Below are 55,780 nucleotides of genomic sequence, written 5' to 3' on the forward strand. Positions count from 1 at the left end.
GGTCCCTTGTTATCGCCTGGCGATAACAAGGGACCCTTCCTTGCACCCTGCCGGGCGGCTTCGGGCACTGGGTAGGCTGACCGGCATGAACGCTGTCGCCCGCTTCGGCCCCGGTCACCGCATCCTCGTCACGGGCGGCGCCGGTTTCGTACCGTCGCACCTGGTGGACGCCCTGATCGCCCGCGGCTGCACCGTGGTCGCGCTCGACAACTTCATCACCGGGTCGAAGGAGAACGTCGCCCACCTGCTGGACGAGCCGAACTTCACCCTGATCGAGGCCGACATCTCCGACGGCCTGCCGACCCACCACCCGGAGATGGCCGAGCGGTTCGACGCCATCCTGCACATGGCCTCGCCGGCAAGCCCGACCGACTTCGAGAAGCTGCCGGTGGAGATCCTCCGCGTGGGCTCGGTGGCCACCCTGCACCTGCTGGAGCGCGCGGTCGCCGACGGCGCCCGCTTCCTGATGGCCTCCACCTCCGAGGCGTACGGGGACCCGAAGGAGCACCCGCAGCCCGAGTCGTACTGGGGCAACGTCAACCCGATCGGCATCCGCAGCGTCTACGACGAGGCGAAGCGCTTCTCCGAGGCGGCCACCATGGCCTACCACCGCAGCCGGGGGTTGGACACGGCCATCGTCCGGATCTTCAACACGTACGGCCCGCGGATGCGCCCGGACGACGGCCGGGCCATCCCGACATTCATCTCCCAGGCGCTGCGCGGCGAGCCGATCACCGTGCACGGCACCGGCAACCAGACCCGCTCGATCTGCTACGTCTCCGACCTGGTGCACGGCATCCTGCTGCTGCTCGACTCGCGCGAGACGGGGCCGATCAACTGCGGCACCGAGCACGAGATGAGCATGCGGGAGCTGGCCGAGACGATCGTGTCGCTCACCGGGAGCAGCTCCGAGGTGACGTACATCACCCGCAGTGCCGACGACCCGGAGATGCGCCGCCCGGACCTGACCCTCGCCCGCGAGCTGCTCGGATACGAGCCGACCGTGACGCCCGAGGACGGCCTACGGCGCACCATCGAGTTCTTCCGCGAGCGGATGGTCTAGCGACCGCCCCACCGCCGGCGCACCCGTCGGCGGCGCTTCAGGGCGGTAGTGGCCGCGCGTACGTACCCTGAGTTACATGTCAGCGACCATGCCCGCCGGAGTCCCCCTCCCGCACCTGCACCGCAGCGCCGGGCGCGCCTCGGTGCCCGGCTCCGGCCGGGACGCCGGCCGCGCCCGGCCCGCCGGGGCCCGCTGGTCCCCGTCCCCGGACGAGCCCCGGTCCGCCCGCCCCGGCGGCCCCGCCGGACCGGGTGGGCCGGGGGGAACGACCGGTCTGGCCGGGCCGGGCCGGCCGGGCGGGCGGGGCGCACGCCCCCGGTGGGGCCGGATCGCCCTGGTGGCCGGCGTCGCCGTGCTGGTGCTCGCGCTGCTCGGCGGGGTCGGTGCCTGGTTCTACGCCCGCGGCCTCGACGACGACCTGGCCCGCACCGACCCGTTCTCCGAGATCACGGAGGGCCGCCCGGCCAAGGCGGTGGACGGCGCGCTGAACATCCTGCTGGTCGGCAGCGACTCCCGGGACCCGGACGCCCCGGTGGACAAGTCCAGCAAGTGGCGGGCCGACACGATCATCGTGATGCACATCCCGTCCGACCACCAGAAGGCCTACCTGGTCTCCATCCCCCGCGACCTCTACGTGCCGATCCCGGAGAGCGCGAACGCGGAGTGCGGCTCCGGGCAGCGGGGGAAGATCAACGGGGCCTTCGCCTTCGGCGGCCTGCCGCTGGCCGTCCGGACGGTGGAGTGCTTCACCGACGTGCGGCTCGACCACGTGATGGCGATCGACTTCGCCGGCTTCAAGCAGGTCACCGACGCCCTCGGCGGCGTCGAGCTGAAGGTCGAGCGGACCGTCACCTCGATCCACAAGCCGTACCGGACGTTCACCAAGGGCACCAACCACATGGACGGCGCCGAGGCGCTGGACTGGATCCGGCAGCGCAAGCAGTTCCCGGACGGCGACTTCGCCCGGATGCGGCACCAGCAGGAGTTCCTTCGCGCCCTGATGGACAAGGCGGCGAGCACGGGCACCCTGACCAACCCGAAGAAGCTGAACGACTTCCTCAGGTCGGTCACCGCCGCGGTCACCGTCGACCAGGGTTTCTCGCTGCTCGACATGGGGGTCCAGTTCCGCAACCTGCGCGGCGAGAACCTCACCTTCGTGACCAGCCCGCACGTCGGCAGCCAGACCATCAACGGGGAGTCGGTGGTGGTGTCGGACAGGGAGAAGGCGCTGACCATGTACAAGGCCATGTCGGCCGACACCATGACGGCCTGGGTCGAGGCCAACCAGAAGAAGGACCGCACCGGGAACTGACCAGCCCCGCCGGCCGGCCCTGCCGTGATCGATGGACGTCATCGCGTTTCGGAGGGCCGGCCGACCGCTTCCGGTGAGCCAACCGCCGACCGGCCGTATCGATCTGCCCGTTCGGTCAGTTTCCCTGGATGACGGCCGGACGAACGGCATTTGACGGTCGGACGACCTCGCCAGGACGGGAAAGCGTCCGTACAGTGATCCCGCCCCCTGACAACGCGAGCTGGAGCACGCATGCCGGTTCAGACCAGCCGTCGCCCTCCGGCGCTGGAGTCCCCCCGCGGCCCGGTCCGGGCCTCCACGAGCATTCCGAAGCAGCCCGTCAAGGGTGGCAAGCCGCGCGGTGGGTCCGCGAAGAAGCGGTCGCGCCGCAAGGACCCGCTCTGGGCCCGGCTCACCCTGATCTTCGGCGCCGTGCTGATGGTCGCCAGCGGCGCGGCCATCGTCGGCAGCAAGGCGCTGATCAGCAGCGCCACCGGCAACATCGCCCAGCGCAACCTGCTCGGCGACGCGGGCAAGACCGACGCCGAGGGTGGCGCCAGCCTGGACGGCCCGATCGACATGCTGCTGCTCGGCGTGGACGCCCGGGAGCGGTGGGCCGCCGACGACGTGCGGGCGGACAGCATCATCGTGCTGCACATCCCGGCGACGCACGACCAGGCGTACCTGATCTCGATCCCCCGCGACACGGAGGCCCAGATCCCGGCCTTCAAGAAGAGCGACTATCCGGGCGGCACCGACAAGATCAACGCGGCGTTCCAGGCCGGTGCCCGCAACGGCGGCGGCTGGGAGGGCGGCGCCCAGCTGATGGCGCAGACGATCAAGAAGATGACCGGGATCAGCTTCGACGGCGCGGCGATCATCAACTTCGGCGGCTTCAAGAACGTCATCGACGCCCTCGGCACGGTGCGCATCTGCGTGAAGCAGGAGGTCGAGTCGATCCACATGTCGTACGTGGACGGCAAGCCGATGTGGAACGCCGACGCGAAGAAGACCGGCAAGCAGCGGACGCCCGTGGTGCACAAGAAGGGCTGCCGCGAGATGGAGGGCTGGGCGGCGCTGGACTACTCCCGGCAGCGCAAGAGCCTCAAGAACGGCGACTACGACCGGCAGCAGAACCAGCAGCAGCTGATCAAGGCGATGGCGAGGAAGGCGACCCAGGACGGGACGCTGACCAACCCGATCAAGCTGAACAAGCTGATGGACGCGGCCGGCAAGGCGTTCATCCTCGACACCGGCGGTGTGCCGGTCGCCGACTTCGTCTTCACCATGCGCGGGGTGACCGGCAACGACCTGGTGATGCTGAAGACCAACGGTGGCACCTTCCACAGCGACGGCAGCCGGGAGACGCTCAGCGAGCAGACGCTGGACATGTTCCGCGCGGCGAAGAAGGACAAGCTGGCCGAATTCGTCTTCGCCAACCCCGAGGTGGTCTCCAACCGCGAGTAGCCGGGCCCGCGGGAATTCCGCTCCGGCGGGATAGCCGCACGCGGGGATCCCGGCCGCCGGGTCGCGCAATGTCGGCGAAGCGGCCCGGGCCGCGCATGTCGGCGAAGCGGCCCCGGTCGCCCTGGTCGCCTCGTAGCCTGACGTGAGAAGCGTTCACGTACGGGTCGCGGGGAGGCGTCACGTCCAGATCGGCGGGCGACGGTCGGGGCCGGGCCGGGGACGACCCCCGGGCCGCCCGGCCGCGCCGCGCCCGCTGGCCCCGGCTGCTGCTCGGCCTGGGCCTGACCCTGGTGCTGCTGACCGGGCTCGCCGTGGTGGGCCTGCGCACCCTGACCGACCGCTACGAGCGCAGCGTCGTGCGGGAACAACTGCTCGACCCCACCGCCCGCCGGGAGCGCACCGACCCCGACGGGCCGCTGAACTACCTGCTGGTGGGGACCGACCGGTGGCGCAGCGGCAGCGCGGCGAACCGGCGCTCGGACACCATCCTCATCGTGCACGTCCCGGCCGGCGGACGCGAGGCGTACCTGGTCTCCGTGCCCCGGGACCTGCTCGTCGCCATCCCCGCCGGCCACGGCTACGCCGGCGGCCAGGACAAAATCAATTCGGCGTACGAGCACGGCGGCGGCGGCCAGCCCGGCACCCGGCTGCTCTCGGCCACCCTCGCCCGGTTGACCGGTATCCGCTTCGACGGCGCGGCCCTGATCGACTTCTCCGGCTTCCGCAAGGTCATCGACCTGCTCGGCGGCGTACGCATGTGCGTCGACACCGAGGTCCGCTCGATCCACACCGACCGCGTCTTCCGGCCCGGCTGCCAGCAGATGGACGGCGGCGAGGCGCTGGACTTCGTCCGGCAGCGCTACGACCTGCCGGGCGGCGACTACGACCGGCAGACCCACCAGCAGCAACTGCTCCGGGCGGTGCTGGAGCGCACGAGCGAGACGTCGCTGCGGACCAACCCGGTCAAGCTGGACCAGGTGATCCGCGCCGTCGGCGGCTCGTTGACCGTGGACACCAACGGCGTACCGCTGGAGGACCTGGTCCTCGCGCTGCGCGACCTGCCGGCGGACGCGCTGCGCGGCGTGCGGGTCCCCTCCCGCCCCCAGACCATCGACCAGGTGTCGTACGTGGTCCTGGACAACGGCGGCAACGGCCTCTTCGAGGCGGTACGCGGCACCAGCGTGCCGGGCTGGGCGCGCGCCAACCCGCGCTGGGTCACCCGACTGTGACGCCGGGGACCGGCCCGCCGCCGGCCGACCGGGCGAGGATCTAGGCTTGGCCCGTGTTCGGATCCCAGGTTCCCACCGTGACCGTGACAGAGATCACCGACGACGCGTACCTGCTCGACGTCCGGGAGGACGACGAGTGGAACGCCGGCCACGCCCCCGGCGCGCACCACCTGCCGATGATGGAGCTGCCGGCCCGCATCGCCGAGGTGCCGACCGACCGCGACGTCGCCGTCATCTGCCGCTCCGGCGGGCGCTCCGCACAGGTCGTCACCTACCTCATGCGCAACGGCTGGGACCAGGTGCGCAACGTCGAGGGCGGGATGGGCGAGTGGGCCGCCGCCGGGCGAGGAGTGGTCGGCGAGGACGGGCAGCCGGGCCGGGTCATCTAGGGCGGGCGGGATGGACGCCCCTCTCGTCTTCGCCCACCGCGGTTCCTCCCACGACCTGCCCGAGCACACCCTCGCGGCCTACCTGCGGGCCCTCGACGAGGGCGCGGACGGGCTGGAGTGCGACGTCCGGCTGACCCGCGACGGGCACCTGGTCTGCGTGCACGACCGCCGGCTCGACCGCACCAGCAACGGCCAGGGCCTGGTCAGCGCCCGCACCCTCGCTGAGCTGGAGGCGCTGGACTTCGGCTCCTGGCATCCCGGCTGCGTGCCGGCCGACGGCGACGAGGTGCTGGACGAGTCGCACATCCGGCTGCTCACCCTGGAGCGGCTGCTGGACGCGGTGCTGGCCGCGGGCCGGCCGGTGCGGCTGCTGATCGAGACCAAACACCCCTCCCGCCACGGCGGGAACGTCGAGCGTCGGCTCGTCGCAATGCTGCGCCGGTACGGCCTCGCCGAGCCGGGACCGGACGATCCGGTACGGGTCACCGTCATGTCGTTCTCACCGCTGGCCGTACGCCGGATCCGGGGGCTGGCCCCCGCGCTGCCCACGGTGCTGCTGCTGGACGTGCTGCCGCGCTGGGTTCGGCTGGGGCGGCTGCCGTTCGGCACCCGGACCGCCGGCCCCGGCATCGCCCTGGTGCGGACCCGCCCGCAGTTGGTGCCCGCGCTGCGGGCGGCGGGCAACCAGGTCTTCGTGTGGACCGTCAACGAGCCGGCCGACCTGGACCTCGTCCTGGCCGCCGGGGTGGACGGCATCATCACCGACCGGCCGGCGCACACGCTGGCCCGCCTGGGCCGCTGACCGGGGTGGCGCCGGGCGGCGGCCCGGTCGGACGGGCAGCCGCCGGGCGGCGGCCCGCGCGGGCGGTCGTGCCGAGCACCGGGCAGGGGTGTCCCGCAAGGGGCCGGCGGGGCACACTCGGAGCATGCCGGAGCGCACCGACCTCTCCGCTCTCATCGCCGGCCACACCACGGTGATCGAAATGATCAATTCGGGCGGCACCGGGCTGCCGGTGCTCACCCACCTGCTCCGCGTGGCCGAGTCGGCGCTCGGCGCGGCGGGCACGGCGTTCGTCGAGTTCACGCCGACCGGCGGCCGGGTGATCGCCGCGACCGGCGCCGCCGGGTGGGCTCTCGGCCGCCCCGTGCCGGCCGACGATCCCGCCACCGTCTGCCTGCTCTCCGGCGCCCGGGTGCGCCAGGCCCGCACGGACGAGCTCACCGGTGGGCTCGCCGGCGAGCTGGCCGAGCGGGGCCTGCTCCGGATGGTGGTCTCCCGCGCGGAGATCGGCGGGCTGACGGTCGGGAGCCTGCACGTGCTCCATCCGGACGGCGACGACCCGCTCGACGCCGAGCAGCATGCCGTCGTGGGCTACGTGGCATCCTGCATCGCCCACATGTACGGCGACCAGAACGGGCTGCCCGTGCACGGCGACGGGCCGGTGGTGGCGGCGTTGGCGGACGGTCTGGCCGTGGTCGACCTGGACGGTCACGTCCGGCTCTGGAACCCGGCCGCCGCCCGGGTGACCGGCCGCTCCACGGACCAGGCGCTCAACCGGCCGCTGCCCTTCCCGCTGCCCCCCGCCGGGCGGGTGCTCGACCACCGGTTGCCGGACGGCCGCTGGCTCAAGATCACATCCGGTGAGCTGCCCGGCCCCGGCACCCTGCGGGTGGTCACCTTCCGGGACATCACCGACCAGCAGCGCCGCGACCACGACCGGGACCTCTTCGTCGCGGTGACCAGCCACGAGCTGCGTACGCCGGTGACGGTCATCAAGGGCTACGCGGACACGCTCACCGACCACTGGGAGTCGCTGACCGAGACCGATCGGCGGCAGGCCGCCCGGGTGATCGGGCAGCGCGCCAACGAGCTGGCCCGGCTGGTGGACCGGCTGCTCTCCTCCGCCGCCGAGGCGGGGCCGGGCGACGAGCCCCCCGCCCCGTACGACCTCGGCGACGCGCTGCGCACGGCGGCAGCCGACCTGCCGGCGGAGCTGCGACGGCGGCTCGTCCTGCGCCTCCCCGCCGACCTGCCCAAGGCGCTCGGCCACCGACCGAGCCTGGCCACCATGCTCACGGAGCTCTGCACGAACGCCGGCAAGTACTCCGCGCCGGACTCGCCCATCGAGATCACCGCCGGGTCGGACGGGTCCACGGTCTCCTTCCAGGTCGGCGACCGGGGCGTCGGCATCCGGCCGGAGCACGTGGAGCGGGCCTTCGACCGGTTCTGGCAGGGCGAGTCGGGCGACCGTCGCCGCTATCCCGGAGCCGGACTCGGTCTCTATCTCGTCCGTCGGATCGTTGAACAGCAGGATGGATGGGTATCCCTACGGCCGAGGGCCGGTGGCGGTACGGTCGCAGAGGTGCGGCTGCCCCGTGGATGACCGGCGACGGGCAACGGGGCTGAGGGGACGAAGGTGTCGACGGGAGCTGCCGATCGGGCGTGGTGCGTGGTGGTGCCCCACCACGCCGCTGGGGCACGGCTGGCGCGGCGACGGCTCGCCGAGGAACTGACCGGCGTCGTACCCCCGCCCCTCCTGGCCGACCTCGTCGCGGTCCTGGCCGAGCTGGTGGGCAACGCGGTCCGGCACGCCGACCCCCTGCCCGGCGGGGTGGTACGGGTGGCCTGGCGGCTGCGCGCCGCACTCGACGGGCAGCAGGTGCAGCTCCGGGTGACCGACGGCGGCGCCGCCGCGGTCCCCACGATGCGGGTCGCCGACACCGACGCCGTCGACGGCCGGGGGCTGCACATCATCTCGGGGCTGGCCGACCGTTGGGGCGTCGAGCGCGACGGCCTGGGCCAGAGCGTGTGGGCCGAGTTCGACGCGGCGGACATCACCCGGTCGGATCTGGCCGTGGCGGGCTGACCGACCGCGGGGGCGGGTCCTGCCCCGCCGGCCGGCCCGGACCTCTAGGCTGTCTCGCCGTGAGCAAGCGTCGAAAGAGCCAGCGGGCCGCCGAAGCCACCCCCAAGCGGGAGAAGGTGCGGGACATCTTCGTGCCCCGACCGTTCGAGGGGTTGGCCGACGAGCCGGAGTGGATCGCTCTGCGGGAGCTGGTGCCGGCCGCCTCGGCGCCGCTCCGGCTGGCCCCCGCCCTGGTCGAGGAGTTCGGCGACCGGGAGGTCGTCCTGGCCACCGTGCTGCCGATGGCAGCCCCGGCCGTGACGAAACCGGACGGCCGGGTCCTCATCGGGCTCCAGCGCCACCAGCAGTCGGGCGACGTCTCCCGCGACCTGGCCGAGGCGCTGCTCTGCGCGCTGCGGGTCGAGCCGGGCGGCACGGTGGCCGTGCCGCCGTTGCCCGGGCCGGGCCCCCGCCTGCAGGACGTCCTGGTCGACGGCCCGCTGGAGGTCAGCATGCACGACGGGTTCGAGTTCTGGCTCGACCCGGGGGCCGGCGACGACCCCAACGTGCAGGCGTCCCTGGAGCGGGCGAACGCCGCGATCTATCCGACCGTCCGGCTCGCCGCCGCCCGCGCCGCCTACTGGTGCCAGGTGCCGGAGAAGGCGCACGTGCGCTGGGTGCTGCCCGACGACGAGGACGCCGCGCTGGACGCGCTGGCCCGGCTGAGCGTGGCCGGCACGCTGGTCCTCGGCGAGAACACCCGGTTCGCGGGCATGTTCCGGGCCCACGGCCGGCTGGTGCCCGTCTGGGACCTGCCGGAGGACGTCCCGGCCGCCGACTGGGAACAGCCGGTCGCCGACTTCGCGAAGCGGTACGCGGAGGCGCTCACCGAGCCCGCTCCCCTGGACGCCGCCGGCCGGCGGGCCCGCCACGGCCTGCTCGGCCGGCAGCTCACCCTGCGCTGAGGTGTGAGGAAGGGCACCTTCCTATACCGAATACGTTAGGAAGGTGCCCTTCCTAACCCGCCCAGCGGCTCGCGGACCATGGGGCAGGACATGCAGCGTGGCCCGCCCCGGCCCGAACCCAGCTCCGAGCCGGCGATCGGGATGACCTCGATGCCGGCCCGCTCCAGCTGCGCGTTGGTCTCGGTGTTGCGCTCGTAGCCCACGCAGAGCCGGGGCGCGATGGCCAGGGTGTTGTTGCCGTCGTCCCACTGCTCGCGTTCCGCCGTGACCGGGTCCAGACCGGTGTCGATGACCCGCAGCTGGGGCAGGTCCATCGCGTCGGCGGCGGCCCGCAGGAACGGCGCCGGGCCGTCGACCCGTGGATCCTCACCGTCCGCCCCGGCGATGACCGTGTACGCCGACAGCGTGTCTGCGATGTTCGGGTACATCAGCACGGCGTCGACGTCCACCATCGTGCAGACGGTGTCCAGGTGCATGGTCGCCCGCTCCTGCGCGATCGGCACGACGAGGATGGTGTGCGCGAGCCCGGCGGCGAAGACCTGCCGGGCGAGGCGTTCCGCGCCGGCGGGGGTGGTCCGCTCGCCCACCCCGACGGCCAGCACCCCCGGCGCGAGGAGCAGCACGTCGCCGCCCTCCAGGTGCTCCATACCGGGCTGGTAGGCGAGCTCGGTGCCGGCGAACCGCGGATGGTGCCGGTAGATGGCGTCGGTCAGCGTGGTCTCCCGCCGCCGCGCCGGCATCGCCAGGCTGGTCACCCCGACCCGGTCGCCGACCCAGAACGAGGAGTCCCGGGTGAACAGCAGGTTCGGCAGCGGGTCGATGACGAAGTCGTGCCGGTCCATCAGGGTGTAGACGAGCCCGCCCGGCCGCTCCGGGCTGACCCGCAGTTCCTCGTGGGCCAGCCCGGCGGTGAGCACGTCGGCGAGCGCGACCGGGTCGAGGTACGCGAGGTGGTCGGCGACCCGGGCCCGCAGCGAGTCACCCAGCCGGGGCGAGCGGAGCACCTCCTCGGTGAGTTCGGCCCGCGCGTCGGCGACGGCGAGCGTCTCGGCGAGGAGGGTGGCGAGGTAGAGCACCTCGACCCCGCGCTCGCGCAGCGCGGCGGCGAAGGCGTCGTGCTCCTCCTGGGCCCGCTCGACCCAGGGGATGGCGTCGAAGAGGAGCGAGTCGTTGTTGCGGGGGGTGAGCCGGGCGAGCTCGGGACCGGGGCGGTGCAGCAGGACCGTCCCGAGCCGACCGACTTCGCTGTCCACGTAGTGGGTCACCCTCGCAGCGTAGGGCAGGGTTTGGCGGCATCCGATAAAACAGGGGTGGATGAATATGGCATTCATCCGCACTCACTCCGGCGTTCCAACTTGCCGACACGGGGGACTGGCAACGTAGGGTAGTGAGGACATAACTTCGAGGGACCTTTTGCCGGAGGTCGCGATGACTGTCTTTCCCGCTCGTCGAGCCGCACCGTCCGCCCGGGCACTGCCGCCCGTGGCGGTGCCACATCCCCGGATGGAGTCGCCGGGGGTGCTCACACCCGTCCGTCCGTCCCCGTTGGAGTGGGCCCGCCGCCGCCGGGCGGAACGGGGCGCCCGGCGGCTGGAGGCGGCCGGGGCACGGGCGCTCGGCCGGCTCGACCATCTCGGGCCCGCGTGGCACGTCATCGAGTGGCCCCGCACGGACGCCTCCGACCTCCTGCTCGACCACGAACGCGACGAACGCGCAGGCTTCCTCGCCATCGGGCCGAGCGGGCTCTTCGCGGTCACCATCGCCGACCACGGCCGTGCCCGGGTGCTGGTCGCCGGCGACGTGGTCCAGATCAACGGGAAGCGGCCGCCGTACGTGGCCGAGGCCCGCCGCGACGCCAAGCGCGCCAGCAAGGCCCTCTCCGACGCGGTGGGGCTGGCGATCCCGGTGACGCCGGTGCTGACCTTCGTCGGCTCCGGCGTGATCAGCGTCTACGGCCTGCCGAAGGACTGCCTCATGGCCACCCACCGCGAGCTGGACCGCCTGCTCGTCGCCGGGGGGAGCCGGATCAGCCCGGCCACGGCCGAGAAGCTGTCCCGGGTCGCGCAGCACCCGGAGACCTGGATGAACGGCGCGTACCGTCCGGCCGCCGACTACCGGTGGTACGAGGGCGGCCGAACGGCCGCTGACAAGCCGGCCAACCGACGGTAACGTCACCGGCGACGCCACGCACCCGGGCGCCGGTCGGCACCCGTCGGCCGCGCCGTCGCCGGCCGCCTGGTCAGGGCATTCCCTCACCCACCGGCGGCCCGGTGACCCCGCGCGGTCGGCAACACCCGCGACGACCGGCTAGCGTGGACGGACCGTCGGTGTACATAGGAGGCGCGGTGGCCCACGTCGAACTCTCGCTCTCAGACGTGTTCGTGCCGACGGCGGGAACCTCGACAGGGCAGGAGTTCGACAACCTCGGTCGGTGGTCGTCGACGGTCTCCCACGCCGACGAGCCGTGTCTGCTCATCGACGCCGGGACGAGGGTCGTCGCCGTCTCCGCCGCCGGTTGCGAACTGCTCTGCCTGGGCCACCCGGAGGACGTGACCGGGCTGCCGTTGCTCGCCGGCGGGCTGCGGCTGCTCGACTTCACCGCCAACCGCTGCGAGCTGACCGAGCCCGAGATCGACAAGATCCCGCCCCTGCTCGCCCTCTCCTCCGGGCGCCTGGCCCGCGGGCTGCTCCGGGTCCAGGGCGCGTCGACCGACGCGCCGGACTCGACCGTCGACGCGATCTCCACCCCGGTGTTCACCGACGGGACGGTCGCCGGTTCGCTCACGTTCTTCTCCCCGGTCTGACCAGCGGCGGGATGTGGCGTTCGCCGCACGCGGCGAATCTGGGGCCGGCCCGCACCGAGGCCGTAAGGTGCCCTCATGCTCGATATCGTCCTGCTGCCGGGGAAGTACGCCGTGTGCCGCCTGGCCGCCGGCTCCGCCCTGCCGACCGGGTTGTCGGGTGGGCTGAGCGACGGCGACGTCGTCACGGTGAGCTGGACGGCCGAGGGCATCTCGCTGATCTGCCCCGCCGACCGGGCGCCCGAGCAGGCCGTCGGGGAGACCGCCTGGCGCTGTCTGCGGGTCGCCGAGCCGCTCGACCTGGCGGTCAGCGGCACCCTCGCCGCGCTGGTGGATCCGCTCGCCGCGGCCCGGGTCAGCGTGGTCGCATTCTCCACCTACGACACCGACTACCTGCTGGTTCCCGCCGTACGGCTCCGCGAGGCGACCGCCGCGCTGGAACGTGCCGGCCATCGTGTCCTCGGCTGATCTTCACCCGGCCGCCGGTTCCTCCTAGGATGGGCTCGGCCTCCCGGCCGCAGTGACGCTTCCCGATGTCCCGAGGATCGGCTGTGCCGCCCACCCCCTCGCGCCACGACACCCCCGCCCGACCGCCCGGCCCCGCCGCCGGGCCCGGAGCGGGTCGGTCGCGCCCCCGCCCCGGCCGGCCACCGGGTCCACCCTGGCCGGTCGTCGGCACCTCGCGCCCCGCCCCGCCGCCGTACCCCCGCCGCTTCACGGCGGTGCCGCACCCCCGCCGCCTCGTCGCCGTCGCGCTGCTGGTCACGTTGGCCCTGGCGGGCTGCGGCACCCCGCCGGAGCTGCGCCGCCCCGCCCCGACCACCGCACCGGCCCGCACCGCCGTCACCGCTGGGCCCACCGCCACACCGACGCCGCCGCCCGCCGACGGCCTGCCCGGCGGGACGCTCACCCCCACACCCGACCCCGGGCTGGTCGCGGTCCCGTGCCCGGACGGCCCCTCGGGGGCCCGGATCATGAACCTGGTGCGAGGCCGGGGCGGCGTGCTGCCGAGCGGTGTCCGGGTCCGCGTGCGGACCGGGCCGCTCTGCGCCGGCGAGTGGCACTACACCGTGCTCGACGTCACCGGGCACGAGATGCTCCAGGTGGTCACGCAGGGCCGGCCGGGTGCTCCGCGGCTGGTCACCGCCGGCACAGACGTCTGCACCGCCGAAGTCCGTGCCGCCGGGCCGCCCGGCATCCGGACGCGCGTCTGCGACGCCGGGTCGCTCGGCGTACCGGGTGCGTAGGCTGTCGCCATGCCGGGAACACCGCCGACGCGCTTCGCCTACCTCGGGCCGGAGGGCACCTTCGCCGAGCAGGCGTTGAACAGCATCCCCGCCGCCGAGCGGGGCAGCCGCACGCCGGCCCGCAGCGTGCCGGAGGCGCTGGAGAGCGTACGGGCCGGGGAGGCGGACGCGGCCCTGGTGCCGTTGGAGAACTCGATCGGCGGCGCGGTCGGGGTGACCCTGGACGAACTCGCCGAGGGCGAACCCCTGGTGATCACCCGCGAGGTGATCCTGCCGGTCGAGTTCGTGCTCGCCGCACGGCCCGGCCGGGCGCTCCCGCAGGTGCGCAGCGTCGCCGCCCACCCGCAGGCGTCCACCCAGTGCCGGGGCTGGCTGCACGCGCACCTGCCCGACGCCGTCGTGGTCGACGTGCTCTCCAACGGGGCGGCCGCCGCCGGGGCCGCGGCCGGCGACTACGACGCGGCGATCTGCGCCCCGATCGGGGCCGTCCGGCACCGGCTCGACGTGCTCGCCGACAAGATCGCCGACCATCCGGACGCGGTGACCCGCTTCGCGCTGGTGTCCCGCCCCGGACCGCCCCCGCCGCCGACCGGCGACGACGTCACGTCCCTGGCGGTCTACATCGCACACGACCGGGTGGGCGCGCTGCTGTCGGTGCTGATGGAGCTGGCCGTCCGTGGGGTCAACATGAGCCGGATCGAGTCCCGCCCGACCGGGGAGGCCCTCGGCCGCTACGTCTTCTTCCTCGACTGCACGGGGCACGTGGCGGACGTGCGGCTCGGCGAGGCGTTGCAGGGGCTGCGCCGGGTCTGCGCCGACGTGCGTTTCCTGGGCTCGTACCCCCGGCACCGGTTCCCCGGGGAGGGCGACCGCCCGGTCCCGGCCCCCGCCGGCCTCACGGACGCCGACTACGCCGACGCCGCAGCCTGGCTGGCCCGCCTGCGCGCCGGCGGTCTCGGCTGACGGCAGCCCGCGGCGACAGCGGGGCCCGTCTCGCGGCCACGACCGGCGAGCCGGCGACGGCACCGCCCCCGACCGGCACCGGATCCGGCGGGGCCGGTGCGGGGGCGGAGCGGGCGATGCGGGTCAGCTGAGCAGGCCGCCGAGCAGTCCGCCCTGCTGCTCCTGGGAACCGCTGCCCATGACGGGCGGCTCCTCGGAGGGCTGGACGACGACGAAGCCCTGACCGGCGAAGCTCATCGTGAACGACTCGCCGGTGCTGCGGCCGAGCAGCGTGCCGAGACCGAGCTGCTCGGCGCGGTGGTAGCCGATCTGGAGGTTGGCCGACCAGCAGACCGCCGCCTGCGGGTCGACGTAGGTGGGGGCGTCGACGCTGAGCACCACCGGGGTGCCCTTGGTGGTGATGGCGATCCGACCGTGACCGCTGAAGACGCAGTTGAACAGGCCCGACGACGACGCCATGCCGGCCCCGCCCACCATCCGGATGTCGTACTGGAGGGTCGAGTCGAAGGCCAGCACGCTGGAGCCGTTGATGGAGAGCGCGTCGCCGGGCTCCAGGTCGATGACGTGCACGTCCTTGGCCAGGTCGGCGAGGAAGACGTCGCCCCGGCCGGAGACCTTCATCAGCGGGACGCCCTCGCCGGTCAGCTTCTGCTTGAGGAACTTGCCCAGCCCGCCGGAGCCGAGCGCCTGGAACTGCACCTGCCCCTGGTAGGCGACCATGGACCCGACCCGGGCCATCGCCTCGCCGTTGAGCTCGATCTTCAACATCTTGGAGTTCTGCAGCCGCATGCCGGGCTGCGCGGACTCCTTCTCAAGGTTCTCCGCCGAGAACAGCTCGCTGCGCATTTGAAATGCCTCCTGAGTTCGTGTACCTGGTGCGACGGTAGGCGACGGTGGCAACCGCCGACCACCGGCCGACCGGCCGGCACGCCCACCGGACCGGCACCGCACCCACGGGCCGCCCGTCGGGTTGGGGCCGCCGGTCAGGCCCCAGCCCGGGCCGCCGGTCAGCCCCAGCCCGGGCCGCCGGTCAGCCCCAGCCCAGCTCGTGCAGGCGGGCGTCGTCGATGCCGAAGTGGTGGGCGATCTCGTGCACCACCGTCACCGCGACCTCGTCGACGACGTCCTCGTCGCCGTCGCAGATGCGCAGGATGGGGTTGCGGTAGATCAGGATGCGGTCCGGGAGCACGCCGGCGTAGTCCCAGCCCCGTTCGGTGAGGGCGTGCCCCTCGTAGAGGCCGAGCAGGTCCTCGCCGGGGGGCGGGTCTTCCTCCACCAGGATCACGACGTTGCTCATCAGGGCGAGAAGTTCCTCGGGCACCTCGTCGAGCGCGTCGCCGACCAGCTCCTCGAAGCGCTCGCGACTCATCTCCACCGGCACCCCACCCATTCTGCCCGACGACCCGGCCCGCCCGCGCCGCTCGGGACCCGCGGACCGTCGGCGTCGGTCGGGACCCGCGGCCCGCCCGCGTCGGTCGGGACCAGGGGACCCGCCCGCGTCGGTCGGGACCCGGGGACCCGCCCGTGTCGGCGCCGTGGGCGGAGAGCCTCGCGCCGGGTCGGGCCCGCCGCACGCCCGCGCCGGTCGGCTCGGCGGACCGCCACGAGGAGCGTGACTCCCCGTGGCGGTCGACGCCGAGGGCCGGGACGGTGCCGAGGGCCGGGACGGTGCCGAGGGCCGGGACGGTGCCGAGGGCCGGGACGGTCAGGAGGCGAGGCGGGCGGTCAGGCTGATCCGGGCGCCCGGGGCGAGCAGGCGGGAGATCGGGCAGTTCTCCTTGGCGGTCTCGGCGAGCTTGCTGAACTGCGCCTCGTCGATGCCCGGCACCTCGCCGACGGTGTCCAGCTCGATCCGGGTCACCGTCATTCCGGCGTCGGTCTTGTCGAGGTGGACCTTGGCGGTGGTCTCCACCGAGGTGGGCGGCGAGCCGGCGTCGGCGAGCGCCTTCGAGAACGCCATCGAGAAGCAGCCGGCATGGGCCGCGCCGATCAGTTCCTCGGGGTTGGTGCCCTCACCCTCCTCGAAACGGGACTTGAAGGAGTAGTCCCCCTGCAACCCGCCCTTGCCGGTGCGGATCGTGCCGGACCCCTCGGTGAGGTTGCCCTGCCACTGTGCGGAAGCGGTACGGATAGGCATGCAACCGAAGCTAGCCCACCGGGCACCGGCCCGCGACCGTTCACGCCCCGCACCGGCGACCGTTCACGCTCCGCGTCGTCGGGTGCGTGCTGTGTCATGATTCGGGGCAGGCCCGTGAACGCGGAAGGGTGGCCGATGTCCCAGGATTCCCCCATTCCCCGGCAGGAACACCGTTCCGACGGTGCCGCCGTCCTGGAGTGGGGCACGGCGGAGCCGGACGGGCCGCGCCGGTTCGGGCGTACGTTCTCCGGCCTGGGCCGGGACCGCCGGCTTCCGGTTCTGCTCGCGGCGCTCGGCGCGGTGGCCGCCCTCGCCTCGATGGTCGGCGAGTGGCAGGTGATGACCATCCCCAACGCCGGGCCGCAGGGCAACACGCCGCTGCGGGTGCCGGGCGGGGTGTCCGACGTCGGCGGCTTCGGGGTGGGCTACCTGGTCGGGCTGTTCGCCCTGGTCTGCGCGATGGTGCTCGCGCTGCGCGGCACCGGCGCGGTGCGTCCGAACGCCCGGCTCGCCGGGCTGGCCCTGGCCGGGTCGCTGCTGGGGCTGCTGGTCGCGACCGCCGCCTCGCTGGACGAGGCCGGGCAGCGCGTCTTCTTCTACTCGACGGACGACGGTTTCCGGGCCGAGTACGGCCGGGGCCTGGTGACGGCGTTCGTGGCCTGCGCCCTGTTCGCGGCGGCGTTGAAGCTGGCCCCGGCCGACGCGGCCCCGCTCGCCGAGGAGACGGACGACGGGCACGGGGCGGACGTCGGTGACGACGCGGAGCCGGTGGGCTGGGGCCGCAGGGCACGGAACGTGGCGGACGACGGGCCGCCCGCACCGGCCGACCTCACCGTCGGGCCGGCCATCCCCTTCGCCCGCCCCGAACCTCGGGACTGACCAGCCGCGCCGGCGGGGCACCGGCGGGCCGTCGGCCGTTGGCACGGCATTCGCCGGAACGCCATGGCCCGTGCCCCTTCCGCGAGGTACGTTTGCTGCCCGCCGTCACTCAGGGTCGAGGCACCGAGGACCGAGACGGCTGGCTGCGACGGCGGCGGGCGAAGGAGGAACGATGACCCGCCCGGGGCTGCCCAAGCTGATCGCCACGGATCTCGACGGCACGCTCGTCCGCAGCGACGAGACCGTCTCCGCGTACACCCACGAGGTGCTCGACCGGGTGCGGGCCGCCGGGATCCCGGTGGTCGGCGCCACCGGTCGCGGACCCCGGCTGGCCGAACTGACCCGCAACGACATCCGCGCCGCCGACTTCCTGGTGATGGCCGGCGGCGGCCGGGTGGTCGACCAGAGCGACCCGTCCGGGCCGGTGGTGCTGCGCGACGAGCGCCTTCCCGCCGAGGTGCTGGCCACGCTGCTGGCCGACCTGGAGGCGACCGTCGGGCCGCTGACCGTGATGGTCGAGGCGTCGGACGAGCACGACGCACCGCTCTGGGGCGACTACCACGCGAGTTGGCCCTACCAGGACGCGTTCGAGACGCGCAGCCGCGCCGAGTGCCTCTCCTGCGACGTGATCAAGGCATTCGTCCGGACCGCCGACCACCACGTCGACGAACTGCTCGAGGTCGCCCGGCAGATCGTTCCGTCGGAGGTGGCCACGCTCACCCAGGCCGGGCTGGACTTCGTCGAGATCTGCCCGCCGGGGGTGGACAAGTCCACCGGGCTCACCGTGGTGGCGCATCGCCTCGGCGTCGACCCGGCCGAGGTGCTGGTCTTCGGGGACATGCCCAACGACCTGCCGATGTTCGAGTGGGCCGGCTGGGCCCGGGTCGCGGTCTCCAACGCCCACCCGACCGTCCGCGCCCTCGCCGACGAGGTGACCCTGCGAAACGACGACGACGGGGTGGCGGTGTATCTCGATCGGCTACTGTCCCGCTGATGGGAGAGGCACCACGGCTGATCGCCACCGACATCGACGGCACCCTGCTCCGCGACGACCGCACGCTCAGCCCGCACACCATCGAGGTGCTGGCCCGGCTCTCCGCGCGGGGCACGCCGGTCGTGCTGGTCACCGGCCGTCCCATCCGCTGGCTGAGGATGGTGTACGAGCAGCTCGCCGAGCCGCTGCCGGCGATCTGCGCCAACGGCGCCGTGGTCTACGACCCGGTCGCCGACGAGGTGCTGCGCGCCGACCCGCTCGACCCGCGACTGCTCGCCGAGGTGGCCCGCCGGCTGCGCGCCGAGGTGCCCGAGGTCAGCTTCGCGGTGGAGATCGTCGACAGCCGGCAGATGCGGCACGAATCGCACTACCCGCTGCGCTGGGACGCCGACCATGACGCGATCCGGGCCGTCGAGACCCCCGAGGAGCTGCTGGCGGCACCGGCGGTGAAGCTGCTGGCCCGCTCCGCGGAGCAGGACCCCGACGCGTTCGTGGCGTTGGTGGCCGCGGCCCTGGAAGGGCTGGCCGAGGCGACCCACTCGTCGTACTCCGGGCTGGTGGAGATCTCTGCCGCCGGCGTGACCAAGGCGGCCGGGCTGGCGTGGTACTGCGCGCGGCTGGGCATCGACGCCCGGGACGTGCTCGCCTTCGGCGACATGCCCAACGACGTACCGATGCTGACCTGGGCCGGGCGGGGGGTGGCGGTGGCGAACGCGCACCGCGCCGTCCTGGAGATCGCCGACGAGGTCACGGCGGCGAACTCGGCGGACGGCGTGGCGGCGTACCTGGAGAAGGTCTTCGGGGTGGGCTGAGCGGCGCGGCCGGCGTCCCCGCCAGCCGCGCCGTCGACCCGGGGGTCGGACCGGCCGGATGACCCGCTCCCCCGCACGCACTGTCAGAGGTACTGGCCGGTGCTGTGCCCCTCGCCGCCCTGCGGTGGCTGACCCATGCCCGGCATGCCCGGCAGCAGACCGCCGGGGCCACCCGGGCCGCTCGGCAGCGCCTGCCGGCCGGAGCGCATCTGCTCCAGCTGCACGCGGGCGGCCATCTGCTGCGCGACCAGGGCCGCCTGGATGCCGTGGAACAGGCCCTCCAGCCAGCCGACGAGCTGGGCGTGCGCGATGCGCAGCTCGCCCTCGCTGGGCGCCTTCTCCTCGGTGAAGGGCAGCGAGATGCGTTCCAGCTCGTCCCGCAGCTCGGGGGCGAGCCCCTCCTTCAGCTCGACGATCGACCGCTCGTGGATCTCCCGCATCCGGTGCCGGCTGGCGTCGTCGAGCGGGGCGGCCTTGACCTCCTCCAACAACTGCTTGATCATGCTGCCGATCCGCATGACCTTGGCCGGCTGCTCGACCAGTCGGGTCGGGTCCTCGCCGTGTGCCTCGTCGGTCTGCACGGTGCCGACGGGCCGCCCGTCCGGGCCGACCACCACCACCGTTCCGGGGTGACCGGTGCCGTCCTGGCCCGGCTCGTCGTTCTGTCCAGCGGAGTGCGCTTCGGTCATGGGAACCATCTTTACCCAGCCGCGATCGGCCATGCGTCCGGGGACCGATCCCCGACCTCGGATCCGGGCGTGATCCGCGCTACGGTCGCGCCATGCCCGCCGACCCCCGCGACGTGCTCAGCCGGCCCGCTCCGGCCCCCGACGTCACCGTCTCCTACGGCGACCACCCGGACCAGATCGCCGATCTGCGCGTCCCGGCCGGGTCGGGCCCGGCCCGACGGCTGGTCGTGGTGGTGCACGGCGGCTTCTGGCGGGCCGGGTACGACCGCCGGCACACCGACCCGCTGGCCGTCGCGCTGGCCGCGCTGGGCCACCCGGTGGCGCAGGTGGAGTACCGCCGGACGGGGCAGCCGGGTGGCGGCTGGCCCGCGACGCTGACCGATGTGCTGACCGGCGTGACGGAACTGCCCCGGCTCGCGGCCGAGGCGCTGCCCGGTCGCGTCGCCGCCGGTGCGCCGCTGCTGGTGGGCCACTCGGCGGGGGGACACCTGGCGTTGTACGTGGCGGCGACCGCCCCGGCCGCCGTCGGCGGCGTGCTGGCGCTGGCCCCGGTGTCGAACCTGGCGGAGGCGTACCGGCTGGATCTGGACGAGGGGGCGGTGGCCGCGCTGCTCGGTGGCGGGCCGGCGGACCACCCGGAGCGGTACGCCGCCGCGGATCCACGTCCATCGGTGCCAACGCGAACACGCACAGTAGTCGTGCATGGTGCACTGGATCAGCAGGTGCCGGTTGCGATGAGCCGGGAGTTCGTGACCGCCAGCCGCGCGGCGGGCGGCGATATCTCCCTTCTTGAGCTGCCAGAATGCGAACATTTCGGGCTCATCGATCCGGCGTCGGCGGCATGGCCGCAGATCACGGCTGCTTTCCGATCTCTCCAGGAAGATCGCCAAGCATTGACGCAGCGTCGCTGACCGGGTAGAACGCCGAGGGGGCGTGATCCGCCCTGCAACGCTCCCCGGAAGGAACTCGGTGTCCCAGATGAACCGCAGGCGGGCCCTCCAACTGCTGGCCGCTCTCGGTACGGCCGGACTGGTCGCGGGATGCGGCACCGATGACGCCGACGGCGAATCGGCCAGCCCGGGAAGCCCGATCAAGATCGGCCTCGTGGCACCGACCAGCGGCGGCCTCAAGGCGATCGGTGAAGAGATCACCAACGGCTTCCAGCTCTTCCTCGACCTCAACGACAAGCTGCTGGGCGGGCACCCGACCACCCTGCTCACCGCCGACGAGGGCGAGAGCGTCAAGACCGGCAAGGCCGCCGTCGAGGGGCTGCTCAAGCAGGGCGTGCTCGCCCTCACCGGCGTGGTCGACGCGAACGTCATGTCCGGCATCCGGGACACCGTCGAGCAGGCCCGGGTGCCCCTGATCGGCTCCAACGCCTCGCCGTCCAGCCTCCAGAGCGTCGTCTACATCTGGCGGACGTCGTACGTGCTGGACGAGGCGGGGCGGGCGCTGGGCCGCTACCTGCGGGACCAGCTGCAACCGTCGGCCCGGCTGGCGATCATCGCGCCGGACAGCATCGGCAGCCAGGACGTGGTCCGCGGCTTCCGGCAGGAGTTCGGCGAGTCCGACCCCCGGATCAAGGACCCGGTCGTCTCCACGAAGGTCCACACCAACCCGTCGAAGTCCGCGTACCGGGCCGACATCCGCACGGCGCTGAACCGGAACCCGTCGGCGGTGTTCTGCTTCTTCGCCGGACCGGCGGCGGTCGAGTTCATCAAGCAGCTACGCATCGAGGGGTTCACCGGCAAGGTGTACGCCCCCGGCTTCCTCACCGAGGGCACGGTGCTGAGCAGCGTCAAGGCCGAGGACGCCCTCGGCATCCAGACGGCGCTCAACTACTCGTCCGACCTGAACAACACGGCCAACCGCCGGTTCGCCTCGGCGTACCGCAAGAAGCACGGCACCTCGCCCACCACCTACGCGATGGCCTCGTACGACGCCGCGCAGGTGCTCGACCAGGCGATCCGGATCGCGGGCGGGTCACCCAACCCGCAGCAGGTCAACCTGGCCCTCGGCAAGATCGGCCAGATCGACAGCCCGCGCGGGGTGTGGCAGTTCAACCAGCCCCGTACGCCGCAGCAGAAGTGGTACCTGCGTGAGGTTCAGCTCGACGGCCAGGTGCTGTCGAACGTCCTGGTGACCGAGCTGGCCACCCTCGGCTGACCCCCGCCCCCACCTGCTCCCCGCCCCGCGTTTCTCAGGGCGGGGCGCGGCGGGCGGCGGGGGTGGGGTTCAGTGGCGGAGTTCGGCGATGCAGCACTTCACGCTGCCACCGCCCTTCTTCAGCTCGGCCAGTTCGACCGGGACCGGGTGGTAGCCGGCCGCCTTCAGCTTCCCGGCCAGCCGGGTCGCCTCGCTGTTGAGCACCACGTTGAGCCCGTCGCTGACCAGGTTGAGGCCGAAGGCCAGGGCGTCCTCGGCGTCGGCGACCACCGCGTCGGGGAAGAGCTGCGTGAGCACCCGCTGGCTGGCGGCGGAGAAGGCGCCCGGGTAGTAGACGACGTTCTCGTCGTCGATGGAGGCGAGCGCGACGTCCAGGTGGTAGAAGCGCGGGTCGACCAGGCGCAGAGACACCACTGGCCGGCCGAGCGCCTCCTGCGCCTCGGCGTGCGCCGGCAGTTCGGTACGGAAGCCGTGCCCGGCGAGGATCAGCCCACCGTGCGCCTCCGGCAGGTACGCGAAGTCGCCCTCGCCCTCGTTGGTCTCGATCGGCGCGATGAACCGCCAGCCCTGCGACTCGTAGAACGCCCGGTGCGCGGCGGCTTCGGCGGCCCGCTGCTCGTGCTTGAACTGCGCGCCGTAGACCGTGCCGTCGACCACGAACGCCCCGTTGGCCGCGTAGACCATGTCGGGCAGGCCGCGTCCGGGGGTCAGCAGGTGCACCTCGTGGCCGAGACCGACCAGGGTCTCCCGCAGCCGGTCCCACTGCTTGACCGCAAGCGCCGAGTCGACCGGGGTGGTCACGTCCATCCACGGGTTGATCGCGTACTCGACCGCGAAGTGCTCGGGCGAGCACATGAGATATGTCCGCTTTCGCGGGAGTCGCTGCTGGTTCACGGTGACCAAGGGTAGGTACCCTCAGACTTTGGTAACAGCCACAACCGTTGCTTCCCAGAGGCGGAACGTTGCAGATAGATGCCGTAGACCAGCGGATCATTGCGTTGCTCGTCGCGGACGCCCGCGCCTCGTACGCCGACATCGGCCAGCGGGTGTCACTGTCCGCCCCGGCGGTCAAACGACGGGTGGACCGACTGCGCTCGACCGGCGTGATCCGGGGCTTCACCGCCGTCGTCGACCCCGCCGCCGTCGGCTGGACCACGGAGGCGTTCGTCGAGCTGTTCTGCGCCGGACGGACCACCCCGGCCCAGATCGGGGTGGCCACCCGCCGGCACCCCGAGGTGGTGGGCGCGTACACCGTCTCGGGCGAGGCCGACGCGCTCGTACACCTGCGGGCCGCCGACATCGGCCACCTGGAGGCGGCGCTGGAGCGGCTGCGGGCCGAACCCTTCGTGACCTCGACCCGGAGCACCATCGTGCTCTCCCGACTGGTCGAGTCCCCGGGCGTCGGCCCCTCCCCCCGCTGACCCGCACGGTTCGGCGCGGCCGCGGACAGGCGCCGCCCCCGACGGTCGACGCACGGCCCGGCGACGCGATCCGGCGGCTGCGCGGCGGGCAGCCGGCGTACGGCGAAACGGCGAAACGGCGCGGAAGGTCGGCGCGGGCCGGAACCACCCGCCCGCCTGGCGCGTCGAACCGGCCATGACACGGGGAGCCCCCATCTTCGCGGTCGGCACGCTGGCCGCGCTCACCCTGCTCGGCGGCAGCGCGTTCCCGGCGACGGCGCCGGACCCGCCGCCCCCGGGGCAGCCGACGACCGCGCCCCTGCTGGTCTCCTACGACTCCTGCGCCCAGGCGCTCGCCGGGCTCCGCGCCGCCGCCGGGGCGTCCGTCGGCCCGTGGGGCTTCGGCGACGGCTGGCGTACGGGGGCCGCCTTCGGCGACGTCGCCAAGGACGCGTCCGGGTCCCGGGCGACGGTCCAGTCCGCCCAGTCCGCCCCGGAGCACTCCACCACCAACGTGCACGAGGCCGGCGCGGACGAGCCGGACCTCGTCAAGACCGACGGGCGGCGGATCGTCACCGTCACCCGGGGCGTGCTGCGGGTGGTGGACCCGACCGCCCGGCGGGAGACGGGCCGCCTCGACCTCACCCGGGCGCAACCGGAGCTGAGGTTCGGGGAGCAGGCCAACCTGCTGCTGCACGGCGACCGGGCGCTGGTGTTGACGCAGGTGGGCCCGGACCTCCAGCGGGCGACCCGCGACGCGCGGCCCCGCACCGCCCCGCGCCTGATCCTGGTCGACCTCGCGGACGCGCCACGGGTGCTCGGCACCTACCGGATCGACGGCAACCTCCTCGACGCCCGGCAGACGGGGTCCACCGCCCGGGTCGTCGTCCGCACCCGTCCCCGCCTGGACTTCCCGGACACGGAGCGGGGCACGGACGCGACGCGGACCGCCGCCAACCGGGCGGTGGTCGCCGCCGCCGGGGTGGAGGCGTGGCTGCCGGCGTACGAGTGGACGGCCGGGGCGGAGCGGCACGCCGGCCGGGTCGGCTGTGACCGGCTGAGCCGGCCGCCCGCCTGGTCCGGGACGTCGATGCTGACCGTGCTGAGCTTCGACCTCGCCGGCGATCGGCTCGGTGACGGCGACCCGGTCAGCGTCGCCGCCGACGCGACCACCGTCTACGGCACCGGGAGCAGTCTCTACCTCGCCGGGGAGCGGTCGGCGGCGGCCCGGCCCGGCTCGCCCCGCGGGGGCGTCCGACGGCCGGACCCGCAGGTCACCGAGATCCACCGGTTCGACACCGGCGTCCCCGGGCGACCCCGCTACGTGGCCTCCGGCTCGGTGCCCGGTTCGCTCGTCAACCAGTACGCGCTCTCGGAGTGGCAGGGGCACCTGCGGGTGGCCACCACCACCGGCGACGCCTGGGGCACCCGGCCCACCTCGGAGTCCGCCGTGCACGTGCTGCGTCCCGAAGGGAACGCGCTGGTACGGACGGGCGCGGTCACGGGCCTCGGTCCGGGGGAGCGGATCTTCTCCGTGCGCTTTCTCGGCGGCTCCGCGTACGTGGTCACGTTCCGGCTCACCGACCCGCTCTACGCGCTCGACCTGACCGACCCGACCGCGCCCCGGGTCACCGGCGAGTTGAAGATCACCGGCTATTCGGCGTACCTGCACCCGCTGCCGGAGGGCCGGCTGCTCGGGGTGGGCCAGGAGGCCGACCGGCGGGGGCGGACGCAGGGGCTCCAGGTGTCGCTGTTCGACGTGCGCGATCCGGCCCGTCCGACCCGGCTCGACCAGTGGCACGTGCCGAGGGCGTACTCCGCGCTGGAGCACGACACGCATGCCTTCCTGCACCACCCGGGGACGGGCCTGGTCGCCCTGCCGGTCGGCGACGACGTACGCCTGCTGCGGGTGTCCGGCACCGACATCGGCGAGGTCGGCACGGTCTCCCACACCGGCCGGGCGGGCCCGGTCCTGCGGTCGCTGCTGGTCGGTGACGTGCTCTGGACCGTCTCCGCCGCCGGCCTGCGGGCCACCGACCCGGCCACCGCCCGCAGCCTCGACTGGCTCCCCGTGACCTGAGCCTCCCTCCCCCGGCGGGTGGGGCCCGGTTTCTCGGGGTTTCCGGGCTCCACCCGCCACCACCGACCCGGGCTCCACCCCGTCGCCCACCGGTGGCGGGGCTGGATCAGAGGTACATGCCGGTGCGGTGTTCGTCCTGGTCCCGCTTGACCGGCTTGTCCCCCTCGCCGAAGAAGCGCTTCCCGCCGAACTCGCCGTGCAGGCGGTCGTCCAACTCGTCCGCCAGCCCGGTCATCACCTGGACGGCGAGCATGAGGTGGGTGGCCTGGAAGTTGCGGCCGAAGACGGGGATGGACGCCCACACGGTGTCGTCGGCGCAGTAGAGCCGGCCGATCGGCATCCGGTTGGTCAGCTCGGAGAGCTTCACGTAGAGCCGCTCGGTCGGCTCGACCTCGGTGAGCACCGGGGAGAAGACGTCCACCAGCGGCGGGTTGTCGCGGACCCGGACGAAGACCATCGCCGAGCCGGCGCGGATGTTGATGTCTCCGTCGGAGTCGACCTGCAACCGGTCGGAGTCCGACTTGAGCATGGTCGAGACGACGGTGCGGACCTGCTCGGCGAGCGCGGCCGCGTCGTGCTCGGGCGCCTGGCTCGCGGCGGCCGCCGCGAGCGCCTCGTCCAGGTCGGCCTCCACGTTGCGGTCGGGGCCGAACTCGCTGCGCGCGGTGCCCAGCGGCTCCACCGGCAGCGCTTCGCCCTCGGTGTCGTGGATGAGGTAGACGAGGAAGGCGGGGTGCGGGGCGCCGTAGACGTCGCGCAGCGTCCGGGTGAGCAGGGCCGCCAGCCGGGTGGCCTCGGCGGTGCCGGTGTCCAGCCCGAAGTGCTCGCCGGAGCCCTCCACCACGCCGGGCGGCGACCAGCCGAGCGCGATCATGTCCGCCACGGCGGCCCGGTCGAGCCGGTAGCCCTCCGGCAGGGTGGCGTTGCCGACCGCGCGGGCGGCCAGCCGGTCCCCCTCGCCGACGTCGACACTGACCGAGTAGACCGCGTCGCCGGTGCCGGAGGCCGTCGGGTCGAGGGTCAGCTCGACGTGCGTGCCCGTGGGCAGGGCCGTCAACCGCCCGGCCAGCGCCTGGGCGAACTCGTGCCAGGCCTGGGTGACCTTGGCCCGCAGGTCGGCCGTGCTGGGCTCGTCGAGCAGGATCGGCTCGTGGTGCGCCGGCAGGGTGCCGGGCGAGTCGCCGCTCGGCGCCGAGGGATGGTCTGCCGTCATGATCGCCTCCGTCCGTCAAGGTCACCCTACCCACGGAACGGGGAAGACGAATCAGCCCGACCGTGATCGGACAGCGGCGGTCAGGCGGGTGTGCCGCCCGGGGGCTCGGTGCCGAGCCCGACCGGCCAGGAGGCGGCCAGCGCGCTGAGCCGGGCCGCGGCGCCGGCCGGGTCCGCACCCCGCCCGACCGCGAGCCCGAGAAGGTACGCGGTGACGGGCGCACCCGGCCGCAGCACCTGGTGCGCCACGTCCTTGGCCAGGTCGAGCACGGCCGGCACCGGCACCTGGGCCGGATCCAGCTCCAGCTCGGCACAGGCCGCCGTCACCCAGTCGTCCATGACCGTCATCGTGTCCACTCCTCCGCCCGGCGCACGTCCTCGTCAGTGTCGCAGTCGAACCAGGGCGGCGGGCCGGCGCCGGACCACGGCACCTCGCGCACCCGCAGCCCGGCGAGCAGCGCCCTGATCGGCGCCCCGGTCAGCGGCGCGGCGGAGCCCTCGGGATGCCCGCTGGCGCGCTCGGCGGGCCCGTCGGGGCGCTCGGTGGGTTCGTCGGGATGCCCGCTGGCGCGCTCGGTGGCGACGCGGTCCAGGGCGGCCCGCAGCGGAGCCACCCGCCACACGCCGCAGAGGGTCTGCCGCCGGCCGTCGTCGTCGACGTAGCAGACGCCGTCCTGACCGGCGTCGAGGTGGCCGAGCAACTCCCCGACCGCCGCGCGGGTGAGCAGGGGCAGGTCGGCGGCGAGCAGGGCGACGACCGGCGTACCGGGGTCGAGCAGGGCCAGCCCGGCCGCGGCGGCGGCGACGGGGCCGGCGCCCGGCGGTTCCTCCCGGGTCACCCGCACCCCTGCGGGCACCGGTCCGGGCGGGCCGACCAGGATGCGCGGCGCCGCGTCGGCGACGGCGGCGAGCACACGTTCCCGCATGGGCAGGCCGCCGACCGTCCGGGCCGGCTTGTCCACGCCCCCCATCCGCCGCGCGGCCCCGCCCGCCAGCACCACCGCCGCGTACGCGTCCATCCGGCCACGGTAGCCGTGCGGTGCCCCAGGCCGGGGGTGCAGGATGGCGGGATGGGACGGGCGACTGACCGGCGCGGCGTGCTCCGCATCGACCTCGGCGCGGCGGCGACCGGCCGCACCTCCGTACGCCGGCAGGACAGCCTGGCCGTGGAGGAGCCGCTGGAGATCCGGGTCGGTGCGGCCGGCCCCGGCCGCCGACGACCGCTGGCGGTGACCATGCGTACGCCCGGCGACGATCTCGACCTGGCGATCGGCTTCCTGCTCACCGAGGGGCTGATCCGCTCCGCCGACGACGTACGCACCGCGCAGCTCTGCGCCGGCGCGGAGACACCCAACACGTACAACGTCGTGGACGTGGTGCTGGCGCCCGGCGTGCCCGAACCCGCCGTCGATCCGGCCCGGAACTTCTACACCACCAGCTCCTGCGGGGTGTGCGGCAAGGCGAGCATCGACGCCGTGCGTACCCGATCGGTCTTCGCGGTCGACGACGACCCGCTGACGGTGCCGGCGGCGGTCCTGACCGCGCTGCCGGACCGGCTGCGCGCGGCGCAGCGCGGCTTCGACCGCACCGGCGGCCTGCACGCGGCGGGCCTGTTCACCGCCGACGGCGGCCTGGTCATGGTGCGCGAGGACGTCGGCCGGCACAACGCCGTCGACAAGGTGATCGGCTGGGCGGTCCGCGAGCGGCGGCTGCCGCTGGCCGGGCACGTCCTGCTGGTCTCCGGGCGGGCGAGCTTCGAGCTGACCCAGAAGGCGTGGATGGCGGGGGTGCCGCTGCTCGCGGCGGTCTCCGCGCCGAGCACCCTGGCGGTGGAGCTGGCCGAGGAGGCCGGGCTGACGCTGGTCGGCTTCCTGCGCGGCGAGGCGATGAACGTCTACGCCCGTCCCGACCGGATCACCACCTGATCCGTCGGCCTAGCCGAACAGCCCCAACCGGACCGCGGCGTCGCGGGCCACCAGGAAGCCGGCGATGCCGAGGATCCAGCCGAGCATGCTGCCCGAGGTTCGCATGATCCAGGCGTTGAGCCGGGCCAGCACCGGCTCGATCAGCCTCGGCAGCGCCATCCGGGCCGCCAGCAGCAGCACCGCCGGCAGGACCATGACCAGGCAGTAGCCGGCGAGCAGCCCCACCATCTCGGCCGCGCCGAGCCCCGAGGTGGTCAGCAGGCCGACCGCGCCGAGGTACGGCAGCATCGTCGCCACCTCCGCGAGCGCGGCGAGCAGCGCCAGCCCCACCAGCCACCGCGCCGAGGAGTCGCCCGCGGTGGCCCGGTCCCGCCAGCGCAGCACGCCCCCGGAGCGCCGGGGCCGCTTGCCGTCGTAGCGGAAGCTGAGCACGAACAGCCCGACCCCGAGGACGAGCTGCGCCCAGAGCACCGGCCGGTTGTCCATCGCCCCGCCGAGGACGTCGGCCAACCGGCTGCCGCCGAGGGCGAGCAGCAGCCCGACGCCGAAGTAGAAGACCGCGATCGTGCCGAGGTAGCCGAGGATCCGTCGGGCGTTGACCGGCCCGGGTGCGATCAGCAGCCAGACCGGGATGAAGAGCGTGCCGATGCTCGTGCTGTCGACCAGGGCCAGGCCGGCGAGCGACAGCAGCAGTCCGACGCTCATCCGGTGTTTGCGGTGGGTAGGGGCACGGAACCATTCTGTGCCGGCGTCGTACCCGTCGACTCGCCCTGCGGAACGAACGTCCCCTACATCTTTCGACGGAGACCGCCGTGTCCGGCGGGAGCGCTCCGTGCCGGGCTGCACCCCGGGCAGGCTGGGCCATTCATCATCGCCAGCACGCCCGACGGCGAGGTCGGCTACCTCGATGACCAAGCCACCGGCCGTCTCACGAATGACGTTGCTCCGCTCTGGGCGGTCTGGGATACCGTGAGATCGGTCGCGCTTCCGCGAGACCAGACCATCGACCTGTTGAGAGCGCGATCATGGATGACCTGACCAGCGCGCAGTGGCGCAAGAGCACCCGCAGCAGCTCGAACGGCGGCGCCTGCGTCGAGGTCGCCGACAATCTTCCCGGCGTCGTCGCCGTCCGCGACTCGAAGGACCCGGCCGGCCCGGCGCTCACCTTCGCACCGGCGGCGTGGCGCGCGTTCGTCGTCGAGCTGGCCGAGCGGGCCTGACCAACCGGGGCGCGCTCCGCTGCCGGCGGGCCGTGGCAATGGAAGGCTGTAGCTGAGGGAGGCGCGGCTCTCAGTCGGGCGTACCGAACTGGAGCCAGACGCGGACCCGCTCGGTGACCTCGTCTCGTCCGCCGAGGGCGTCGCGCACCTCTGCGGCAAACGTGGCTCGGCCCTGTATGGACGGCAGCCGGTCGGTCGACAGGGCGGAGAAGACGCCGCCGACCATGTCATCGACGGTGAGCGGTGCGTCGTACTGCACCGACGTCTCCGCGTACCGGTAGCCGGCGCGAACGAGGGCGTCCTGGTTGCGTAGGCGGCCGGCCTCGTCGGTCTGACAGGCAGCTGTGACGGGGTGCCCGAGCAGCCGTTCCAGGCATTCGCGCAGTGCCCTGGACCAATCGGCGCCCTGGAGCCACAGCGGCGCTCCGTTGGTGACCACGGCGACGCCGCCGCCGGGACGCAGCAGCGGCCGGGCGGCCCTGAACAGCGCGTCGCGGTCCATGAAGTGGATGGCGACAGCGGCGGTCAGCGCGCCGATCGTCCGTTCGCCAAGCAGCCGACCCAGCGCGGGCAGGTCGTTGTCGGTGCCGAGCATCCACATGGTGTTGACCGTCGCGGCGTCGAGGGCGGCCTGGCGGGCCAGGGCCAGCATGTCGGGCTCCGGGTCCACGCCGACGACGGCCCCGACCCGGGCAGCGAGCGGGAGGCTCAACTGGCCGGTGCCGCAGCCGAGGTCGACCACCGTGTCCTCGGCGCTGAGGCCGAACGCTCCGACGAGGGCGTCGAGCACCTCGGGCGGGTAACCCCGCCGGTGCCTCGCGTAGTACGTCGCCACCTCACCGCTGAAGCTCGCTCTCATCTCGACAGCCTGCCCGCCGCGCAGCTCGGGAGGCGAGCGATTCTGCTCAGGGCATGGGCAAGGTGTTGCTGCTCGCACTACGCACGGCGAGTCCCTGGGGCTGTGACACATCGGCCACAGCGAGGGGCCAGCGAATCCGACAGCCGAAACCTACAGTCGGGCCATGAGCACCGGCAGAGGCGTGCGGGCGGTATACCCCGGCAGCTTCGATCCCTTCACCCCCGGGCATTTGAATGTGGTGGACCGGGCGCGCGGCCTATTCGACGAAGTGGTCGTGCTCGTCGCGGTGAACAGCCTCAAGAATCCGGGCACCGACGAAGAGGAGCGAGCGGCCAGTGTCCGGGCCGTTCTGCCGGCCGAGTGGACCTCCGTCACCGTTGCGGCCTGGAGCGGATTGACCTCCGCCTACTGCCGTCGCCATGAAGTAGGAGTGATCGTCCGGGGCCTGCGGAACACCACCGACCTGCAGAGCGAGTACCGGCTCGCCGCGGTGAACGGGTCGCTCGGTGTCCCCACGGTGTTTCTGCCTGCGCAGCCCGAACTGGCCGCGGTGTCTTCGACTGCGGTGCGCACGCTGAGGAAGTGACCTTCGTCCACGCGCCCGCAGACGGCCGGAGTGAGGCTGGGCACTAGATCGGGAATCGGCCGCGCCGGACCCGCCAGTGGCGGCCGGCGCTCAGGTGATCGATGATCGCGCGCTGGAGCACGGTGTGGCGCGGCAACTGGTCGAGTGGCGTGGTCAGGGTGCGGAACACGAACCGCAGCACCTCGACGTCGGCGTCCAGCTCTTCCGGCTCCTCGTAGGGTTCCAGCTCGAACATCCGCTGGAACCGGACGATGTTGGAGTCGTCGGGCAGGTACTCCAGCAGCTGCGGGTCGAGCAGCCACGAGCCGCAGGCGAACGCGGTGTAGTGCTCGTCCGGGAAGTGGCGCGGGAAGAACGCGCGGGCCTGATCCAGCGACGCCGCGACCGCTTCCGGCGTGAGCGGCCCCGACTCGGGGATGTGCAGGTCGAGGGCGGTGCCGCCGCGCTGGTGTTGCAGCCGGCCCAGCTCGTAGAGGCCGCCGCGCGCGTGTAGCGTCAGCCAACTCTGCATGACCGGCCAGCCCTCGCGGCGCATCCGCCGGTCGATCGCGAGGTTGCGGCCCAGGTCCGCGAGGGTCGCCCACGAGACGGCGTCGGCGATGCCGTGGTCGCGGTGGTACCCCCTGACAACCTCGACGAGGGCCAGGTACGCGTACACGTAGAGGTGCCGCCAGGCGGGGCCGCGCTCACGCGGCAGCGCTGGACCGGGCGACAGCCAACCGTGGCCCCCGAGATCGGCGCGGACCAGGGCGATCGAGCGGTCGAGCAGCCAGCGCAGCTCGGCCGTCCACAGCGGAGAGTCGGGGTCGGGCCAGCCCGCCATGATCTCGGCGGCGTCGTCCGGGCGCACCGCGAGCCGGTTGAGGATCGCGAGCGCGTCGGCCTTGGCGGGCAGCGGAGCCGACGACAGGTCGCACGCGAGCCGGTGTACGCGTTCGACGTCCTCGACGGGCACGCCGAGCCGGGCGGCGGTGACGTCCAAGTCCACGCGGGCGACCCTACCGGCCGGTCGGCATCTCCCACGGCCTCGTACCGCTCAGGTCGGACCGGTCTGACGGCGGCCCTGACTCACGGGACGGGCCTGAGGATGCCGGCGGGCGAAGAGGATTCCGCCGAGCCTGCTCTCGGGCGAGGTCACGACCGTCTCCGCCTCCACCGCGAACCCGGCCGCGCGCAGCCAGGCCGCCACTTGTTCGGGTCGGCGGCGGTGGACGTGGACCTTCATGGGATGGCCACCGTAGCCCTCGGTCTTCAGCCGTGACCCGTCGCCGACGTGGAAGCCGAGCAGTAGTGGGCCCCCTGGGCGCAGTACCCGTCGGAAGTGCGCGAAGACCCGGCCGATCTCGTCGTCCGGGATGTGGATGAGCGAGTACCAGGCGATCACGCCCGCGACCGAGGCGTCGGCGAGCGCGAGGTCGGTCATCGAGCCCACCTCGAAGCGCAGGTGGGGATGGTCTCGCCGAGCCACCTCGATCATCCCCGGGGAAAGGTCGATGCCGAAGGCGTCGAGGCCGTGCCGGTGCAGGTGGGCGGTGACGCGTCCCGGTCCGCAGCCGATGTCGGCGACCGAGCCGCCGCCGGCGGTCAGCACCAGTTCGGCGAACAACGCCAGGGCCGCCCGTTCGTGGGGCGCGTCGGCCAGGAGGTCGCGCACCAGTTTCGCGTAGCTGGCGGCAACGGTGTCGTAGGAGTCTCTGGTGTCCGCCAACCAGCCTTCGTTGCTCACGCCCGACACGTTAGGTCTTTCAGGCGACGCTCGCCTCGTCCCGTGTCAGCTCGCTTGGTTCTGCTGCTCGGCCCATTCGGCGACCCGTCGCGCGCTCTCCTTCTCGGAGAGGTCCTCCACCCGGGTCATGACCGACCACCGTACGCCGAAGGGGTCCCTGATGCTGGCGAACCGGTCGCCGGACACGAACGTGGACGGCGCCTCACGGACGACGGCGCCGGCCGCCTCGGCCCGGGCGACGACGGCGTCCACGTCGGGGCAGTAGAGGCCCATCGAATAGCAGTCCTGGTCCCCTTCGGGGGCCGCGACGAGCCCGTAGTCGGGCATCGGCTCGCCGAGTTGCAGCAGCCCGTGGCCGAAGTCGAGGACGGCGTGGGCCACGACTCCGCCCATCTCGGTCACGTCGACCACCCGGGCACCGAAGATCTCCCGGTAGAAGTCGATGGCGCCGCGCGCGTCGGGGATCGCCAGGAAGGGGGTCAGGCTGGTGGCGCCGTGCGGCGTACCGTTCGTGGTGTGCTCACCGTCGGCGGCTCGGGTCGTTGCAGTCATGTGACCGATCGTAGGAATGGCGGGCGTGGGCCGGCTTGAAGATTCGCGCCAGGTGCCCGCCCCGGGTGGGGCGAGCCCACGGGGTGTCCTCTACCCGGCGCGGCTGCCCACGTTCGACCGGCTCCCGCCGCCGGACGCGGTGCGGCTGTTGGTGCGGTGGTTCTGGATCCCGGAGTGGCAGATCCAGCCGGGGCGGTCCTCCCGGCAGCACCTGATCGCCTTCCCCGCCTGCAACCTCGTTGTCGAACCGGACGCGGTCGGCATCTCCGGACCGACGACCGGCAGTTCGCACCGTGACCTCACCGGAACGGGCTGGGCCGTCGGCGCCCTGCTGCGGCCGGCGGCCGTGCCCCACCTCGTCGCGGATCCGACGGCCCTGCGGGACCGCTACGAGGTCGTGGACCTGCCCGACCTGCACGCGCGGGTGCACCGCGAGATGACCGGGCCGGGCGACCGGCGGACCCGGCACCGCCGGGCTGTCGACGCCTTCGCGGGGTGGCTCAGCGAGGCGATCCCACCGCCGAACGACGAGGCGCTGCTGGCCAACGCGATGGCCGAGGCCATCGACACGGATCCGGCGATCCGGACGGTCGAGGATGCCGCCGTACGCGTGCGCCTGTCCACCCGCTCGTTGCAGCGGCTCGCGGCACGGTACGTCGGGCTGCCGCCGTCGACGATGATCCGTCGGCGTCGGCTACAGGAGGCGGCCGAGCGCCTGCGTACCGACCCGGACACGACCCTGGCCGCTGTCGCCGCCGACCTCGGCTACAGCGACCATGCCCACCTCGCCAACGAGTTCCGGTCGGTGCTCGGCCTCTCCCTGAGCAGCTACCGGCAGCGGGTCACGCGCGAGGACGGCGGGGTGTGACAGGACGGATGACCGGGTTCTCCCCGGTCGTCCGATCCGGGGGCGGCAGGGGAATCTCCCCGATGTCCCGACCGGCACCGGGAGACAAGGCTCGATGTCATGAAAATCATGAACAGCCGGACCGCCCTCGTGGCGACGGCGCTCGCCACCGTGCTGACCGTCGTGGCCCCCGGCGCGGTCACCCCCGGCCCGCTCCGCCGCCGACTGCCGCCCGGGCACCCTCGGTCCGCACGCACGCGGGTACCAGGCCGTCGTACGCGACGGGGCCACCGAACTGGTGGACGCCACGACGTGGAGCCAGACCTTCACCCCGGCCTCCGGCAACGTCATCTCCAGCCTCGCCGACCTGGACACGTTCGTCGCCGCGCTCTTCGCCGGCCGGGTCGTGCCGCCGGCCCAGTTGGCCGAGATGTTCACCCTGCCCGCGGTCCCCGACGTCGCCGGTGGTCCGGCCCGGTACAGCGCCGGGCTCACCGCGTTCCCGCTGCCCGGAGGCGAGGTCCTGTGGATCAAGACGGGCTCCCGGTTCGGTTACCTGACCGGCGTGGCGGCCACCCGCGACGGCCGGTTCAGGATGCAGTACTCGATCACCGCGACCGACGCCAAGGGTGAGGAGCTCAGCCGTACCGCTCAGGCCGTCATCGGCGCCGCGCTCGGGATGCTCTGACGGGGTCAGCGGGGGCCGCGTCGGCTGCGCCGGCGGCGTAGCACTCCGGGCGCTCCCACCGCCGGCCAGCCGTCCAGATCCGACGGCGGCACGCCCCGGCGCAGCAGGTCGTCGAGGAGCAGTGCCATCGAGTGGCCGGGATGCTCGGCCAGCGCCCGTTCCAGGGCCACGGCCGCCAGTGCGCCCTGCCCCGCCCGCCACGCCGCGAACGCCAGCAGCGCGGCCGGCGCGGCGATCAGCTCCGGCTCGGCCCGGCGCAGCACGTCGGTCCAGAGGGCGATGTCCTCGTCCCGCCCGTCGGTGCGTTCCCAGGCGTGGTCGCGCACCGGCACGTGGGTCAGCAGCACGCTCAGCCAGGCGACCTCGTCGTCGGTGAGCCGCTGCCCGCGCCGGTGCCGGCGCAGCGCGGAGCGTACGGCCGCCGCCCCCGCCGAGCGGACCGCCCGTCCGCCGCGCGGGTCGGTCGCGGGCTCCCGGGCGAGCAGGGCCGCGAGGCGTCGCTCGGCGCGGGCGGTGGCCAGGCGTACGGCCGAACGGGCCGGACCGGTCACCGGGGCGACCTGCGCGACCAGAGCGGCCCGGTCGGGCAGGGCGACCTGGCCGGCGAAGACGGCCGCCGCGCTGACCTCGCTGGCGCCGACGTCGTAGGGGGTGCCGTCGGGCGGGCAGCACGCCGGCTCGGTGCAGAGGTACGACCAGTAGCGGCCCTCGGTGACGCGCAGGGCGTCCAGCACGGGGAGCCCGGCGGCGGTGAGCGCGGCGCGCACGGCGTCGACCGCCGGGGTGACCAGCGGCGCCGGGCCGTAGCCGAGGACCGTGGTGGTCTCGGCGTGCTGCCGGGCGATGACGCCGGCGAGGTGGCCGGCGGGGTCGCGCGGGTCGGCGAGGTCGGGCAGGTCGGCGCGGGCGGCGAAGGTGATCCGGCGGCCCCGCATCGCCACCACGACGACGCTGTCGGCGGGGTGGAAGCCGAGCAGGAAGGGAACGGCGGCGATGAGGTCGGCGGGGGAACGGACGGCGAGCCGGGGGCGGTCGGTCGGGGTCATGGCAGGCAGCCTGCGGCGCGGGCGAAACCACCGGCAGCCCCTGTGGACGACACGCGGGTTATCCACAGCCACGGAGCGTATCGCCCCGGCTCAGGGCGCTTACGCCCCGACGCGGGCCGAACGGTCGGGCTGGTCCGCCACCAGGGACGCCAGCTCGCTGCGGGAGCCGACGCCCAGCTTCGGGTACGCCTTGTACAGGTGGTAGCCGACCGTGCGGGGGCTCAGGAAGAGCTGGGCGCCGATCTCCCGGTTGCTCAAGCCCCGGGCGGCCAGCTGCACCACCTGGTGTTCCTGCGGGGTCAACCGCTGCACGGCACCCGTGTCGGCGGCCCGGACGCTCTCCCCGGCGGCGCGCAGTTCGGCGCGCGCCCGCGCGCTCCAGGGCCGGGCCTGGAGCCGGTCGAAGATCTCCAACGCCGAGTGCAGCACGATCCGCGCCTCGGTGATCCGGCGCGCGCGGCGCAACCACTCGCCGTGCAGCAGTTCGGTGCGGGCCCGTTCGAACGGCGGGCCGCCCTGCCGGTGCAACGCCACCGCCTGGGCGTACTGGTCGTCGGCGTTGCCGTCCAGCAGCGCCTGGCACCGCAGCGCGACCGCCCGCGTCCACGGCTGGCGGACGTGCGCGGCCCATTCGGCGTACCGCCGGGCGGCGGGCAGCCCGTCCGCCGGCCGGTCCACCCGCACCGCGGCCTCCACCAGGTCGGGAAGGCTGGCCATCGCCCCGCCCCGGCGCGGCGCGGCCAGCACCCCGGAGAGTCGGGCGAAGGCCGACTCGTACCGGCCGAGGCCCAGGTCCAGCAGGCTCAACGCGCCCGCCGCGTGGACGTTGCCCGGCGTCACGCCCCGCGTCACCGGTTCCGCGGTCAGCTCGACGCACCGCTCTTCGTCCCCCGTGACGGCGGCCAGGGCGGCCAGCACGGTGTTCAGATAGACCGCGTGCCGGCGCTGCCCGGTGTCGGCGGCGATCCGCAGGCCCTCCGTGGCGCTGGCCTCCGCGTCGTCGTGCCGGCCCGACATTAGCTGGGTGCGGGCGAGCAGCGGGAGCACCGAGGCCAGCAGGCCGGCCGCGCCCTGCTGGCGGGCCGTGTCGGCCAGGCGTGCCGCGACGTCGTGCGCGTCGTCCAGGTCGGCCAGCATCAGGTGCCACCACCCGATGTCGAGCAGCTCCAGGTGCTGCGCACAGCCGGTCGTCGCCTCGACCAGCACCCGCAGCGGTGCCACCGAGGCGTCGGAGAGGGCGTGCTGCGCGGCGATCACCCGGGACAGCGCGGTGACGAGGTGGGCACTGGGCACACCCAGTTCCTCGGCCCGCGCGGCGGTGCGGTCCAGCGCGCCGAGGTCGTCCGCGTGGGCGGCCGCCCGGCCGGCACGGAAGAGCAGGTGACCGGCCCGGCGCGGGTCGAGGGAGGCCACCGCCACGGCGGCGTCGGAGAGCAGGCGGTGGGCCTCCTTCGGGCGGTCCCGCGAGTCCAGCACGGTGGCGCGGACCAGGGCGATGTCGGCCAGTTGCACGGGATCGGCGACGTAGTCGGCGGCCTGGTCGGCCAGCGCCGCGGCCCGATCCAACTGGCCGGCGTCTGCGGCCGCCTCCGCGGCGACGGTCAGCCGCTGCCCGCGTCGTGCCCGGTCCGCGGTCAGCGCGGCAGCCCGCTCGTACATCGCCGAGGCCACCGCGCTCACCCGGGACGACCCGCTGCGCGCGGCGGTCTCCAGCGCTGCCGCCGCATCCTCGTCCGGCCCGACGGCCGACACCGACCGGTGCCAGGCGTACGAGCAGACGTCGCCCCGGGCCGCGTAGACCGCCGCGAGCGCCTCGTGCGCCGCCATCCGGATGCCGGCCTCCGCGGTCTCCCGCAGCGCCGTACGCACGAGCGGGTGGCGGAACACCAGCCGGCCGTCCACCAGCCGCACGAGCTGCGCCTGCTCGGCGGGGGCCAGGTCGCCCCGGGTACAGCCGAGGCGTTCGGCGGCTGCGAGCACCACGGCGGCGTCGGCGGTGGACGCGTCGGCGACGACGCCGAGCAACCGCCGGGTCGCCTCGGGCAGCCGCCGCACCCGCTCGGCGAAGACCTGGTGCAGCCGCTGGTAGCGCGAGGACGGCACGCGCCGCGGCTCGCCGTCGAGCGGCAGTTCCAGCAGGGCGAGCGGGTTGCCCTGCGCCTCGGTGAGCAGGTCGGACAGGAGGTAGCCGGGCACCGGCTCCGGTCGTTGCCCGACCAGGGCGGCGGCGGCCGCCTCGCCCAGCGGCCCGACCGGCAGCTCCGGCAGGCCGGCCTGGTCGAACGGGGACGGCTCGTCGGCACGGACCGCGACGACCACCGCGATCGCCTCGGCGTCGAGCCGACGCACGGCGAAGAGCAGCGCCTCCGCCGAGGCCGCGTCGAGCCAGTGCGCGTCGTCGACCAGGCAGAGCAGCGGGCGTTCCTCGGCCAGCTCGGCCAGCAGGGTCAGCACCGCCAGCCCGACCAGGAACCCGTTGGCGTCGCCGCCGGCCTCCTGGCCGAGCGCCGCCCGCAACGCCCGGGCCTGTGGGACGGGCAGGGCGTCCAGCCGGTCGGTCTCCCGGCCGAGCAGCAGGTGCAGCCCCGCGTAGGGGAAGCCCGCCTCCGACTCGATCCCGTCCGTGCGCAGCACCCGCATGTCGCCGGCCAGGTGCGCGGCGTGATCGAGCAGCGCGGACTTGCCGATCCCGGCCTCACCCCGCAGCACGAGCGCTCCGCTGCGCCCGGACCGCGCCTGATCGAGCAGGGCGGCTGTCCGGGTGATCTCCTCCATCCGGCCGTGCAGCACGGAAACCAAGGTTACGCGGCCACCGGCGCGCTCATCTCCTGGTACAGCGTCTGCTCCGACAGCGCGCCATGGGGCGTACGACCGGCGAGGCGGAACACCGGCACCGCTCGTACGCCCTCGGCGCGCACCCGGGCGAGTTCGGCGCGTACGTCGTCGTCGCCACCGTCCCGCCAGGCGACGCCCACCTCGTCGGCGAGCCGGCGCAGCGTGGCCTGGTCGGCGATGTTGAGTTCGTCGGTGTGGTGGGCGCGGAACAACCGCTCCACCATCGCCTCACCGCGCCCCTGCCGAGCCGCCACCGCGATCAGGCGGTGCGCGGGCAGCGTGTCGGACCACACCGCGTGGCGGTGGCAGAACGTCAGCCCCTCGCTCAGAGCCTTCGACTCGATGCCGGCGACGGCGTCGTCCGCCTCCGCCCCGAAGGCCCGCCGCAGCACGTCGATCTTCGGTTCGCCGTCGACCGTGGCACGCGGGTCCAGTTGGAACGGCCGGAACCGTACGGTCACCTCCCCGCCCTCAGCGCGGATCCGGGCCGCCGCGCGCTGGAACCGGGCGTAGGCGAGGTACGACCACACGCACGGCACGTCGAAAACGAACTGCACGTCCATCGTCCGCTCCTGCTTTCCGTCTTCTCCGTCAGGCCGCGTACGGGACGCGCTCGCGGGCCTCCCGCAGCGCCCGCCCCCACCAGCCGAGCTGGTCCAGGACGGTCTTGGCGGCGTTGTTGCAGCCCTGCGGCTCCACCGGCGTCCCGGACTCGTCGAACTTGTCCCAGCACCCGTGGAAGCTGACGGTGTCCCGCACGGTCGTGGCGTGCATCTCGGCGAAGACCGGACGCAGGTGCTCCACGGCGCGCAGGCCGCCCGCGAGCCCGCCGTAGGAGACGAAGCCGACCGGCTTGGCGTACCACTCGTCGCGGTACCAGTCGATCGCGGTCTTGATCGAGGCCGGGTAGCTGTGGTTGTACTCCGGCGTGACCACCACGAAGGCGTCGGCGGCGGCCAGCCGCGGCGCGAGCGCGTCGACCGCCGCCGGCTGCGGCGCACCGAACGCGGTGAGCGTCGCCGGCAGGTCGACCTCGGCCAGGTCGATCACGTCGGTGTCGAAGCCGCCGTGCCGGCGCGCCTGCTCGACGAACCAGGTGGCCACCACCGGACCGAAACGCCCCTCCCGGGTGCTGGCCACGAGGACGGCGAGACGTAACTGCTGCGTAGTCATGGATGTTCTCCCAGGTTGATCGGGGTTTGTGCCGACCACGCTAGGCAGCCGGCGGCGCCCCGCCATCTGTCAAACGACCGGTCACGGACCCGGACCCCCACCCCGGTGGCCGGTCCGGTCGTTCGACAGATGCCCGACGGATGTCCGCGTCCCTACCGTCGGCGTCCATGACCACTGCACACGCGTCGCCGCAGCCACCGCCCGTCGTCCGCACGCGCTGGGCGCCGGTCGCCGCGTTGGCCCTCGCCATGCTCGTGGTGACCTCCGAGATGAGCATCGCCGGCGTGGTGCTGCCCTCGATCGGCTCCGATCTGGCAGCCGACCCGGCGGCCACCACCTGGGTGTTGCTGGCGTACGCGCTCCCGATGGCCGCGATCTCCATTCCGGCCGGCCGCTGGGCCGACCAGGCCGATCCCCGGCTGATCTTCGTCGTGTCAATGGCCGGCATCGGGGTCACCAGCGTGCTCGCGGCCCTCGCGCCGACGATGTGGATGCTGCTGGCCGTACGTTTGCTCCAGGGCGTCACCGGCGGGCTCACCCTGGCGGTCTACCTGCCGGTGATCGCCGCGACCGTGCGGGCGGACCAGCGGGCCCGCGCGATCAGCACGGTGGTGACCATCATGACCGTCGGCGGGATGGCCGGCGCGTCGCTCGGTGGGCTGGTCGCCGGCGCCTTCGGCTGGCGCGCGGCCTTCCTGCTGAAGCTGCCTCTCGTGGCGGTCGCGCTCTGGCTGGGCCTGCGGGCGCTGCCCCGGGACGGCCGGGGACTGCCCGCCCCCGGCCTGCCGCTGCTGCGCGAGGTGGTGCTGCTGGGCGGCACGGTCGCCGCGGTGGTCGCCGCGGTCGACGAGATCGCGGCGCGGCCGGCGGTGGCCGCCGGGCTCGGCGCGGCCGCCGTGGCACTCGGCCTTACCTGGGCCCGGCTGCCCGCCTCCCGACCGGTCATCGCGCTGGTACGCGACCGCCGCTTCGGTCTCACCGTCCTCGGGCTCTTCCTCGTGTGCTTCAACGTCGCACTGACGGCCTTCCTCCTGCCGTACCTCCTCGCCGACGTGCTGCACGAGGGCCCGGAGGTCACCGGGATGCTGCTGCTGGTCAACATCGGCGCCATGACCGTCACCTCACCGATCGCCGGCTGGCTCGCCGACCGGATCGGCGCGCTGCCCGCGGCGGCGATCGGTGCCGTGCTGGTCGCCGGCGCGACGCTGCTGCCGGTGACGCTCCCGGCCGACGCCGGGCTGGTGCACGTCGGGTGGCAGGTCGCGGTGATCGGCGTCGGATTCGGCCTCTTCAACACCCCGGCCATCGCGGCGGTCATGGCGACGGCGCCCGCTGGCTCGACCGGTGCGGCCGGCGGGGTCAGCGGCACCGTACGGATGATCTCGACAACGCTCGCGCCCGCGGTCGCCGCGCTGTGCTGGACCGTCGGCGGTGGCGGGCTGGCCGGCTTCCGCACCGCCCTGGTGGTGCTCACGGCGATCCAGGCCGCCGGGGCCCTGGCGCTACTGGCCGCCCGGCGGCGCAACCCCGAGCCGGTACCCGCCTGCGCCGGCGACTGACGGGTTACCTTGCGCAGATGGATCTGGCGTACCTGCGGGCGCACCCGGAGCACCTGCCGACCTTCCTGACCCACCAGCGGATCCGGGAGACGCCGGTCGCCGGTGGCGACATCTGCGCCGCGTCCCGGCTCACGCTGGACGACGGGCACTCGGTCTTCACCAAGACCTGGCCGGAGAGCGCCGGCAGACCCGCGCCGGAGGGCTTCTTCGTCGCCGAGGCGGCCGGCCTGCGTTGGCTGCGCGAGGCCGGGACGGTGGCCGTACCGGAGGTGGTCGTGGCGCTGCCGGGGCTGCTCGCGCTGGAGTGGATCGAACCCGGCGAGCCGACGCCCGAGGCGGCCGAGCGGTTCGGGCGCGAGCTGGCGGCCCTGCACCGGGCCGGGGCGCCGGCGTTCGGGGCCGACTGGGCCGGCTTCGTCGGGGCCCTCCCGCAGGACAACAGGCCGGACGACGGCCCCTGGTCGCGCTGGTTCGCCCGGTGCCGGCTGCTGCCCCACCTGCGCCGCGCGGTGGCCGGCGGCGGGCTCACCGACGTCGAGGCCACGCTGGTCGAACGGGTCGTCGAGCGGATCGGCGAGTTCGGCGGGGACGAGCCGCCGGCCCGGATCCACGGCGACCTCTGGCCGGGCAACGTGCTCTGGGGCGCGGACGACCGGGTCTGGCTGGTCGACCCGGCGGCGCACGGCGGGCACCGCGAGACCGACCTGGCCCAGCTGGCCCTCTTCGGCGGCGCCCCGCACCTCGACCGGATCCTCGCCGGGTACGCGCAGGAGTGGCCGCTGGCCGACGGGTGGCGGGAGCGGGTACCGCTGCACCAGCTCCACCTGCTGCTGGTGCACGCCGCCCTGTTCGGCGGGGCGTACCGCGATGCGGTCTCCCGTACCGCCCGGTCGGCGCTGGCCGGGCTCGGGCGCGCTACCGTCGACGGGTGACCGCCGCCCCGCCGACCGACGGCGTCCTCGCCGACCGGTACGGCCGCGTCGCCCGGGACCTGCGGGTCTCCCTGACCGACAAGTGCAACCTGCGCTGCACCTACTGCATGCCGGCCGAAGGGCTGGCCTGGCTGCCCGGCCCGCAGCTGCTCGGCGACGACGAGATCGTCCGGCTGGTCGGGGTCGCGGTACGCCTGCTCGGCGTGACCGAGGTGCGGTTCACCGGCGGGGAGCCGCTGATCCGGCCCGGCCTGGTCGGCATTGTGGCCGCCGTGGCGGCGCTGGAGCCGCGCCCCCGGATCTCGCTGACGACCAACGGCATCGGGCTGGACCGGCTCGCCCCCGCGCTGCGCGCCGCCGGCCTGGACCGGGTGAACGTCTCGCTGGACACCCTGGATCCGCAGCGGTTCGCCCGGCTGACCCGGCGCCCACGCCTGGCGGACGTGCTGGGCGGGCTGGCCGGGGCCGCCGCGGCCGGGCTCACCCCCGTGAAGATCAACTCCGTGTTGATGCGCGGCGTCAACGACGACGAGGCGCCCGGGCTGCTCCGCTTCGCCCTCGCCCACGGCTACGAGCTGCGGTTCATCGAGCAGATGCCGCTGGACGCCCAGCACGGCTGGGACCGCCGCACGATGGTCACCGCCGACGAGATCCTGGCCTCCCTGCGCGGGGAGTTCGACCTCACCCCCGACCCGGCGGAGCGCGGCGCGGCGCCGGCCGAGACCTGGCTGGTCGACGGCGGCCCCGCCCGGGTCGGCGTGATCGCCAGCGTCACCCGGCCGTTCTGCGGCGACTGCGACCGCACCCGGCTCACCGCCGACGGGCAGATCCGCACCTGCCTCTTCGCCACCGAGGAGTCCGACCTGCGCGGCGCCCTGCGGGCCGGAGCGGACGACGACGAGCTGGCCCGGCGCTGGCGGGTCGCGACGTGGGAGAAACGGGCCGGACACGGCATCGACGACCCGGCCTTCCTCCAGCCCACCCGGCCGATGTCCGCGATCGGAGGCTGACCGTGACAGAACCGACGCGGTCGGGTCACCCCGGGCCAGCGGCCCAGGCACCGCCGGCACCCACCGGCCCGCCGGCCCGGGCGGGCCACGCCGGGCCGCCGGCCGCCGCCGGCACGCCGCTGACCGTCCGTTACTTCGCCGGGGCGCGGGCCGCCGCCGGGCGGTCCGAGGAGACCGCATCCGCCGGCCGGTCCCTGGACGAACTCCTCGAGGAGCTGACCGAACGGCACGGCGAGCGACTCGCCGACGTCCTGACGGTGGCGAGTTTCCTCGTCGACGGCGTGACCTGTCATGATCGGCGGGCACCGCTACCGACCGGGGCCACGATCGACGTCCTGCCGCCCTTCGCGGGCGGCTGAGGGAGGCGCACACATGTTGGCGGCACTGGCGTTCGTCGCCACCATCGCGCTGATCACCGGCCTGATCCACCTCTACCTGTGGAAACGCCTGGTGCGGGACACCACCACCTCGGGTCGCTGGCGGCGGATCGGCGGGGTCACCGCGCTGGTGCTCGCGCTGCTCGTACCGGCCACCATGGCCGGCACCCAGGCGGGCCTCTACTGGCTCGCGTGGCCGGGCTACCTCTGGCTCGCCGTCATGTTCTACCTGCTCGTGCTGCTCGTGGCGCTGGAGGTGCCGATGGCGGTGACGAAGCTCGTGCTGCGTCGCCGGGTCGCCGCCGCGGAGCCCACCGCCGCCGCCCCCGAGCCCGCCATGGTGGGCGCGGCGGGGCCGGCCGACCCGCCGGCCGCCGACGCCGTCGGGCAGGCGGACCACGACCCGACCCGCCGGCTGCTGCTCGCCCGTGGGGCGGCGATCTTCGCCGGCCTCACCGCCACCGGCCTCACCGGGTACGGCATCCGCACCGCCCTCGGCCCGCCGCAGCTCGACCGGGTGCAGATCCCGCTGGCCAAGCTCCCCCGCAGCATGGACGGCCTGCGGATCGCCACGGTCTCCGACATCCACCTCGGCCCGCTGCGCGGGCGGGCGCACACCGAGCGGATCGTCGCCGCGATCAACCGCCTGGACGCCGACATCGTCGCTGTCGTCGGTGACCTGGTCGACGGCTCGGTCGCCGAGCTGGGCGAGGCCGCCGAGCCGCTGCGCGGCCTGCGTTCCCGGCACGGCAGCTACTTCGTCACCGGCAACCACGAGTACTACTCCGGCGTCGAGGAGTGGGTCCAGGAGCTGGACCGGCTCGGCCTGCGGGTCATGCAGAACGAGCGCACGGAGATCCAGGCCCGGGGCGGCGTACTAGACCTGGCCGGGGTCAACGACGTCACCGCAGCCGGCAGCGGGCTGGCCGCCCCGGCGGACTACGCGGCAGCCCTCGGCGACCGCGACCCGAACCGCCCCGTGGTGCTGCTCGCCCACCAGCCGGTCGCGGCGGTCGAGGCGGCGAAGTTCGGCGTGGACCTCCAGCTCTCCGGGCACACCCACGGCGGCCAGCTGGTCCCGTTCAACCTGCTGGTGAGGCTCCAGCAGCCGGTGGTCTCCGGCCTGGGCGAGGTCGACGGCACCAAGGTCTACGTCACCAACGGCGCCGGCTTCTGGGGCCCACCGGTCCGCGTCGGCGCCGAACCCCAGATCACCCTGGTGGAGCTGCGTTCCCGCTGACCCATAGCGCGGGCGGCCGGCGTTGTCCAGCACCGGATGCTCAGCTCACGGGTGTGCGTGGCGACGGGTGGGTAATGGCGCGGGCGTGACAGGATGCGGCGTGCCTCCGTTCAGTCCCGCACCCCCCGGCGGCCCTGCGCCGTTCGTCGCGGATCTGCACATCCACTCGAAGTACTCGCGCGCGTGCAGCCGCGACCTCACCCTGCCGAACCTCGGCTGGTGGGCGCGGCGCAAGGGCATCGGGGTGCTCGGCACCGGCGACTTCACCCACCCCGCCTGGTACGACCACCTCCGCGAGACGCTGCACCCGGCCGAACCCGGCCTGCACCGGCTCAGCCCGGAGGCGGAGCTGGACATCGCCCGCCGGCTGCCGCCCCGGCTGGCGAGCGAGGCGGAGGCGGACCCCGTCCGGTTCATGCTCAGCGTGGAGATCTCCACGATCTACAAGCGCGACGACCGCACCCGCAAGGTGCACCACCTGATCTACCTGCCCGACCTGGACGCGGTGGCCCGGTTCAACACGGCGCTGGGGCGGATCGGCAACCTCGGCTCGGACGGCCGGCCGATCCTCGGCCTGGACTCCCGGGACCTGCTGGAGATCACACTGGAGGCCAGCGCCGACGGCTACCTCGTGCCGGCGCACATCTGGACCCCGTGGTTCTCCGCGCTGGGCTCGAAGTCGGGCTTCGACGCGATCGCCGACTGCTACGCCGACCTCGCCGAGCACATCTTCGCGGTGGAGACCGGCCTCTCCTCCGACCCCGGGATGAACTGGCGCGTCGGCAGCCTGGACGGCTACCGCCTGGTGTCGAACTCGGACGCGCACTCGCCCCCGGCGCTGGCCCGGGAGGCCACCGTCTTCGCCACCGCCCGCGACTACTTCGCCATCCGGGACGCCCTGCGTACCGGCGACGGGCTCGCCGGGACCATCGAGTTCTTCCCCGAGGAGGGCAAGTACCACGCGGACGGGCATCGGCTCTGCGGGGTCAACTGGTCGCCCGAGCAGACCCGGGCCGCCGGTGGCCGCTGCCCGGAGTGCGGAAAGCCGCTGACCGTCGGCGTGCTCAGCCGGGTCGAGGAGCTGGCCGACCGGCCGTCGGGGCACCGGCCCGCGCACGCCCGCGACGTCACCCACCTGGTGCCGCTGGCCGAGGTGCTCGGCGAGATCAACAAGGTGGGCGCCCGGTCCAAGCGGGTCGAGGGGAAGCTCCACGAGCTGATCGGGGCGCTCGGACCGGAGCTGGAGATCCTCACCACCACGCCGCTCGACGAGATCGGCAAGGTCGGCGGGGAACTGCTCGCCGAGGGCATCGGCCGGCTGCGCCGGGGCGACGTGCGCCGGGTCCCCGGCTACGACGGCGAGTACGGCGTCATCACCCTCTTCGACCCGGCCGAGCTGGGCGGCGACGCCGGTGCGGCCCAGGAGACGCTCTTCGACGTACCCGTGCCGGCGCAGCGCACCCCCGCGGAGCCGGCGCCGAAGCCCCGGGCCAAGCGTCCGGCGGCGGCCAGGGCCGAGCCGAAGCGCAAGGCCGCGCCGCCCACGCCGCCGCCCCCGATCGCACCGACGCCCTCGCCGCACGAGCCGTTCGAGCCGATGCTCGCCGGGATGGAGGAGGTCGGCACGGGCCTGCTGGACCGCCTGGACGCCATGCAGCGGGTGGCCGCCTCCGCGCCGGGCGGGCCGCTGCTCATCGTCGCCGGGCCGGGCACCGGCAAGACCCGGACGCTGACCCACCGCATCGCCTACCTGTGCGCGGAGCTGAACGTCTTCCCGGAGCAGTGCCTGGCGATCACCTTCACCCGGCGGGCCGCCGAGGAACTGCGGCACCGCCTCGACGGCCTGCTCGGGCCGGTCGCCGAGGACGTCACCGTCGGCACCTTCCACTCGCTGGGCCTGACCATCCTGCGGGAGAACGCCGACGCCGTCGGCCTGCCGGCGGACTTCCGGATCGCCGACGACGCCCAGCGGGCGGAGGCCCGCGCCGAGGCCGGCACCGACGACGGCGCCTACGCGGCGCTGCTGCGCAAGCAGGACCTGGTGGACCTGGACGAGCTGCTGACCCTGCCGGTCGCGCTGCTGCGGACCGACCGGAAGCTGGTGCAGCGGTACCGGGAACGCTGGCGATGGGTCTTCGTCGACGAGTACCAGGACGTCGACGAGGTGCAGTACGAGCTGCTGCGCCTGCTCAGCCCCGCCGACGGCAACCTCTGCGCGATCGGCGACCCGGACCAGGCGATCTACTCCTTCCGGGGTGCCGACGTCGGCTACTTCCTGCGCTTCTCGCAGGACTTCACCGACGCCCGGCTGGTCCGGCTGAACCGCAACTACCGCTCCTCGGCGCCCATCCTGGCCGCCGCCGTACAGGCCATCGCGCCGTCGTCGCTGGTGCGGGGCCGTCGGCTCGACCCGGCCCGGCTCGACCCGGAGGCCCCGCTGGTGGGTCGCTACCCGGCGGCCTCCGTCGCCGACGAGGCCGACTTCGTCGTACGCACCATCGACGAACTGGTCGGCGGGCTCTCCCACCGGTCGCTGGACTCGGGGCGGATCGACGGCCGGTCGACCTCGCTCTCGTTCTCGGACATCGCGGTGCTCTACCGCACCGACGCGCAGGCCGCACCGATCGTGGACGCGCTGGCGCGGGCCAACATCCCGGTGCAGAAGCGCTCGCACGACCGGCTACGGGACCGGCCGGGGGTGGCCGCCATCGCCCGCGAGCTGCGCCACGCCGACGGGCTCGACGGTTCGCTGGCCGCCCGGGTCCGGCTGGCCGGTCAGGTGCTGGCGGAGCGCTTCGCCGTGCCGACGCTGGACGGTGCCGGCGCGGTCCGCCCGGAGGACGTCCGCTCGGCCGTCGACCTGCTCACCCCGCTGGCCCGCCGCTGCGGCGACGATCTGCCGCTCTTGTTGTCCCAGCTCGCCACCGGGGCGGAGGTGGACGCGCTCGACCCGCGCGCCGAGGCGGTCACCCTGCTCACCCTGCACGCCGCCAAGGGACTGGAGTTCCCGGTGGTCTTCCTGGTCGGCGTCGAGGACGGGCTGCTCCCGCTGCGCTGGCCCGGCAGCACGCCCGACGAGGACGCGGTCGCCGAGGAGCGGCGGCTCTTCTTCGTCGGGCTGACCCGGGCCCAGGACCGGCTGTACGTCACCCACGCCGCCCGCCGCAGTCGGCACGGCACGGAACGCGAGTGCGTCCCGTCGCCGTTCCTCGACGTCATCGACCCCGGCCTCTTCGAGCGCTTCGGCGAGGCCGAACCCCGCCGGCCCCGCGACCGCCAGCTCCGCCTGATCTGACTCTGCGGCTGGCCCGGTCCCTGCCGGTGCGTTTTGCGACGGCCAGGGTGGCCGGCCCTGTCGGTTGCGCGGGGTGGCCGGCCCTGTCGGTTGCGCGGGGTGACCGGCCCTGTCGGTTGCGCGGAGTGACCGGCCCTGTCGGTTGCGCGGGGTGGCCCGGCTGCGGATGGCCGCCCTGACCGGACGGCCGCTGCGGCTCGGTGTGTCAGGCGGCCAGGGCGGCCAGCCAGGCGCCGGTGAGCAGGGCCGGGCCCAGCGGGAGCGGGGTGTCGCGGCGCACCCTGCCGGCGGCCAGCAGGGCGAGCACCACCACACCGTGGAGCAGGTGCGGCAGGACCAGCCCGAGCGTCAGGGACGAACCGCCGAGCCAGCCGAGCGGCAGGCCCAGGACGGTGGCGAGCTTCACGTCGCCGAAGCCCAGCCGGGAGCCGGGCAGCAACGCCAGCAGCACGTGACAGGTGAAGCCGAGGGCGGCCCCGGCCGCCGCGCCGAGCAGCCGGCCGAGGCTCCCGGAGGTCGCCGCCAAGCCGGTCAGGCCGACGGCGGCGATCAGCGCGGCGGCGCCGACCAGGGGGTCGGGCAGCCGCAGGCAGGCCAAATCGATCAGGGCGAGTACCAGCCCGACGGCAGCCAGCACGAGGAGGACGGGCAGGACGGGGTCGGCCCCCAGCGCCGCCGCGAGCCCGGCGAACACGACCGCACCCGCCGACGCGCCCCACGCCGCAGACGGCACGGCACGCGCGACGACCGGCGAACCTGCCACCCCACCCGGTCGGCCCGACGCGACCGGCACTGTCCCGGCGCGCGACCCGGCCGCCACTTCCCCGGCGCGCGACCCGGCCGGCGCTTTCCCGGCGCGCGACCCGGCCGGCGCTTTTCTGGCGCGCGACCCGGCCGGCGCTTTTCTGGCCCGTGGGACGGGCAGGGCGGTGAAGTGCCGGGCGACCCGGGGCGCGGCGAAGCCGGCCAGGGCGCCGAGCAGCGCCACGCATGTCAGCAGCCCGGTCGACACGGGGCGGACGCTACCGCCGCGCCGGCTCCGGCGCGGGCCCCCGGACGGGACGTCGGGGTCTCCCGGTCCTTCACCACGGGCAGCGCCGGCCCGGCGGCAGCCGTACGACCGGTTCCGGCCGACGGCCCGTTCGGGTGCGGGCGTCGGCCGGCGACGGTGCGCTCGGTGGAGGTGGGCTCTTCGGTGGACACGCTACGGTGGCCTCGGCGTCGGTGGCCGCGTTGGTGGCCGGCTTCCCACCACTCGCCCGGGAGGCGTGCATGGCGAACTACGGAGCACCGGGTCACGGTGCCCCGGACCCGTGGCATGGGCAGCGACCCGATCAGTCGTACGGTCCGTCGGCCGGGCGGGGCTGGCAGGACCCGTACGCGGAAGGCCCGGCTCGGCCCCCGCAGCGTCGGCGCGGGCGGGCGGCCCCGGTCGTCGCGGTGCTGGCTACGGTGGTGCTGCTGGTCCTGGTCGGCGGTGCCGCCGTGTTCTACCTGCTCGGCCAGGACGACGGGACGCCGGCCGCCACGCCGGGTGGGCCCGCGCCCGCGGTGAGGACCGACCCGCCGGACGCGCCGACGAGCGCGACCGCCGCCCCCTCGATCACGCCCGCCGCCGAGTCCTCGGCCGATCCGCGCTTCGTCAAGGCCGGCCAGTGCGTCCGCAACGAGGGGCCCACCGGTGGCAAGCCCAAGCTGCTGATCAGCGACTGCGCCCCACAGACGTACGAGGTGCTGCGCCGGGTCGACGGGGCGACCAGTGGCGAGAAGGACGCCGCCGCGAAGTGCGCCAAGGTCGACGGCTACACCAACTGGTACTTCTTCGACAGCGAGCTGGACACTCTCGACTTCGTGCTCTGCCTGAAGCAGCGCTGAGCCGGCACCCCCTGAGTTACCGCACCCCCCCCTGAGGAAGAGATGACGATCTACGGATCACCCGCGCAGCCGGAGGACCCCTGTCAACGCCCACCCGGCGCCCCGGGCGGCCCGCCACCCATCGACCCGACGCTGCCCGAGTGGGGGCAGCCCTCGGCCGCCGGGCAGTGGGGCCAGCAGCAGCCCGCGGGCGACCCGCAGTGGGGCCAGCAGCAGCCCGCGGGCGACCCGCAGTGGGGCCAGCCGCCGGCCGCGGGTGAGGTGCCGGCCACCCCGCAGTGGGGGCAGCCGGACCCGGCGTGGAACCAGCCCGCGCAGCCGCCGGCCCCGGAACCGGGCCACTACCCGCCGCCCGGCTCCGGCGCCGGTTACCCGCCGCCCGGCTCCGGCACCGGTTACCCGCCGCCGCCCGGGGTCCAGCAGCCGGCGGGACAGGGGGGCTACCCGCCGGCCGGGCCCTATCCACCGGCCGGGCCGGCGCCCGGAGGCCAGTGGGGCACCCCGCCGCCGCCGGTGTCCGGCGGTTACGGGATGCCGCTGGCCGCACCACCGGCGAAGCAGAGCGGCGGCAAGATCGCGCTGGTCATCGGCCTGGTGGTGGTGCTCCTGCTCTGCCCGTGCCTCGGCCTGGCCGGCTGGGCGTTCTGGCAGACCGGCGAGGACGACGACCCGGTCGCGGCCCCGACGGTGAGCGCTCCCGCCGACCCGACGGCCCAGCCGACAAGCCAGCCGACAAGCCAGCCGATCAGCGGGCCGACGGAGGAGCCGACGGACGAACCCACCGCGGCGCCGACCTCCGCCAGGCCGAGCCCCGCCAGGAGGGATTTCGCCAAGGGCGACTGCGTGGTCAACGACGGCACGGCCAGCAAGGCCGAACTGCGGAAGGTGCCCTGCGGCCCCGACACGTACGAGGTGCTGCTCCGGATCCCGGGCACGGCGGACGGCAGCCGGTGCAGGACCCGGGCCCCGAAGGCGACCGCGAACTACGTGCACGACAACTCGGTCGACCTCCTCGACTACGTGCTCTGCCTGAAGAAGCGCTGACTCTGCCTGAAGCAGCGCTGTGCACCGGACGATCGCCAAAACTAGGGCTGTCTAGCGTGGACGCTAGACAGCCCTAGTTTCGTGTCGAGCACCGGCCACTCGCCCTGGCCACCCGGTCCCCGAGCGCATCGCGGTGGCCGACACGCCGGTTGCCCCATCTACGCATGTCTAGTTCCGCAGCTAGACGGCCCGATACTGTGCGATGTGTGGATCCGGTCCGCAACCCGTACGCCCCGGGCGCCGGCCAGCGTCCGCCCGAGCTGGCCGGGCGGGGGCGCGAGCTGGACGTCTTCGACGTCGTGCTGGAGCGCATAGCCCGGGGCCGGCCCGAACGCAGCCTGATGCTCACCGGCCTGCGCGGGGTCGGCAAGACGGTGCTGCTCAACACTCTCCGCTCCCAGGCCATCAACCACCTCTGGGGCAGCGGCAAGATCGAGGCCCGGCCGGACCAGTCGCTGCGCCGACCGATCGCCGCCGCGCTGCACATGGCCGTCCGGGAGCTGGCCCCCCGGCACCGCGCCCCCGACCGGATCGACGCCTTCCTCGGCGTGCTCAAGGCGTTCGCCCAGCGGACCGCGCCGACCGGTCGCGGCAACGCCGCACCGAAGCTACGCGACCGGTGGCAACCCGGCATCGACGTGCCCGCCGCCAGCGGCCGCGCCGACTCCGGCGACATCGAGATCGACCTGGTCGAGCTGCTCACCGACGCCGCGGCGGTGGCCGCCGACGTCGGCACCGGCATCGCGATCTTCATCGACGAGATGCAGGACGTCGGCCCGGAGGACGTCTCCGCGCTCTGCGCAGCCTGCCACGAGCTGTCCCAGCTCGGCGCGCCGCTGATCGTGGTCGGCGCCGGGCTGCCGCACCTGCCGGCCGTGCTCAGCGCGGCCAAGTCGTACTCCGAGCGGCTCTTCCGTTACCAGCGCATCGACCGGCTCGACCGCATCGCCGCCGACCAGGCACTCTGCGCGCCGGCCGAGCGCGAGGAGGTGGAGTACGAGCAGAAGGCGCTCGACCTGCTCTACGAGAAGTCCGGCGGCTACCCGTACTTCGTCCAGGCGTACGGGAAGGCCACCTGGGACCACGCGCCCCGCTCGCCGATCACCGCCGCCGACGTACGGGTCGCCGCGCCCGAGGCCGAGGCCGAACTGGCGGTGGGCTTCTTCGGCTCCCGCTTCGAGCGGGCCACCCCGGCGGAACGCGAGTACATGCGGGCCATGGCCACGTTGTCCCTGGTGGCGGGCGAGGTCGACGGCGGGGGCCGGGACGACATGGACGCCGCCGTGCCGACGGCGGAGATCGCCCGGGCCCTCGGGCGCAAGCCGGCCAGCCTCTCCCCGGCCCGGGACGCGCTGATCAAGAAGGGCCTGATCTACTCCGGCGAGCGCGGCACGGTCGCCTTCACAGTCCCCCACTTCGGCCGCTACCTGCGTACCCAACCGGTCTGACCGGCCACTGCGGACCGCGACGGCCGCGACGCCCGATCAGCGCGTGCCGGGACGGCCGGCGCGGCGCGGGCCGTCGAGCGTCGGACCAGGCGTGCGTCAGACCTTGGACCAGGGAGGCGGGAAGAGCACCTCGCCGCGCGGCGGCGGGCCCTCGCCGCTGGTGGTCGGCGGCAGCACCAGCGCCTGCCAGGGATCGCCGAGACCCGACCAGGGGCTGGTCAGACCCATCCGGTCGGCCCGACCGAAGCCGAACCGGTGGTAGTAGGCCGGGTCGCCGAGCACCACTATCAGCCGCTCGCCCAGCTCGGTGGCCGCCTCGATGGCGGCGTGCACCGCCGCCGTGCCGAGCCCGATCCGCCGCCGGTGCGGCGCGACCGCCACCGGGCCGAGCGCCAGCGCCGGCTCCGTGTGGTCGTCGGACTTCACCCGCACCCGGGTGAGCAGGGCGTAGCCGACGACTTCGCCACCGTACTCCGCGACCATCGCCAACTCCGGCACCCAGGCGTCGCTGTCGCGCAACTCCTCGACCAGCCCGACCTCGGGCGGCGTGGTCACGTCGGGACGGGCGAACGCGGCGGCCAGCACCCGCCGGAGCGCACCGGTGTCGGCCGGGTCCTCGGGTCGCAGCCGCAGCGTCGTCACCCGGGGCACGTTACCCCGCACAGGCGGTCCATCAGCGACGGTCGCTCGGATCGGCGTGGCGCGACGTGCACGTCCGCCGATCCGGATCGGCGGTTGCGGGGGTAGCCGGGCCGGAGACGGGGTATGACTGACCCATGAAGCCCGTACGCTCCCTCGCCCGCGCCATGCTCAGCGGCATCTTCGTGGTCAGCGGGTTCACCAACCTCCGGAACCCCGGGCGGCTGGTCCCGGCCGCGAAACCCGTGACGGATCGGTTGACCCCGCTGTTGGAGAAGGCCGACCCCCGCATCCCCACCGACACCGAGACGCTGATCCGCGTCAACGCGGCGGTGCAGGTCGGCGCCGGGCTGATGCTCGCCACCGGCCGCTTCGCCCGGCCGGCGGCGCTCGTCCTCGCCGGCACGCTGGTCCCGGTGACCCTCGCCGGGCATCCCTTCTGGAAGGACGAGGACCCGGCGGCTCGGCAGACCAACCAGATCCACTTCCTGAAGAACCTCGGCCTCCTCGGCGGGCTGCTGACCGCCGCCGCGGACACCGGCGGCAAGCCGGGGCTGCGCTGGCGGACGGGCCACCGGATCGGCCATTCCCGACGTTCCGTGCAGCGAGCCGTGCGTACCGCCCGCAGGGAGGCCCGGATCGCCGTACGATCAGCAGCGACGGCCCGGCGACTGCCTGGCTGACCTGCGTCGATACCTCCCCGGGCCGCCCCCTCACGTGCCAACGCCGCGAATCACCTGAACCACCCGACAGGCGTTAACGCGGTGGAAATGTCAAAAACATGTGTGGGATCGGACACGGTCGCATAACACGGGAGGCATTAACGTGAGGCGCCGTTCTAGGCTCCGTGCAGGACCTGGACGGGTAGGACGACCTTGGTACGGGGGTGGCCACGCCATGCCGGCGACCGTCGGAAGACGGGTGGACCGCCTCGCCCCAGTCCGTCGCGTAACGCGTGGGATCGATCGCAGGACAGTCGTACGGACCGGCATCGTGGCCGCCGTCGCCTATGCCGCATGGCTCGCCATCGGTGCTTTCGGGCGGCCGTACAACTTCTTCGACATGAAGATCTACCACGGCGCGGTGGTGTGGTGGGCGAGCGGTCACGAGCTCTACGAGTTCATCGCACCCGGCACCACCCTGGGTTTCACCTACCCGCCGTTCGGCGGCCTGGTGATGCTGCCGATGGCGCACCTGCCGGTCGAGCTGGCCGGCATGGTCAACGCGCTCGCCAGCGTCGCGGCCCTGGCCATCGTGCTGGCCGGGCTGCTCCGCCCGATCGTCGACCGGCTGGGCTGGCCCCTCTGGTTCACCGTGGGGATCGCGACGCCGCTGGCGGTCGCCGTCGAGCCGGCCCGGGAGACCCTCGGCTACGGCCAGGTCAACCTGCTCCTCTTCGCACTGGTCATGGCCGACCTGATCGGCCTGCGCTGGCGCTCCCGCCGGGGCACCCACGTCGCCCCGACCGACGGGCCGCTGCTGCGGTTCGTCTACAGCGGTGCCTGGGCCGGCGTGGGCATCGGCCTGGCCACCGCGGTCAAGCTGACCCCGGCCCTGTTCATCGCCTATCTGATGATCACGCGGCAGTGGCGTGCCGCGACCACCGCGATCGGCACGGTGATCGCCGTGACCGTCGGCTCCTTCGCGGTCGTCGGCACCGAGTCCCGCGCCTACTTCGGCGGCGTGCTCTGGCAGACCGAGCGGGTCGGCGCCGCCGACATGACGCCCAACCAGTCGCTGGCGGGACTGCTGGCCCGCCTGTACGACTCGATCGAGACGCCCGGCCTGCTCTGGCTGGCGTTCTCGGTGCTGATGCTGGCGGTCGGCCTCTCCCGGGCCGTCAACGCCCGCGCCGACGGCGACGAGCTGACCGCGTTCACCCTGGTCGGTCTCACCGCCAACGTGATCAGCCCGATCTCCTGGACGCACCACCTGATCTGGGTCATCCCGGCGATCATCGTGCTGGCCGACGCCGCCGCACGCCGCCGCGACGCCAGTCGGGGGCTGGCGCAACGGGCCGGGCAGGGCGGGTACGGCGGGCCGCCGGGGGTGACCGGGCTGCGCCCGCCGATCTGGTACCCGACGCTGACCGGGCTGCGGCACGGCACCGCCGCGATCGGGCTCTACCTGCTCTTCCTGATCTCCCCGATCTGGCCGTACGAGCACCAGCTTCCCGAGGTGTCGCACTACCAGGACGGCCTCTTCGGCGCCCTGATGGAGAACTCGCTGGCGTTGGCCCTGATCCTGCTGGTCGCCGCGCTGCCGTGGCGCCCC

At 74.0% G+C, this 55,780-nt stretch carries 57 protein-coding genes and 1 pseudogene (1 of these 58 cut by a window edge); 38 read left to right on the forward strand and 20 right to left on the reverse strand.

Annotation, left to right across the window (positions count from 1 at the left end; translation table 11 throughout):
• Positions 1-85: 85 nt before the first annotated feature.
• The 9 genes from KBX06_RS12620 (at position 86) to KBX06_RS12660 (ending at position 9,250) form a co-directional block, all read left to right on the forward strand.
• Positions 86-1,063 carry a UDP-glucuronic acid decarboxylase family protein gene (locus KBX06_RS12620; protein ID WP_210834693.1) on the forward strand — a complete coding sequence of 326 codons (978 nt, stop codon included), beginning with the start codon at positions 86-88 and terminating at the stop codon, positions 1,061-1,063.
• A gap of 76 nt (positions 1,064-1,139) precedes the next feature.
• Positions 1,140-2,375, forward strand: a complete 1,236-nt coding sequence (locus KBX06_RS12625) for an LCP family protein (RefSeq protein WP_210834695.1) — start codon at positions 1,140-1,142, stop codon at positions 2,373-2,375.
• 231 nt (positions 2,376-2,606) lie between these two features.
• Complete coding sequence (locus tag KBX06_RS12630) at positions 2,607-3,821, forward strand: LCP family protein (protein WP_210834697.1); 1,215 nt, start codon at positions 2,607-2,609, stop codon at positions 3,819-3,821.
• 290 nt (positions 3,822-4,111) lie between these two features.
• Entirely contained in the window at positions 4,112-5,050 is a 939-nt protein-coding gene (locus tag KBX06_RS12635) for an LCP family protein (RefSeq protein WP_210834699.1), read from the forward strand.
• A gap of 53 nt (positions 5,051-5,103) precedes the next feature.
• Positions 5,104-5,439, forward strand: a complete 336-nt coding sequence (locus tag KBX06_RS12640) for a rhodanese-like domain-containing protein (RefSeq protein ID WP_210834701.1) — start codon at positions 5,104-5,106, stop codon at positions 5,437-5,439.
• A gap of 10 nt (positions 5,440-5,449) precedes the next feature.
• Positions 5,450-6,241 carry a glycerophosphodiester phosphodiesterase family protein gene (locus KBX06_RS12645; RefSeq protein ID WP_210834703.1) on the forward strand — a complete coding sequence of 264 codons (792 nt, stop codon included), beginning with the start codon at positions 5,450-5,452 and terminating at the stop codon, positions 6,239-6,241.
• Between the two features lie 124 nt (positions 6,242-6,365).
• Complete coding sequence (locus KBX06_RS12650) at positions 6,366-7,823, forward strand: PAS domain-containing sensor histidine kinase (protein ID WP_210834706.1); 1,458 nt, start codon at positions 6,366-6,368, stop codon at positions 7,821-7,823.
• Between the two features lie 66 nt (positions 7,824-7,889).
• Positions 7,890-8,306: an ATP-binding protein gene (locus KBX06_RS12655; RefSeq protein WP_210834913.1), complete on the forward strand. Its 417-nt coding sequence runs from the start codon at positions 7,890-7,892 to the stop codon at positions 8,304-8,306.
• Between the two features lie 59 nt (positions 8,307-8,365).
• Positions 8,366-9,250, forward strand: a complete 885-nt coding sequence (locus KBX06_RS12660; RefSeq protein ID WP_210834707.1) for a DUF5926 family protein — start codon at positions 8,366-8,368, stop codon at positions 9,248-9,250.
• A gap of 35 nt (positions 9,251-9,285) precedes the next feature.
• Here the strand turns inward: KBX06_RS12660 and KBX06_RS12665 are convergent, their stop codons facing one another.
• On the reverse strand, positions 9,286-10,515 hold the full coding sequence (locus tag KBX06_RS12665) for an arginine deiminase (RefSeq protein ID WP_210834708.1): 1,230 nt from the start codon (positions 10,513-10,515) through the stop codon (positions 9,286-9,288).
• 163 nt (positions 10,516-10,678) lie between these two features.
• On the opposite strand from KBX06_RS12665, the gene KBX06_RS12670 reads away from it, so the two are divergent.
• The 5 genes from KBX06_RS12670 (at position 10,679) to pheA (ending at position 14,261) form a co-directional block, all read left to right on the forward strand.
• Complete coding sequence (locus KBX06_RS12670) at positions 10,679-11,419, forward strand: hypothetical protein (protein ID WP_210834709.1); 741 nt, start codon at positions 10,679-10,681, stop codon at positions 11,417-11,419.
• A gap of 176 nt (positions 11,420-11,595) precedes the next feature.
• Positions 11,596-12,054 carry a hypothetical protein gene (locus KBX06_RS12675; protein ID WP_210834710.1) on the forward strand — a complete coding sequence of 153 codons (459 nt, stop codon included), beginning with the start codon at positions 11,596-11,598 and terminating at the stop codon, positions 12,052-12,054.
• A gap of 75 nt (positions 12,055-12,129) precedes the next feature.
• Entirely contained in the window at positions 12,130-12,519 is a 390-nt protein-coding gene (locus KBX06_RS12680; RefSeq protein ID WP_210834711.1) for an ACT domain-containing protein, read from the forward strand.
• 254 nt (positions 12,520-12,773) lie between these two features.
• Complete coding sequence (locus KBX06_RS12685; RefSeq protein WP_210834914.1) at positions 12,774-13,298, forward strand: hypothetical protein; 525 nt, start codon at positions 12,774-12,776, stop codon at positions 13,296-13,298.
• A gap of 9 nt (positions 13,299-13,307) precedes the next feature.
• The gene (pheA, locus tag KBX06_RS12690) at positions 13,308-14,261 is read left to right on the forward strand and encodes a prephenate dehydratase (RefSeq protein WP_210834712.1); all 954 of its coding nucleotides are present in this window, start codon (positions 13,308-13,310) and stop codon (positions 14,259-14,261) included.
• Between the two features lie 123 nt (positions 14,262-14,384).
• On the opposite strand, the gene KBX06_RS12695 is transcribed toward pheA, so the two are convergent.
• From KBX06_RS12695 to KBX06_RS12705, 3 genes are all read right to left on the reverse strand, one after another.
• On the reverse strand, positions 14,385-15,107 hold the full coding sequence (locus KBX06_RS12695; RefSeq protein WP_210834713.1) for an AIM24 family protein: 723 nt from the start codon (positions 15,105-15,107) through the stop codon (positions 14,385-14,387).
• A 184-nt stretch (positions 15,108-15,291) separates the two neighbouring features.
• Positions 15,292-15,636, reverse strand: a complete 345-nt coding sequence (locus tag KBX06_RS12700; RefSeq protein ID WP_210834915.1) for a metallopeptidase family protein — start codon at positions 15,634-15,636, stop codon at positions 15,292-15,294.
• Positions 15,637-15,966: 330 nt separating this feature from the next.
• Positions 15,967-16,398 (reverse strand): OsmC family protein, encoded by a 432-nt coding sequence (locus tag KBX06_RS12705; RefSeq protein ID WP_210834714.1) that lies wholly within the window; start codon positions 16,396-16,398, stop codon positions 15,967-15,969.
• A gap of 135 nt (positions 16,399-16,533) precedes the next feature.
• Between KBX06_RS12705 and KBX06_RS12710 the strand changes: the two genes are divergently transcribed.
• The 3 genes from KBX06_RS12710 (at position 16,534) to KBX06_RS12720 (ending at position 19,083) form a co-directional block, all read left to right on the forward strand.
• Positions 16,534-17,277, forward strand: coding sequence for a hypothetical protein (locus KBX06_RS12710; protein ID WP_210834715.1), 744 nt, complete (start codon positions 16,534-16,536; stop codon positions 17,275-17,277).
• 172 nt (positions 17,278-17,449) lie between these two features.
• Entirely contained in the window at positions 17,450-18,271 is an 822-nt protein-coding gene (locus tag KBX06_RS12715; RefSeq protein WP_210834716.1) for an HAD family hydrolase, read from the forward strand.
• Positions 18,271-19,083 (forward strand): HAD family hydrolase, encoded by an 813-nt coding sequence (locus KBX06_RS12720; RefSeq protein WP_210834717.1) that lies wholly within the window; start codon positions 18,271-18,273, stop codon positions 19,081-19,083. The genes KBX06_RS12715 and KBX06_RS12720 overlap by 1 nt, the downstream gene beginning before the upstream one ends.
• An 83-nt stretch (positions 19,084-19,166) precedes the next feature.
• Here the strand turns inward: KBX06_RS12720 and KBX06_RS12725 are convergent, their stop codons facing one another.
• Positions 19,167-19,781: a bacterial proteasome activator family protein gene (locus tag KBX06_RS12725; protein ID WP_210834718.1), complete on the reverse strand. Its 615-nt coding sequence runs from the start codon at positions 19,779-19,781 to the stop codon at positions 19,167-19,169.
• An 83-nt stretch (positions 19,782-19,864) separates the two neighbouring features.
• On the opposite strand from KBX06_RS12725, the gene KBX06_RS12730 reads away from it, so the two are divergent.
• Together KBX06_RS12730 and KBX06_RS12735 are read left to right on the forward strand one after the other, a co-directional pair.
• Positions 19,865-20,683 (forward strand): S9 family peptidase, encoded by an 819-nt coding sequence (locus KBX06_RS12730; protein WP_210834719.1) that lies wholly within the window; start codon positions 19,865-19,867, stop codon positions 20,681-20,683.
• Positions 20,684-20,741: 58 nt separating this feature from the next.
• Positions 20,742-21,938, forward strand: a complete 1,197-nt coding sequence (locus KBX06_RS12735; protein ID WP_210834720.1) for an ABC transporter substrate-binding protein — start codon at positions 20,742-20,744, stop codon at positions 21,936-21,938.
• Between the two features lie 69 nt (positions 21,939-22,007).
• On the opposite strand, the gene ddaH is transcribed toward KBX06_RS12735, so the two are convergent.
• On the reverse strand, positions 22,008-22,841 hold the full coding sequence (ddaH, locus tag KBX06_RS12740; RefSeq protein ID WP_374225624.1) for a dimethylargininase: 834 nt from the start codon (positions 22,839-22,841) through the stop codon (positions 22,008-22,010).
• A gap of 59 nt (positions 22,842-22,900) precedes the next feature.
• Here ddaH and KBX06_RS12745 point away from each other — a divergent pair, with 59 nt between their 5' ends.
• Together KBX06_RS12745 and KBX06_RS12750 are read left to right on the forward strand one after the other, a co-directional pair.
• Positions 22,901-23,359 (forward strand): Lrp/AsnC family transcriptional regulator, encoded by a 459-nt coding sequence (locus tag KBX06_RS12745; RefSeq protein ID WP_210834721.1) that lies wholly within the window; start codon positions 22,901-22,903, stop codon positions 23,357-23,359.
• 175 nt (positions 23,360-23,534) lie between these two features.
• Positions 23,535-25,418: a beta-propeller domain-containing protein gene (locus KBX06_RS12750; RefSeq protein WP_210834722.1), complete on the forward strand. Its 1,884-nt coding sequence runs from the start codon at positions 23,535-23,537 to the stop codon at positions 25,416-25,418.
• Positions 25,419-25,524: 106 nt separating this feature from the next.
• Here KBX06_RS12750 and KBX06_RS12755 read toward each other — a convergent pair whose 3' ends face one another.
• The 3 genes from KBX06_RS12755 to KBX06_RS12765 form a co-directional block, all read right to left on the reverse strand.
• Entirely contained in the window at positions 25,525-26,631 is a 1,107-nt protein-coding gene (locus KBX06_RS12755; RefSeq protein ID WP_210834723.1) for a hypothetical protein, read from the reverse strand.
• Positions 26,632-26,711: 80 nt separating this feature from the next.
• Positions 26,712-26,978 carry a DUF6457 domain-containing protein gene (locus KBX06_RS12760; protein ID WP_210834724.1) on the reverse strand — a complete coding sequence of 89 codons (267 nt, stop codon included), beginning with the start codon at positions 26,976-26,978 and terminating at the stop codon, positions 26,712-26,714.
• Positions 26,975-27,649, reverse strand: coding sequence for an NTP transferase domain-containing protein (locus KBX06_RS12765; RefSeq protein WP_210834725.1), 675 nt, complete (start codon positions 27,647-27,649; stop codon positions 26,975-26,977). The genes KBX06_RS12760 and KBX06_RS12765 overlap by 4 nt, the downstream gene beginning before the upstream one ends.
• Positions 27,650-27,700: 51 nt before the next feature.
• Here KBX06_RS12765 and fdhD point away from each other — a divergent pair, with 51 nt between their 5' ends.
• Complete coding sequence (fdhD, locus tag KBX06_RS12770) at positions 27,701-28,555, forward strand: formate dehydrogenase accessory sulfurtransferase FdhD (RefSeq protein ID WP_210834726.1); 855 nt, start codon at positions 27,701-27,703, stop codon at positions 28,553-28,555.
• Positions 28,556-28,564: 9 nt separating this feature from the next.
• Here the strand turns inward: fdhD and KBX06_RS12775 are convergent, their stop codons facing one another.
• On the reverse strand, positions 28,565-29,260 hold the full coding sequence (locus KBX06_RS12775; protein ID WP_210834727.1) for a GAP family protein: 696 nt from the start codon (positions 29,258-29,260) through the stop codon (positions 28,565-28,567).
• Positions 29,261-29,383: 123 nt separating this feature from the next.
• Here KBX06_RS12775 and KBX06_RS27775 point away from each other — a divergent pair.
• Both KBX06_RS27775 and KBX06_RS12780 read left to right on the forward strand, forming a co-directional pair.
• Positions 29,384-29,593: pseudogene (locus KBX06_RS27775) on the forward strand (Scr1 family TA system antitoxin-like transcriptional regulator); the annotation flags it as partial.
• The gene (locus KBX06_RS12780) at positions 29,581-29,775 is read left to right on the forward strand and encodes a DUF397 domain-containing protein (RefSeq protein ID WP_210834728.1); all 195 of its coding nucleotides are present in this window, start codon (positions 29,581-29,583) and stop codon (positions 29,773-29,775) included. The pseudogene KBX06_RS27775 and the gene KBX06_RS12780, both read left to right, overlap by 13 nt.
• A gap of 70 nt (positions 29,776-29,845) precedes the next feature.
• On the opposite strand, the gene KBX06_RS12785 is transcribed toward KBX06_RS12780, so the two are convergent.
• Entirely contained in the window at positions 29,846-30,634 is a 789-nt protein-coding gene (locus KBX06_RS12785) for a class I SAM-dependent methyltransferase (protein WP_210834729.1), read from the reverse strand.
• 163 nt (positions 30,635-30,797) lie between these two features.
• Between KBX06_RS12785 and coaD the strand changes: the two genes are divergently transcribed.
• Complete coding sequence (coaD, locus tag KBX06_RS12790) at positions 30,798-31,220, forward strand: pantetheine-phosphate adenylyltransferase (RefSeq protein WP_210834730.1); 423 nt, start codon at positions 30,798-30,800, stop codon at positions 31,218-31,220.
• Positions 31,221-31,263: 43 nt separating this feature from the next.
• Here coaD and KBX06_RS12795 read toward each other — a convergent pair whose 3' ends face one another.
• The 3 genes from KBX06_RS12795 to KBX06_RS12805 are packed head-to-tail and all read right to left on the reverse strand — an operon-like array spanning position 31,264 to position 33,498.
• The gene (locus tag KBX06_RS12795) at positions 31,264-32,208 is read right to left on the reverse strand and encodes an acyltransferase domain-containing protein (RefSeq protein ID WP_210834731.1); all 945 of its coding nucleotides are present in this window, start codon (positions 32,206-32,208) and stop codon (positions 31,264-31,266) included.
• A gap of 48 nt (positions 32,209-32,256) precedes the next feature.
• On the reverse strand, positions 32,257-32,946 hold the full coding sequence (locus KBX06_RS12800) for a class I SAM-dependent methyltransferase (RefSeq protein ID WP_210834732.1): 690 nt from the start codon (positions 32,944-32,946) through the stop codon (positions 32,257-32,259).
• 45 nt (positions 32,947-32,991) lie between these two features.
• On the reverse strand, positions 32,992-33,498 hold the full coding sequence (locus tag KBX06_RS12805) for a glyoxalase/bleomycin resistance/extradiol dioxygenase family protein (protein WP_132240483.1): 507 nt from the start codon (positions 33,496-33,498) through the stop codon (positions 32,992-32,994).
• Positions 33,499-33,523: 25 nt separating this feature from the next.
• Here KBX06_RS12805 and KBX06_RS12810 point away from each other — a divergent pair, with 25 nt between their 5' ends.
• Together KBX06_RS12810 and KBX06_RS12815 are read left to right on the forward strand one after the other, a co-directional pair.
• Entirely contained in the window at positions 33,524-34,366 is an 843-nt protein-coding gene (locus tag KBX06_RS12810; protein ID WP_307854609.1) for a helix-turn-helix domain-containing protein, read from the forward strand.
• 277 nt (positions 34,367-34,643) lie between these two features.
• Positions 34,644-35,033 carry a hypothetical protein gene (locus KBX06_RS12815; protein WP_210834733.1) on the forward strand — a complete coding sequence of 130 codons (390 nt, stop codon included), beginning with the start codon at positions 34,644-34,646 and terminating at the stop codon, positions 35,031-35,033.
• A 5-nt stretch (positions 35,034-35,038) separates the two neighbouring features.
• Here KBX06_RS12815 and KBX06_RS12820 read toward each other — a convergent pair whose 3' ends face one another.
• From KBX06_RS12820 to KBX06_RS12835, 4 genes are all read right to left on the reverse strand, one after another.
• Positions 35,039-36,079 carry a DUF4192 domain-containing protein gene (locus tag KBX06_RS12820; RefSeq protein WP_210834734.1) on the reverse strand — a complete coding sequence of 347 codons (1,041 nt, stop codon included), beginning with the start codon at positions 36,077-36,079 and terminating at the stop codon, positions 35,039-35,041.
• Between the two features lie 99 nt (positions 36,080-36,178).
• Entirely contained in the window at positions 36,179-38,869 is a 2,691-nt protein-coding gene (locus tag KBX06_RS12825) for an AAA family ATPase (protein WP_210834735.1), read from the reverse strand.
• A gap of 11 nt (positions 38,870-38,880) precedes the next feature.
• Complete coding sequence (locus KBX06_RS12830; RefSeq protein WP_210834736.1) at positions 38,881-39,477, reverse strand: DsbA family protein; 597 nt, start codon at positions 39,475-39,477, stop codon at positions 38,881-38,883.
• A gap of 28 nt (positions 39,478-39,505) precedes the next feature.
• Positions 39,506-40,087 (reverse strand): NADPH-dependent FMN reductase, encoded by a 582-nt coding sequence (locus tag KBX06_RS12835; RefSeq protein ID WP_210834737.1) that lies wholly within the window; start codon positions 40,085-40,087, stop codon positions 39,506-39,508.
• 167 nt (positions 40,088-40,254) lie between these two features.
• Here KBX06_RS12835 and KBX06_RS12840 point away from each other — a divergent pair, with 167 nt between their 5' ends.
• From KBX06_RS12840 to KBX06_RS12865, 6 genes are all read left to right on the forward strand, one after another.
• On the forward strand, positions 40,255-41,646 hold the full coding sequence (locus KBX06_RS12840; RefSeq protein ID WP_210834738.1) for an MFS transporter: 1,392 nt from the start codon (positions 40,255-40,257) through the stop codon (positions 41,644-41,646).
• A gap of 17 nt (positions 41,647-41,663) precedes the next feature.
• On the forward strand, positions 41,664-42,578 hold the full coding sequence (locus KBX06_RS12845) for a fructosamine kinase family protein (RefSeq protein WP_210834739.1): 915 nt from the start codon (positions 41,664-41,666) through the stop codon (positions 42,576-42,578).
• Positions 42,575-43,588: a GTP 3',8-cyclase MoaA gene (gene moaA / locus KBX06_RS12850; RefSeq protein ID WP_210834740.1), complete on the forward strand. Its 1,014-nt coding sequence runs from the start codon at positions 42,575-42,577 to the stop codon at positions 43,586-43,588. Before KBX06_RS12845 ends, moaA begins: the two co-directional genes overlap by 4 nt.
• Positions 43,589-43,707: 119 nt before the next feature.
• Positions 43,708-43,947, forward strand: coding sequence for a MoaD/ThiS family protein (locus KBX06_RS12855; RefSeq protein WP_210834918.1), 240 nt, complete (start codon positions 43,708-43,710; stop codon positions 43,945-43,947).
• A gap of 13 nt (positions 43,948-43,960) precedes the next feature.
• Positions 43,961-45,205 carry a metallophosphoesterase gene (locus KBX06_RS12860; protein WP_210834741.1) on the forward strand — a complete coding sequence of 415 codons (1,245 nt, stop codon included), beginning with the start codon at positions 43,961-43,963 and terminating at the stop codon, positions 45,203-45,205.
• Between the two features lie 100 nt (positions 45,206-45,305).
• Entirely contained in the window at positions 45,306-48,500 is a 3,195-nt protein-coding gene (locus KBX06_RS12865; RefSeq protein WP_210834742.1) for a UvrD-helicase domain-containing protein, read from the forward strand.
• 205 nt (positions 48,501-48,705) lie between these two features.
• Here the strand turns inward: KBX06_RS12865 and KBX06_RS12870 are convergent, their stop codons facing one another.
• The gene (locus KBX06_RS12870; protein WP_307854610.1) at positions 48,706-49,194 is read right to left on the reverse strand and encodes a prepilin peptidase; all 489 of its coding nucleotides are present in this window, start codon (positions 49,192-49,194) and stop codon (positions 48,706-48,708) included.
• 578 nt (positions 49,195-49,772) lie between these two features.
• On the opposite strand from KBX06_RS12870, the gene KBX06_RS12875 reads away from it, so the two are divergent.
• The 3 genes from KBX06_RS12875 (at position 49,773) to KBX06_RS12885 (ending at position 52,867) form a co-directional block, all read left to right on the forward strand.
• Positions 49,773-50,375: a hypothetical protein gene (locus tag KBX06_RS12875; RefSeq protein ID WP_210834743.1), complete on the forward strand. Its 603-nt coding sequence runs from the start codon at positions 49,773-49,775 to the stop codon at positions 50,373-50,375.
• A 579-nt stretch (positions 50,376-50,954) separates the two neighbouring features.
• The gene (locus tag KBX06_RS28455; protein ID WP_210834920.1) at positions 50,955-51,419 is read left to right on the forward strand and encodes a PT domain-containing protein; all 465 of its coding nucleotides are present in this window, start codon (positions 50,955-50,957) and stop codon (positions 51,417-51,419) included.
• A 206-nt stretch (positions 51,420-51,625) separates the two neighbouring features.
• Positions 51,626-52,867 carry an ATP-binding protein gene (locus KBX06_RS12885; RefSeq protein ID WP_210834744.1) on the forward strand — a complete coding sequence of 414 codons (1,242 nt, stop codon included), beginning with the start codon at positions 51,626-51,628 and terminating at the stop codon, positions 52,865-52,867.
• Between the two features lie 96 nt (positions 52,868-52,963).
• Here the strand turns inward: KBX06_RS12885 and KBX06_RS12890 are convergent, their stop codons facing one another.
• Positions 52,964-53,518 carry a GNAT family N-acetyltransferase gene (locus KBX06_RS12890; protein ID WP_210834921.1) on the reverse strand — a complete coding sequence of 185 codons (555 nt, stop codon included), beginning with the start codon at positions 53,516-53,518 and terminating at the stop codon, positions 52,964-52,966.
• A gap of 125 nt (positions 53,519-53,643) precedes the next feature.
• Between KBX06_RS12890 and KBX06_RS12895 the strand changes: the two genes are divergently transcribed.
• Positions 53,644-54,189: a DoxX family protein gene (locus KBX06_RS12895; RefSeq protein WP_210834745.1), complete on the forward strand. Its 546-nt coding sequence runs from the start codon at positions 53,644-53,646 to the stop codon at positions 54,187-54,189.
• Between the two features lie 214 nt (positions 54,190-54,403).
• Positions 54,404-55,780, forward strand: the 5' portion of a protein-coding gene (locus tag KBX06_RS12900; protein WP_210834746.1) for a glycosyltransferase 87 family protein. It continues 66 nt past the right edge of the window; the window shows 1,377 of its 1,443 coding nt (coding positions 1-1,377); it begins with the start codon at positions 54,404-54,406; the stop codon falls past the right edge of the window.

Origin of the sequence: Micromonospora sp. C31 (genome assembly GCF_018070575.1) — a bacterium.
GTDB lineage: Bacteria > Actinomycetota > Actinomycetes > Mycobacteriales > Micromonosporaceae > Micromonospora.

Bases quoted from the DNA above. Each gene is read 5' to 3' on its own strand.
- KBX06_RS12620 (WP_210834693.1), top strand. From the start codon at position 86: ATGAACGCTGTCGCCCGCTTCGGCCCCGGTCACCGCATCCTCGTCACG.
- KBX06_RS12625 (WP_210834695.1), top strand. From the start codon at position 1,140: ATGTCAGCGACCATGCCCGCCGGAGTCCCCCTCCCGCACCTGCACCGC.
- KBX06_RS12630 (WP_210834697.1), top strand. From the start codon at position 2,607: ATGCCGGTTCAGACCAGCCGTCGCCCTCCGGCGCTGGAGTCCCCCCGC.
- KBX06_RS12645 (WP_210834703.1), top strand. From the start codon at position 5,450: ATGGACGCCCCTCTCGTCTTCGCCCACCGCGGTTCCTCCCACGACCTG.
- KBX06_RS12650 (WP_210834706.1), top strand. From the start codon at position 6,366: ATGCCGGAGCGCACCGACCTCTCCGCTCTCATCGCCGGCCACACCACG.
- KBX06_RS12670 (WP_210834709.1), top strand. From the start codon at position 10,679: ATGACTGTCTTTCCCGCTCGTCGAGCCGCACCGTCCGCCCGGGCACTG.
- KBX06_RS12680 (WP_210834711.1), top strand. From the start codon at position 12,130: ATGCTCGATATCGTCCTGCTGCCGGGGAAGTACGCCGTGTGCCGCCTG.
- pheA (WP_210834712.1), top strand. From the start codon at position 13,308: ATGCCGGGAACACCGCCGACGCGCTTCGCCTACCTCGGGCCGGAGGGC.
- KBX06_RS12695 (WP_210834713.1), bottom strand. From the start codon at position 15,107: ATGCGCAGCGAGCTGTTCTCGGCGGAGAACCTTGAGAAGGAGTCCGCG.
- KBX06_RS12705 (WP_210834714.1), bottom strand. From the start codon at position 16,398: ATGCCTATCCGTACCGCTTCCGCACAGTGGCAGGGCAACCTCACCGAG.
- KBX06_RS12710 (WP_210834715.1), top strand. From the start codon at position 16,534: ATGTCCCAGGATTCCCCCATTCCCCGGCAGGAACACCGTTCCGACGGT.
- KBX06_RS12715 (WP_210834716.1), top strand. From the start codon at position 17,450: ATGACCCGCCCGGGGCTGCCCAAGCTGATCGCCACGGATCTCGACGGC.
- KBX06_RS12720 (WP_210834717.1), top strand. From the start codon at position 18,271: ATGGGAGAGGCACCACGGCTGATCGCCACCGACATCGACGGCACCCTG.
- KBX06_RS12725 (WP_210834718.1), bottom strand. From the start codon at position 19,781: ATGGTTCCCATGACCGAAGCGCACTCCGCTGGACAGAACGACGAGCCG.
- KBX06_RS12730 (WP_210834719.1), top strand. From the start codon at position 19,865: ATGCCCGCCGACCCCCGCGACGTGCTCAGCCGGCCCGCTCCGGCCCCC.
- KBX06_RS12750 (WP_210834722.1), top strand. From the start codon at position 23,535: ATGACACGGGGAGCCCCCATCTTCGCGGTCGGCACGCTGGCCGCGCTC.
- KBX06_RS12755 (WP_210834723.1), bottom strand. From the start codon at position 26,631: ATGACGGCAGACCATCCCTCGGCGCCGAGCGGCGACTCGCCCGGCACC.
- KBX06_RS12760 (WP_210834724.1), bottom strand. From the start codon at position 26,978: ATGACGGTCATGGACGACTGGGTGACGGCGGCCTGTGCCGAGCTGGAG.
- KBX06_RS12765 (WP_210834725.1), bottom strand. From the start codon at position 27,649: ATGGACGCGTACGCGGCGGTGGTGCTGGCGGGCGGGGCCGCGCGGCGG.
- fdhD (WP_210834726.1), top strand. From the start codon at position 27,701: ATGGGACGGGCGACTGACCGGCGCGGCGTGCTCCGCATCGACCTCGGC.
- KBX06_RS12775 (WP_210834727.1), bottom strand. From the start codon at position 29,260: ATGAGCGTCGGACTGCTGCTGTCGCTCGCCGGCCTGGCCCTGGTCGAC.
- KBX06_RS12780 (WP_210834728.1), top strand. From the start codon at position 29,581: ATGGATGACCTGACCAGCGCGCAGTGGCGCAAGAGCACCCGCAGCAGC.
- KBX06_RS12785 (WP_210834729.1), bottom strand. From the start codon at position 30,634: ATGAGAGCGAGCTTCAGCGGTGAGGTGGCGACGTACTACGCGAGGCAC.
- coaD (WP_210834730.1), top strand. From the start codon at position 30,798: ATGAGCACCGGCAGAGGCGTGCGGGCGGTATACCCCGGCAGCTTCGAT.
- KBX06_RS12805 (WP_132240483.1), bottom strand. From the start codon at position 33,498: ATGACTGCAACGACCCGAGCCGCCGACGGTGAGCACACCACGAACGGT.
- KBX06_RS12820 (WP_210834734.1), bottom strand. From the start codon at position 36,079: ATGACCCCGACCGACCGCCCCCGGCTCGCCGTCCGTTCCCCCGCCGAC.
- KBX06_RS12830 (WP_210834736.1), bottom strand. From the start codon at position 39,477: ATGGACGTGCAGTTCGTTTTCGACGTGCCGTGCGTGTGGTCGTACCTC.
- KBX06_RS12835 (WP_210834737.1), bottom strand. From the start codon at position 40,087: ATGACTACGCAGCAGTTACGTCTCGCCGTCCTCGTGGCCAGCACCCGG.
- KBX06_RS12840 (WP_210834738.1), top strand. From the start codon at position 40,255: ATGACCACTGCACACGCGTCGCCGCAGCCACCGCCCGTCGTCCGCACG.
- KBX06_RS12845 (WP_210834739.1), top strand. From the start codon at position 41,664: ATGGATCTGGCGTACCTGCGGGCGCACCCGGAGCACCTGCCGACCTTC.
- KBX06_RS12860 (WP_210834741.1), top strand. From the start codon at position 43,961: ATGTTGGCGGCACTGGCGTTCGTCGCCACCATCGCGCTGATCACCGGC.
- KBX06_RS12875 (WP_210834743.1), top strand. From the start codon at position 49,773: ATGGCGAACTACGGAGCACCGGGTCACGGTGCCCCGGACCCGTGGCAT.
- KBX06_RS12895 (WP_210834745.1), top strand. From the start codon at position 53,644: ATGAAGCCCGTACGCTCCCTCGCCCGCGCCATGCTCAGCGGCATCTTC.